The 57671-nt window shown below is 62.3% G+C and carries 50 protein-coding genes, 1 rRNA gene and 1 pseudogene; 31 read left to right on the forward strand and 21 right to left on the reverse strand.

Annotated features, from left to right (window positions below):
* The 7 genes from rrf to JNA92_RS21355 form a co-directional block, all read left to right on the forward strand.
* Positions 1-77, forward strand: a 5S ribosomal RNA gene (gene rrf, locus JNA92_RS26215); the annotation flags it as partial.
* Positions 78-210: 133 nt separating this feature from the next.
* A complete protein-coding gene (gene recC, locus JNA92_RS21330) occupies positions 211-3687 on the forward strand; it encodes an exodeoxyribonuclease V subunit gamma (RefSeq protein WP_241806515.1) in 3477 nt (1158 codons plus the stop codon).
* Complete coding sequence (gene recB, locus JNA92_RS21335; RefSeq protein WP_241806516.1) at positions 3684-7355, forward strand: exodeoxyribonuclease V subunit beta; 3672 nt, start codon at positions 3684-3686, stop codon at positions 7353-7355. The genes recC and recB overlap by 4 nt, the downstream gene beginning before the upstream one ends.
* Positions 7352-9427: an exodeoxyribonuclease V subunit alpha gene (gene recD, locus JNA92_RS21340; protein WP_241806517.1), complete on the forward strand. Its 2076-nt coding sequence runs from the start codon at positions 7352-7354 to the stop codon at positions 9425-9427. Before recB ends, recD begins: the two co-directional genes overlap by 4 nt.
* A 107-nt stretch (positions 9428-9534) precedes the next feature.
* Positions 9535-10101 (forward strand): YfiR family protein, encoded by a 567-nt coding sequence (locus JNA92_RS21345; RefSeq protein WP_241806518.1) that lies wholly within the window; start codon positions 9535-9537, stop codon positions 10099-10101.
* Positions 10098-11369, forward strand: a complete 1272-nt coding sequence (locus tag JNA92_RS21350) for a diguanylate cyclase domain-containing protein (protein ID WP_241806519.1) — start codon at positions 10098-10100, stop codon at positions 11367-11369. Before JNA92_RS21345 ends, JNA92_RS21350 begins: the two co-directional genes overlap by 4 nt.
* 3 nt (positions 11370-11372) lie before the next feature.
* Positions 11373-11864: an OmpA family protein gene (locus JNA92_RS21355; RefSeq protein WP_241806520.1), complete on the forward strand. Its 492-nt coding sequence runs from the start codon at positions 11373-11375 to the stop codon at positions 11862-11864.
* Positions 11865-12029: 165 nt separating this feature from the next.
* Here JNA92_RS21355 and JNA92_RS21360 read toward each other — a convergent pair.
* Positions 12030-12167 (reverse strand): annotated as a pseudogene (locus tag JNA92_RS21360) (LysR family transcriptional regulator); the annotation flags it as partial.
* Positions 12168-12456: 289 nt separating this feature from the next.
* Here JNA92_RS21360 and JNA92_RS21365 point away from each other — a divergent pair.
* The 6 genes from JNA92_RS21365 (at position 12457) to JNA92_RS21390 (ending at position 17833) form a co-directional block, all read left to right on the forward strand.
* Positions 12457-13572 (forward strand): tyrosine-type recombinase/integrase, encoded by a 1116-nt coding sequence (locus JNA92_RS21365; protein WP_241806521.1) that lies wholly within the window; start codon positions 12457-12459, stop codon positions 13570-13572.
* Between the two features lie 373 nt (positions 13573-13945).
* A complete protein-coding gene (locus JNA92_RS21370) occupies positions 13946-14524 on the forward strand; it encodes a recombinase family protein (RefSeq protein ID WP_241806522.1) in 579 nt (192 codons plus the stop codon).
* A gap of 464 nt (positions 14525-14988) precedes the next feature.
* Complete coding sequence (locus JNA92_RS21375) at positions 14989-15273, forward strand: hypothetical protein (protein WP_241806523.1); 285 nt, start codon at positions 14989-14991, stop codon at positions 15271-15273.
* A gap of 544 nt (positions 15274-15817) precedes the next feature.
* Positions 15818-16450 carry a KilA-N domain-containing protein gene (locus JNA92_RS21380; RefSeq protein WP_241806524.1) on the forward strand — a complete coding sequence of 211 codons (633 nt, stop codon included), beginning with the start codon at positions 15818-15820 and terminating at the stop codon, positions 16448-16450.
* Complete coding sequence (locus JNA92_RS21385; protein ID WP_241806525.1) at positions 16447-16647, forward strand: hypothetical protein; 201 nt, start codon at positions 16447-16449, stop codon at positions 16645-16647. The genes JNA92_RS21380 and JNA92_RS21385 overlap by 4 nt, the downstream gene beginning before the upstream one ends.
* Before the next feature lie 112 nt (positions 16648-16759).
* Positions 16760-17833: a hypothetical protein gene (locus JNA92_RS21390; RefSeq protein ID WP_241806526.1), complete on the forward strand. Its 1074-nt coding sequence runs from the start codon at positions 16760-16762 to the stop codon at positions 17831-17833.
* Positions 17834-18191: 358 nt separating this feature from the next.
* On the opposite strand, the gene JNA92_RS21395 is transcribed toward JNA92_RS21390, so the two are convergent.
* Positions 18192-19142, reverse strand: a complete 951-nt coding sequence (locus JNA92_RS21395; protein WP_241806527.1) for a LysR family transcriptional regulator — start codon at positions 19140-19142, stop codon at positions 18192-18194.
* Between the two features lie 132 nt (positions 19143-19274).
* On the opposite strand from JNA92_RS21395, the gene JNA92_RS21400 reads away from it, so the two are divergent.
* Both JNA92_RS21400 and mmsB read left to right on the forward strand, forming a co-directional pair.
* Entirely contained in the window at positions 19275-20801 is a 1527-nt protein-coding gene (locus JNA92_RS21400; RefSeq protein ID WP_241806528.1) for a CoA-acylating methylmalonate-semialdehyde dehydrogenase, read from the forward strand.
* A 10-nt stretch (positions 20802-20811) separates the two neighbouring features.
* On the forward strand, positions 20812-21699 hold the full coding sequence (gene mmsB / locus JNA92_RS21405) for a 3-hydroxyisobutyrate dehydrogenase (protein WP_241806529.1): 888 nt from the start codon (positions 20812-20814) through the stop codon (positions 21697-21699).
* Between the two features lie 119 nt (positions 21700-21818).
* Here mmsB and JNA92_RS21410 read toward each other — a convergent pair whose 3' ends face one another.
* Both JNA92_RS21410 and JNA92_RS21415 read right to left on the reverse strand, forming a co-directional pair.
* Positions 21819-22163 carry a cupin domain-containing protein gene (locus JNA92_RS21410; RefSeq protein WP_241806530.1) on the reverse strand — a complete coding sequence of 115 codons (345 nt, stop codon included), beginning with the start codon at positions 22161-22163 and terminating at the stop codon, positions 21819-21821.
* 124 nt (positions 22164-22287) lie between these two features.
* Entirely contained in the window at positions 22288-23172 is an 885-nt protein-coding gene (locus JNA92_RS21415; RefSeq protein ID WP_241806531.1) for a LysR family transcriptional regulator, read from the reverse strand.
* Positions 23173-23250: 78 nt separating this feature from the next.
* Here JNA92_RS21415 and JNA92_RS21420 point away from each other — a divergent pair, with 78 nt between their 5' ends.
* On the forward strand, positions 23251-24015 hold the full coding sequence (locus JNA92_RS21420; protein ID WP_241806532.1) for a sulfite exporter TauE/SafE family protein: 765 nt from the start codon (positions 23251-23253) through the stop codon (positions 24013-24015).
* Here the strand turns inward: JNA92_RS21420 and JNA92_RS21425 are convergent.
* A complete protein-coding gene (locus JNA92_RS21425) occupies positions 24005-24319 on the reverse strand; it encodes a putative quinol monooxygenase (protein ID WP_241806533.1) in 315 nt (104 codons plus the stop codon). The genes JNA92_RS21420 and JNA92_RS21425 overlap by 11 nt on opposite strands.
* 159 nt (positions 24320-24478) lie before the next feature.
* On the opposite strand from JNA92_RS21425, the gene JNA92_RS21430 reads away from it, so the two are divergent.
* From JNA92_RS21430 to ggt, 3 genes are all read left to right on the forward strand, one after another.
* On the forward strand, positions 24479-25069 hold the full coding sequence (locus JNA92_RS21430) for an NAD(P)H-dependent oxidoreductase (protein ID WP_241806534.1): 591 nt from the start codon (positions 24479-24481) through the stop codon (positions 25067-25069).
* A gap of 120 nt (positions 25070-25189) precedes the next feature.
* Positions 25190-26086, forward strand: a complete 897-nt coding sequence (locus tag JNA92_RS21435; protein WP_241806535.1) for a LysR family transcriptional regulator — start codon at positions 25190-25192, stop codon at positions 26084-26086.
* A 117-nt stretch (positions 26087-26203) separates the two neighbouring features.
* Positions 26204-27871, forward strand: coding sequence for a gamma-glutamyltransferase (ggt, locus tag JNA92_RS21440; protein ID WP_241806536.1), 1668 nt, complete (start codon positions 26204-26206; stop codon positions 27869-27871).
* A 105-nt stretch (positions 27872-27976) separates the two neighbouring features.
* Here ggt and JNA92_RS21445 read toward each other — a convergent pair whose 3' ends face one another.
* Positions 27977-29896, reverse strand: a complete 1920-nt coding sequence (locus JNA92_RS21445; protein ID WP_241806537.1) for a methyl-accepting chemotaxis protein — start codon at positions 29894-29896, stop codon at positions 27977-27979.
* Between the two features lie 186 nt (positions 29897-30082).
* On the reverse strand, positions 30083-30967 hold the full coding sequence (ypfJ, locus tag JNA92_RS21450; RefSeq protein ID WP_241806538.1) for a KPN_02809 family neutral zinc metallopeptidase: 885 nt from the start codon (positions 30965-30967) through the stop codon (positions 30083-30085).
* Positions 30968-31155: 188 nt separating this feature from the next.
* On the opposite strand from ypfJ, the gene pcaH reads away from it, so the two are divergent.
* Both pcaH and pcaG read left to right on the forward strand, forming a co-directional pair.
* Positions 31156-31875: a protocatechuate 3,4-dioxygenase subunit beta gene (gene pcaH, locus JNA92_RS21455; RefSeq protein ID WP_241806539.1), complete on the forward strand. Its 720-nt coding sequence runs from the start codon at positions 31156-31158 to the stop codon at positions 31873-31875.
* 10 nt (positions 31876-31885) lie between these two features.
* Positions 31886-32491, forward strand: coding sequence for a protocatechuate 3,4-dioxygenase subunit alpha (pcaG, locus tag JNA92_RS21460; protein WP_241806540.1), 606 nt, complete (start codon positions 31886-31888; stop codon positions 32489-32491).
* Between the two features lie 38 nt (positions 32492-32529).
* Here the strand turns inward: pcaG and trmA are convergent, their stop codons facing one another.
* The 3 genes from trmA to JNA92_RS21475 all read right to left on the reverse strand — a co-directional run bounded on the left by trmA (position 32530) and on the right by JNA92_RS21475 (position 36282).
* Positions 32530-33615 (reverse strand): tRNA (uridine(54)-C5)-methyltransferase TrmA, encoded by a 1086-nt coding sequence (gene trmA, locus JNA92_RS21465; protein WP_241806541.1) that lies wholly within the window; start codon positions 33613-33615, stop codon positions 32530-32532.
* The gene (locus JNA92_RS21470; protein WP_241806542.1) at positions 33612-34907 is read right to left on the reverse strand and encodes an NCS2 family permease; all 1296 of its coding nucleotides are present in this window, start codon (positions 34905-34907) and stop codon (positions 33612-33614) included. The genes trmA and JNA92_RS21470 overlap by 4 nt, the downstream gene beginning before the upstream one ends.
* Positions 34908-35061: 154 nt before the next feature.
* Entirely contained in the window at positions 35062-36282 is a 1221-nt protein-coding gene (locus JNA92_RS21475) for an MFS transporter (RefSeq protein ID WP_241806543.1), read from the reverse strand.
* A gap of 345 nt (positions 36283-36627) precedes the next feature.
* Here JNA92_RS21475 and JNA92_RS21480 point away from each other — a divergent pair, with 345 nt between their 5' ends.
* From JNA92_RS21480 to JNA92_RS21490, 3 genes are read left to right on the forward strand one after another with little or no spacing between them, the layout of a single operon-like run.
* Positions 36628-38064: a cytochrome ubiquinol oxidase subunit I gene (locus tag JNA92_RS21480; RefSeq protein WP_241806544.1), complete on the forward strand. Its 1437-nt coding sequence runs from the start codon at positions 36628-36630 to the stop codon at positions 38062-38064.
* Positions 38065-38067: 3 nt separating this feature from the next.
* Complete coding sequence (cydB, locus tag JNA92_RS21485; protein WP_241806545.1) at positions 38068-39075, forward strand: cytochrome d ubiquinol oxidase subunit II; 1008 nt, start codon at positions 38068-38070, stop codon at positions 39073-39075.
* A gap of 8 nt (positions 39076-39083) precedes the next feature.
* Positions 39084-39239, forward strand: a complete 156-nt coding sequence (locus JNA92_RS21490) for a DUF2474 domain-containing protein (protein ID WP_241806642.1) — start codon at positions 39084-39086, stop codon at positions 39237-39239.
* Positions 39240-39270: 31 nt separating this feature from the next.
* On the opposite strand, the gene JNA92_RS21495 is transcribed toward JNA92_RS21490, so the two are convergent.
* Positions 39271-40395: a methyltransferase gene (locus JNA92_RS21495; RefSeq protein WP_241806546.1), complete on the reverse strand. Its 1125-nt coding sequence runs from the start codon at positions 40393-40395 to the stop codon at positions 39271-39273.
* Between the two features lie 93 nt (positions 40396-40488).
* Positions 40489-41199: an autoinducer binding domain-containing protein gene (locus JNA92_RS21500; protein ID WP_241806547.1), complete on the reverse strand. Its 711-nt coding sequence runs from the start codon at positions 41197-41199 to the stop codon at positions 40489-40491.
* A gap of 212 nt (positions 41200-41411) precedes the next feature.
* Here JNA92_RS21500 and JNA92_RS21505 point away from each other — a divergent pair, with 212 nt between their 5' ends.
* Complete coding sequence (locus JNA92_RS21505; RefSeq protein WP_241806548.1) at positions 41412-42188, forward strand: ferredoxin--NADP reductase; 777 nt, start codon at positions 41412-41414, stop codon at positions 42186-42188.
* 117 nt (positions 42189-42305) lie between these two features.
* Here JNA92_RS21505 and mscL read toward each other — a convergent pair whose 3' ends face one another.
* Positions 42306-42725 (reverse strand): large-conductance mechanosensitive channel protein MscL, encoded by a 420-nt coding sequence (gene mscL / locus JNA92_RS21510; protein ID WP_241806549.1) that lies wholly within the window; start codon positions 42723-42725, stop codon positions 42306-42308.
* A gap of 178 nt (positions 42726-42903) precedes the next feature.
* On the opposite strand from mscL, the gene radA reads away from it, so the two are divergent.
* Positions 42904-44271, forward strand: a complete 1368-nt coding sequence (gene radA / locus JNA92_RS21515) for a DNA repair protein RadA (RefSeq protein ID WP_241806550.1) — start codon at positions 42904-42906, stop codon at positions 44269-44271.
* Positions 44272-44368: 97 nt separating this feature from the next.
* Here radA and JNA92_RS21520 read toward each other — a convergent pair whose 3' ends face one another.
* On the reverse strand, positions 44369-45886 hold the full coding sequence (locus tag JNA92_RS21520) for a nucleobase:cation symporter-2 family protein (protein ID WP_241806551.1): 1518 nt from the start codon (positions 45884-45886) through the stop codon (positions 44369-44371).
* Between the two features lie 263 nt (positions 45887-46149).
* A complete protein-coding gene (locus JNA92_RS21525; RefSeq protein WP_046784718.1) occupies positions 46150-46515 on the reverse strand; it encodes a PilZ domain-containing protein in 366 nt (121 codons plus the stop codon).
* Positions 46516-46928: 413 nt separating this feature from the next.
* On the opposite strand from JNA92_RS21525, the gene JNA92_RS21530 reads away from it, so the two are divergent.
* The 3 genes from JNA92_RS21530 (at position 46929) to yjiA (ending at position 50256) form a co-directional block, all read left to right on the forward strand.
* The gene (locus JNA92_RS21530) at positions 46929-48995 is read left to right on the forward strand and encodes a carbon starvation CstA family protein (protein ID WP_241806552.1); all 2067 of its coding nucleotides are present in this window, start codon (positions 46929-46931) and stop codon (positions 48993-48995) included.
* A gap of 13 nt (positions 48996-49008) precedes the next feature.
* Entirely contained in the window at positions 49009-49206 is a 198-nt protein-coding gene (locus tag JNA92_RS21535; RefSeq protein ID WP_008094130.1) for a YbdD/YjiX family protein, read from the forward strand.
* 72 nt (positions 49207-49278) lie between these two features.
* A complete protein-coding gene (gene yjiA, locus JNA92_RS21540) occupies positions 49279-50256 on the forward strand; it encodes a GTPase (protein WP_241806553.1) in 978 nt (325 codons plus the stop codon).
* Here yjiA and JNA92_RS21545 read toward each other — a convergent pair.
* Both JNA92_RS21545 and JNA92_RS21550 read right to left on the reverse strand, forming a co-directional pair.
* Positions 50192-51703, reverse strand: a complete 1512-nt coding sequence (locus tag JNA92_RS21545; protein WP_241806554.1) for a methylenetetrahydrofolate reductase C-terminal domain-containing protein — start codon at positions 51701-51703, stop codon at positions 50192-50194. The genes yjiA and JNA92_RS21545 overlap by 65 nt on opposite strands.
* 218 nt (positions 51704-51921) lie before the next feature.
* Positions 51922-53100: an acetyl-CoA C-acetyltransferase gene (locus JNA92_RS21550; RefSeq protein ID WP_241806643.1), complete on the reverse strand. Its 1179-nt coding sequence runs from the start codon at positions 53098-53100 to the stop codon at positions 51922-51924.
* A gap of 322 nt (positions 53101-53422) precedes the next feature.
* On the opposite strand from JNA92_RS21550, the gene fabV reads away from it, so the two are divergent.
* Both fabV and JNA92_RS21560 read left to right on the forward strand, forming a co-directional pair.
* Positions 53423-54622 (forward strand): enoyl-ACP reductase FabV, encoded by a 1200-nt coding sequence (fabV, locus tag JNA92_RS21555; RefSeq protein WP_241806555.1) that lies wholly within the window; start codon positions 53423-53425, stop codon positions 54620-54622.
* A gap of 89 nt (positions 54623-54711) precedes the next feature.
* On the forward strand, positions 54712-55620 hold the full coding sequence (locus JNA92_RS21560) for an alpha/beta hydrolase family protein (protein ID WP_241806556.1): 909 nt from the start codon (positions 54712-54714) through the stop codon (positions 55618-55620).
* 24 nt (positions 55621-55644) lie between these two features.
* On the opposite strand, the gene JNA92_RS21565 is transcribed toward JNA92_RS21560, so the two are convergent.
* The 4 genes from JNA92_RS21565 to JNA92_RS21580 all read right to left on the reverse strand — a co-directional run bounded on the left by JNA92_RS21565 (position 55645) and on the right by JNA92_RS21580 (position 57615).
* Entirely contained in the window at positions 55645-55986 is a 342-nt protein-coding gene (locus JNA92_RS21565; RefSeq protein ID WP_241806557.1) for a HopJ type III effector protein, read from the reverse strand.
* Positions 55979-56275 (reverse strand): DUF1244 domain-containing protein, encoded by a 297-nt coding sequence (locus tag JNA92_RS21570; RefSeq protein ID WP_241806558.1) that lies wholly within the window; start codon positions 56273-56275, stop codon positions 55979-55981. Before JNA92_RS21570 ends, JNA92_RS21565 begins: the two co-directional genes overlap by 8 nt.
* 9 nt (positions 56276-56284) lie before the next feature.
* Positions 56285-56977: a dihydromonapterin reductase gene (folM, locus tag JNA92_RS21575; RefSeq protein WP_241806559.1), complete on the reverse strand. Its 693-nt coding sequence runs from the start codon at positions 56975-56977 to the stop codon at positions 56285-56287.
* 77 nt (positions 56978-57054) lie between these two features.
* Positions 57055-57615 (reverse strand): antibiotic biosynthesis monooxygenase, encoded by a 561-nt coding sequence (locus JNA92_RS21580; RefSeq protein WP_241806560.1) that lies wholly within the window; start codon positions 57613-57615, stop codon positions 57055-57057.
* Between the last annotated feature and the right edge of the window lie 56 nt (positions 57616-57671).

Consider the following 57671-nt stretch of genomic DNA (forward strand, 5'->3'; position numbering starts at 1 on the left):
CCGAACTCAGTAGTGAAACGATGCATCGCCGATGGTAGTGTGGGGTTTCCCCATGTGAGAGTAGGTCATCGTCAAGATTCATTTCGCAAAACCCCTATCTGCGCGAGCAGGTAGGGGTTTTGTCTTTTCTGGCTGTCACAGATCCCGGACTCGGCGGTTAGCCGTGATATCGTTCCCCCTCAGCCCGAACTGCCTTCCAGAGAACCATCAATGGCCAACCCGACTTCACTCCACCCCGGCTTCATGATCGTGCACGGCAACCGCCTGGACGACTTGCGCAGCCTGGTGGTGAGCTGGATGCGGCGCTATCCGCTGGCCCCCCTGGAAAACGAAATTGCCCTGGTGCAGAGCAATGGCATCGCCCAGTGGCTCAAGCTGGCCTTGGCCGAGGACCCGCTCGAAGATGACCAAGGCGGCTGTGGGATCGCTGCTGCCATCGAAGTGCAGTTGCCAGGCAGCTTCATGTGGCAGTTGTACAGAAAAGTCCTCGGGCGTGACGAAATCCCGGAAGTTTCCCTGCTCGACAAGGCCCCGCTGACCTGGCGACTCATGCGTTTGCTACCCGCGTTGATCGAGCGCCCACATTTCGAGCCGTTGCGACGCTTCCTCACTGACGACGGCGATCTGCGCAAACGCTATCAGCTTGCAGAGCGCCTCGCTGACCTGTTCGACCAATACCAGGTCTATCGTGCCGACTGGCTGAAGGACTGGGCAGCCGGGCAGCACGTCCTCAATACGGCCCGTGGCGAACGCAAGCCTCTGGCGCCTGGCGACCGCTGGCAGGCAGAGCTGTGGCGGGCCCTGCTCGAGGATGTGGGTGAACAAGGCATGGCCCAAAGCCGGGCAGGGGTGCACCAGCGGTTCATCGAACGTATCAACAGCCTTGAGCAGCCCCCTGCGGGCCTGCCTTCACGGGTAATCGTATTCGGTATCTCATCCCTGCCTGCCCAAGCCTTGGAAGCGCTGGCAGGCCTTGCACGCTTCAGCCAGGTATTGCTGTGTGTGCACAACCCTTGTCGCCACCACTGGGCGGACATCGTCGCCGACAAGGATCTGCTGCGCCACCAGTACAAGCGCCAGCAACGCAAACAGGGCATGCCCGTGCAACTGGATGACGAGTCCTTGCACCAGCACGCCCACCCCTTGCTGGCCGCCTGGGGCAAACAGGGGCGGGACTACATCAACCTGCTCGACAGTTATGACGACCCAGGCAGCTACCAGGGCGCATTCAGCGACGGGCGCATCGACTTGTTCAGCGAAAGCGAGCCGACGACACTGCTCAAGCAGCTGCAGGACGATATCCTCGAACTGCGCCCGCTTACCGAAACCCGTGAGCTGTGGCCTGAGGTGGTTCTGGCAAAAGACCGCTCCATCCGCTTCCACATCGCCCACAGCCCACAGCGCGAAGTCGAGATCCTGCACGACCAGTTGTTGGCCCGCTTCAGTGCCGACCCCACCCTGCGCCCGCGTGACGTCATTGTCATGCTCCCGGCGATCGACACCTATGCACCGCATATCCGCGCCGTTTTCGGCCAGCTACAGCGTAACGACCCGCGTTACATCCCCTTTACCCTGACCGATCAGGGCCAGCGCGGGCGGGATCCCTTGCTGATTGCCCTGGAGCATCTGCTCAAGCTGCCAGACAGCCGTTTCGCCGTCAGCGAGGTGCTCGATCTGCTGGACGTACCGGCTGTGCGAGCCCGTTTCGGGATCCGCGAAAGCGACCTGCCCACGCTGCACCGCTGGATCGAAGGTGCCGGTATCCGCTGGGGGCTCAATGCCGAGCAGCGAGCGGCCCTGGGCCTGCCCGAAGGCCTTGAGCAGAACAGCTGGCGGTTTGGCCTGCGGCGTATGTTGTTGGGTTATGCCGTCGGTATGGGGGAAGGCTGCGACGGTATCGAACCCTACGACGAAATCGGCGGGCTGGATGCTGCGCTGATCGGCCCGTTGGTGGCGTTGCTCGACGCCCTGGATGTAGCCAACCATGCTCTCTCACAGCCAGCCACTGCTGCCCAATGGGGCGAGCGGCTGAACGCGTTGTTGCAAGTGTTCTTCCTGGCAGAAGGCGAACATGACGAGTTCCTGCTCATGCAACTGCAGGAGCTGCGCGATAGCTGGCTGGAGGTGTGCGAGACTGTCGGCTTGCAAGACGTGCTACCCCTCACCGTCATACGCGAGGCGTGGTTGTCGGGCCTGGATCAGGGCAAGCTGTCCCAGCGCTTTCTTGCCGGTTCGGTAAACTTTTGCACCCTCATGCCAATGCGTGCCATCCCGTTCCGGGTGGTCTGCCTGCTGGGCATGAATGATGGCGATTACCCGCGCGCCCAGCAGCCGCTGGACTTCGACCTGATGGCCAGTGATTACCGCCCCGGCGACCGCTCGCGCCGGGAGGATGACCGTTACCTGCTGCTCGAGGCGTTGTTGTCCGCGCGCGATCAGCTATACATCAGCTGGGTCGGCCGGAGCATCCGCGACAACAGCGAGCGTCCGGCGTCCGTGCTCATAGGCCAACTGCGCGATCACCTGGCTGCAGGTTGGCGGCTGGCCGGTGGCAGGGACAGCCAGCACGCGGGCGAGCAGTTGTTGCATGGGTTGACGCAAGAGCACCCGCTGCAGCCCTTCAGCCCGCGTTATTTCCAGAAAGGCAGCGCGTTGTTCAGTTACGCCCATGAATGGCAGCTGCTGCACCAGGTTAGCGATGAGGGCGAACAGGCAGACATTGGCCTGCCACCCTACGTGGGCGATGAAGCCCTGACGCTCACACAACTGCAGGATTTTCTGCGTAATCCGGTGCGGCACTTCTTCAGCCAGCGGCTGAAAGTGTTTTTCGAGGCGCTGGAGGCGCCGACGCCAGATGAGGAGCCGTTCGTCCTCGACGCCCTGCAGCGCTACAGCGCCAGCGAAAGCCTGCTCGGGGCGGCGCTGGCCGCCCCGGAAAACGCCGAGCATGCGCTGCAAGCCCAGGCGCGCCGGCTGCAGGCATGCGGCATGCTGCCGTTGGCCGGGTTCGGTGAGCTTTTGCAGGCAGAACTGATTCAGCCGCTGCCCGACCTGCTGCAACGCCATCGCCAATTGTTGAAGCGCTGGCCCGAGGTGGTGGAGGGCGCGCTGCCGATCAATTTCGAACAGGGCCGTCATCGCCTGGAGGGCTGGCTTGGCCGGGTCTACCAGGCCGCCGACCAAAGCCTGTTGAGCATCACCACGGTGCCCAACACCCTCAGCGCCGGGCGTAACAGTCTCAAGTGGCACCGGCTGATCGCCAGTTGGGTCATGCACCTGGCGGCGTGCGCCGAAGGCTATCCGCTGTATAGCGCCCTGTTGGCCAGCGACATCACCTTGCTGCTTGCGCCACTGTCACAACACCAAGCTGCTGAGCAGCTCGGCCATTTGCTGGTGTCACGCCAGGCCGCAATGAATGCGCCGCTGCCGGTTGCCGCCAAGACAGCGTTCGCCTGGCTGGCCCAGGACGATCCTGACAAAGCCCTCGCCGCAGCCGCGCGTGCTTACGAAGGTGATGGCCGCACCAGTTTCGGTGAGCGCAGCGAAAGCCTGGCCCTGGCCCGACAATTTCGTGACTTCGCCGCACTCAGTGCCGACGAAACCTTTGAAGGCTGGTGCGAAACCCTGTACCGCCCGTTATACAGCGCAGCCTGGCAGACGCTGGGCAACCCGGAGAGTGGCGCATGACCCAGGTCCGTCCCCTGGCACTGAGTTTCCCCCTGCATGGCAGCCAACTGATCGAAGCCAGTGCCGGTACCGGCAAGACGTTCACCATTTCAGCCCTTTACCTGCGGCTGATACTTGGCCATGGCGGCGAGCACGCTTTTGCCCGCGAACTGCTGCCACCGCAGATCCTCGTGGTGACCTTCACCGATGCAGCCACCAAGGAACTGCGCGAGCGGATTCGCGCGCGCCTGGCCGAAGCTGCACGCTTCTTTCGCGGCGAGCTGCCAGAAGCCGACCCGCTGTTGCACCAGCTACGTGACGATTATCCACAGGTGCACTGGCCTCGCTGCGCCAACCGCCTGGAGATCGCCGTACAGTGGATGGACGAAGCGGCAGTCTCGACCATTCATGGCTGGTGCCAGCGCATGCTTCGCGAACATGCCTTCGACAGCGGCAGCCTGTTCACCCAGAGCCTGGAAACCGACCACAGCGACCTGCTTGGCCAGGTCATGCGCGACTACTGGCGGCGTTTCTGCTACGGCATGCATGGCGCGGCGCTGGGCTGGGTGCGCAGCCATTGGGGCAGTCCCGATGCACTGTTGCCCCGGATCCGCCCATTGTTTGGTCGCGTGCGTGCCCAGCAGGATGAGCAAGAACCGCAAGCGCTGATCGATGCAGCGCTGCTGGAGCGCGCCGATCAGTTGTACCAACTCAAAGCCCCATGGGCGCAGTGGGCCGAGCAGTTGCAACAGATCTGCCGGGACGCCGTTGCCGCCAAGCAGGTCGACGGGCGCAAACTGCAGGCGCGCTTCTTCGAACCCTGGTTCGACAAGTTACGCGCCTGGGCTGCTGATGAGCAGATAGTGGAGCTTGACCTGGGGACTGGCTTTACGCGCCTGACCCCGGCTGGCATGGCCGAAGCCTGGAAAATCGGTGAGCCTCCAGATCACCCGGCCTTGCACGCCATGCACGATCTGCCACGACAGCTACAAGCCTTGGCCAGCCCCGATGCCCGCCTGCTCGAGCACGCCGCCGCCTGGGTTTCGGCGCGCTTCGAGGTGGAAAAGCGCCGCCGCGCCGAGATGGGCTTCGACGATATGCTGCTGCGCCTGCAACATGCGTTGGCCAGTGAAGCCGGCGAGAGGTTGGCAGGCCTGATTCGCGAACAGTTCCCGGTAGCCCTGATCGACGAATTCCAGGATACCGACCCTGTTCAGTACGGCATCTTCGAGCGCATCTACCGCATCAGCGAAAATCGTGAGGAAACCGGTTTGTTCATGATCGGCGACCCCAAGCAGGCCATCTATGCCTTCCGTGGCGCCGACATTTACACCTACCTGTCCGCGCGGCGCGCCACCGCCGGACGGCTGCACAGCCTGGACACCAATTACCGCTCCAGTGAAGCAATGGTGGCCGCTGTCAATCAGGTGTTCCTGCAGGCCGAAGCCCGTGAGCAAGGGCGGGGCGCCTTCCTGTTCCGCGAAGGCCATGACAACCCGTTGCCGTTCATCGAGGTACGCGCCAAGGGGCGCAGCGAACGCCTGTTGATCGACGGCCAGGCAATCCCGGCCCTGCAGTGCTGGCAATTGGCGAGCGAAGACCCCGTCTCCAGCACACTGTACCGGCAGCAACTGGCGGCCAGCTGCGCCAGCCACATCGTCGCCCTGCTCAACAGTGCCCAGCGCGGCCACAGCGGTTTCAGCAAGGCTGACGGCGAACTGCGCCCCTGCCTGCCCTCAGACATCGCCATTCTCGTACGTGACGGCCATGAGGCGCAGTTGGTGCGAGCCGAACTTGCCGCCCGTGACGTTCGCAGCGTGTACCTGTCCGACAAGGACTCGGTCTTCGCCGCCCAGGAAGCGCATGACCTGCTGGCCTGGCTCAAGGCTTGCGCCGAGCCGGACTCCGAGCGCCTGCTCAAGGCCGCCTTGGCCAGCCTGACCCTGGACCTGTCGCTGGCCGAGCTTGACCAGTTGAACCAGGACGAGCGGGTCTGGGAGGACTGGGTCATGCGTTTTCGCCGCTACCGCGACACCTGGCAGCGCCAGGGCGTACTACCGATGTTGCGGCACCTGCTGCACGATTTTCAGTTGCCGCGTACGCTCGTTGCCCGCAGCGACGGCGAGCGGGTGTTGACCAACCTGCTGCACCTGGCGGAGCTGCTGCAGCAAGCGGCGGGCGAACTGGATGGCGAGCAAGCGCTGATCCGTCATCTGGCCGAGCACTTGGCCAACGCCGGCCAGGCCAGTGAAGACCAGATCCTTCGCCTGGAGAGCGACGAACAGCTGGTCAAGGTGGTGACCATCCACAAATCCAAAGGCCTGGAATACCCCTTGGTCTACCTGCCGTTCATCTGCACCAGCAAACCGGTCGACGGTAGTCGCCTGCCGCTGGCCTGGCACGACAGCCAAGGGCAGGCGCAACTGACCCTGACCCCCGACCCGACGCAGATTGCCTTGGCCGATGATGAGCGCCTCGCGGAAGACCTGCGCCTGCTCTACGTGGCCCTCACCCGTGCCCAGCATGCATGCTGGCTGGGCGTTGCCGACCTCAAGCGCGGTAACCAGAAAAGCTCGCAGCTGCACCGCTCCGCTCTCGGCTATCTGCTTGGTGGCGGTGTACCGCTGCAGGGCTCGGCGCAACTGGCGGACTGGCTGCAGAGCTTGCTGGCCGGCTGCCCGCACATTGCCTGCCCCGGCCTGCCAGAGGCAGACGAACAGCGCTACCGCACGCCCCATGCCGAACGCGAGCTGCAGCCTGCACGCAAGCCTCGTCGCGCAGCAGCGGAGCATTGGTGGATCGCGTCCTACAGCGCCTTGCGGGTGGGTGAACAGACACTGGGTGCCGACAGCTCCCTGGCCCAGCAATTGCTCGACGATGAGGGGGGTGCTATTCAGCTGCCCCGCGAGGTGCCCGCCGACGGCGGCGACATCCACCGCTTCCCGCGCGGGCCGAACCCCGGCACCTTCCTCCATGGTTTGCTCGAGTGGGCCGGGCGCGAAGGCTTCGCCGAGGTCGCTGCCAACCCCACACTGGTCGAGCGCACCGTTGGCCAGCGCTGCAACCGGCGCGATTGGACCGGCTGGATCCCGACACTGAGCCAATGGTTGCAGCAACTGCTGAACGAGCCACTGCCTGCCCGTGATATGAGCCTGAGGTTGGCGCAGTTGCAGCACTATCAGATAGAAATGGAGTTCTGGTTCGCCAGCCATCAGGTCGATGCCCAGCAGCTTGACCAGTTGGTCGCCCGCCACACCCATCCAGGTGCAGCGCGCCCCGCAGCTCAGCCGACGCTGCTCAACGGCATGTTCAAAGGCTTCATCGACCTGGCGTTCGAGCTCGATGGCCGCTATTACGTGGCCGACTACAAGTCCAACTGGCTTGGCCCGGATACCCAGGCCTATGACACGCAGGCCATGGAAAAGGCGATCCTGGAGCACCGCTACGACTTGCAGTACGTGCTTTATCTGCTGGCCCTGCATCGCCAGTTGCGTGCCCGGCTGCCCGATTACGATTATGACCAGCATGTGGGCGGTGCGCTGTTCATCTTCTTGCGCGGCGCCAGCAGCAGCGGCCACGGCGTGTACTTCGCCAAGCCGCCACGTGAGTTGATCGAAGCACTCGATGCGCTGTTCCGTGGCGTGCATGCGCCTCAACAACAGGACCTGTTCGCCGGAGCTGCGCCATGAGTCGCACCCTTGATGACCTCTTGCCTACGCCACTGAACGCCGAGCACCTGCTGACGCTGGCGCCACAACGCAACAGCGCGGACCTGCTGCAACTGCTCGACCGCTGGGTTGAGCGCGGCTGGTTGCGGGCGCTGGACCGTGCATTCGTGTCCTTTCTGGAAGAGCGCGCCCCCGGCAGCGATCCGCTGTTGCTGCTGGCCGCTGCCTTGGCCAGCCATCAGCTGGGCCACGGGCATGTCTGCCTGGACCTGCAGCAAACCCTGGCCGAGCCGGATTTCGCCCTGTCGCTGCCGCCGGAAGGCGATGCCCTGGCAGGGCCGTTGCTGCTGCCGTCCCAGTTGCTCGCCAACCTCGACCTGCACACCTGGCGCAAGCGCATTGCCGCCAGCACCCTGGTGGCGGCTGGCGATACCCCGGGCCATGAGGCCCGGCCATTGGTGATCAGCGGTGAACGTCTCTACCTGCGCCGCTACTGGAGTTACGAGCGGCAGATCGACGAAACCCTGCGCCAGCGCCTGGGTCAAGACGAGGCCACCCCCGCAGACCTGCCTGCGCGCCTGGCGCAGTTGTTCGACGAGGGGGCTCTGGCCGGCCAGGTGGATTGGCAGAAACTGGCGTGTGCCCTGGCTACCCGCGCCGGCTTCAGCATCATCACCGGTGGGCCGGGCACCGGCAAAACCACCACGGTGGTGCGCCTGCTGGCCTTGCTGCAGGCGCCTGCAGTCGAGCAGGGCAGGCCACTGCGCATTCGCCTTGCCGCGCCCACCGGCAAGGCTGCAGCGCGCCTGACCGAGTCCATCGGTCAGCAGGTCGAGCGTTTGCAGGTCAGTGCCGATGTCCGCCGGCAGATTCCTACCGATGTCAGTACCGTGCACCGGCTGCTCGGCAGCCGCCCGGGCTCTCGCCACTTCCGTCACCATGCGGGCAACCCGTTGCCGCTGGATGTGCTGGTGGTGGATGAAGCCTCGATGATCGACCTCGAAATGATGGCCAACCTGCTCGATGCCTTGCCCCCCAAAGCCCGGTTGATCCTGTTGGGTGACAAGGACCAGCTGGCCTCGGTCGAGGCGGGTGCGGTGCTGGGCGACCTGTGCCGGGATGCGGAAGAGGGCTGCTATTCACCCGCGACCCAAGCATGGCTGGAGCAGATTGGCGGTCAGTCGCTGGCCGAGAGCGGGCTGAAGGCCGGCGACGCGCAACGCAACCCATTGGCCCAGCAAGTCGTGATGCTGCGTTTTTCCAGGCGCTTTGGCGAAGGCAGCGGCATCGGCCAGCTGGCGCGCCTGGTCAACCGCCAGCAAGCCCAGGCGGCCCGCGATCTGTTGACGATGCCGCCGGCCGATGTATTCGGCCTGGCCCTGCGCGGCGAGCACGACCGCGCCTTTGATCGGCTGATACTCGACGGCCTGAACCGCGGCGCCGATGGGCCACAAGGCTATCGCAGCTACCTGCGCACCATTGGCCGGCATCGTCCTGCGCCTGGCAGTGCTTTCGACGATCCGCTCTGGGAGCAGTGGGCTGGCAAGGTGCTGCGCAGCTTTGAGGACTTCCAGTTGCTGTGCGCGGTGCGCAGGGGCGCCTGGGGGGTGGAAGGGCTCAATGAGCGGGTGGCGCGAGTGCTGCACAGCGCCGGGCTGATCGACAGCCAGCAGCCTTGGTATGAAGGGCGCCCGGTACTGGTGACGCGTAACGACTACGGTCTGGGCCTGATGAACGGTGACATCGGCATCGCCCTGCGCTTGCCGGACGAGCAGGGCGAGCCGCTGCTGCGTGTGGCCTTCCCACGCAACGACGGCAGTGGCGGGGTGCGCTTCGTGCTGCCCAGCCGGCTTAACGAGGTGGAAACGGTGTTCGCCATGACCGTCCACAAGTCCCAGGGCTCTGAGTTCAGCCATACCGCGTTGGTACTGCCCGATGCGCTCAATCCGGTGCTGACCAAAGAGCTGGTATACACCGGTATTACCCGGGCCAAGCATTGCTTCAGCCTGGTCGAGCCACGGCAGGGCATCTTCGAAGAAGCGGTGGCGCGCAGGGTGCGGCGTATCTCCGGTTTGATGCTCGAGCAGGTGTGATGCATAGCTGTGGGCGCTGCCGTGCCCTGTGACAGGGCGCTTCCACAGCGATGACAGCGTTGTGCTATCGTTGCGCCACATCTGAAGGGATTTAAGAGATTTCCCACATGACAGTGGTTGGCAGACGTGTGACGGGCGGTGCGCTTTCGCGCTTGCTGACCCTCTTGGCGCTATTGGCCGGCCCTGTTCATGCGGATGATTCGGCCACTGCTGCGCAGGCCCAGCAGCGTGCCGAGGCCGTGACTCAGGTTGTATTGGGTATCTTGAGTTACGCACGCTGGCCGGTCGAACCGGTGCCGCTGCGGTTGTGCCTCGTCGGCCCCACCGAGTACACCGACGACCTGATCAAAGGCAACCTGCAGAACTCCGGTCAACCGCTGCAAGTGCGCCGTCTGCTTGCTGATGACCGGGAGATCGCCCACGCGTGTGACGCCGTGTACATCGGCAAGCTCGACCAAGGCCAGCGCGATCGGTTGTTCCAGGCCGTCAGTAACCACCCTGTATTGAGCATCAGTGAAGCCGACGACCCGTGTACGGTCGGTACCCTGTTCTGCCTGCGGGTCAGCGACCAGCAGGTTGCATTCGAGGTCAACCTCGACTCTGTGGCACGCTCGGGCGTGCGTATTCACCCCAGCGTGCTGCAGTTGTCGCGGCGCCGGGGGGTGCAACCATGAGGGCGAGCAGAAAAAGTGGCGTCCGCCCGACCCTGCGCTCGGTACTGAGCCGGGGTCACCTCAGCGTCGCCGTGTTGGCCGTCGGCCTTGCCGGTATCTCGCTGACAGTGCTGGGTGTGCTTGCCTTGCGTGTGTACGCCAACCACAACTTGCACTTGATCGCCCGCTCGATCAATTACACCGTCGAAGCCGCCGTGGTGTTCGACGACAGTGGCGCGGCCAACGAGGCCTTGGAGCTGATTGCCAGAACCGAAGAAGTGGCCGATGCCAAGGTGTTCAACAATGACGGTAAGCAGTTGGCGCATTGGCAGCGCAACGACAACGGCATGCTCGCGCCCTTGGAAGCGCAAGTGGCAAGGGCCTTGCTGAGTGAGCCCATCAACCTGCCGATCATGCATCAGCAACAAAAGGTCGGGCACATCGAGCTGGTCGGCCAAGGCCGCAGCCTGCTGCTGTTCCTGCTCAGCGGCTTGGGCGGCATCCTGTTCTGCACAGCCCTCAGCGCTTTTGTCGCCCAGTACCTGTCCCGGCGCATGCTCGGCGATATCGTCCGCCCTCTGCGTAGCCTGGCCAGCGTCGCCCACGCCGCCCGCCGCGAGCGCAGCTTCGACCGCCGTGTGCCGCAAGCGCCGATCGCGGAACTCAATGAACTGGGCAATGACTTCAACGCTTTGCTGGACGAACTGGAAATCTGGCATGGCCACCTGCAGAACGAAAACGCCACCTTGGCCCACCAGGCCAGCCACGACAGCCTCACCGGCCTGCACAACCGTGCGTTCTTCGAGGGCCGGCTCAACCGCAGCGTGCGCAATGCCGCCCGGCAGCAAGACCCTATGGCGCTGTTGTTCCTCGACAGTGACCACTTCAAACGGATCAATGACAACCTCGGCCACGCGGTCGGGGACCAGGTGCTGATCAACGTCGCCGACCGCGTGCGGGCGCAACTGCGTGAGCATGACCTGGTGGCGCGCCTTGGCGGGGATGAATTCGCCGTGCTGCTGACACCGCTGCAGTCGCGCACAGATGCTGAACGTATCGCTGACAAGATCATCAGCAGCATGGCGCTGCCGATTCAGCTCGACAGCGGGGGCAGCATCACCACCTCGCTCAGCGTCGGTATTGCCTATTACCCGGAGGATGGCGACGACCCCGCCAGCCTCCTCGATGCCGCAGATGCGGCGATGTACCAGGCCAAGCGCATGCGCCGTGGCCACTGGCACGCGGCGCAGACGGAACGGTCCGCCGCTGAAATCAAGAACAGGAGCTGAACCGTGATACAGCGTTTGCGTTTTCCCTTCATCGCCTTGCTGCTGGTTTTGCTGGCGCTCACGGGTTGCCAGAGCACACCCCGGAAAGGGCTGACGGCCGAACAGGTCGCTGTGCTCAAGCGCGAGGGGTTTGCCCCCACTGATGAGGGCTGGGCGTTCGATCTGTCGGGCAAGGTGCTGTTCGGCAGTGACGTGGATAGCCTCAATGGCCAGAGCCAGGCGATTGTCGAACGTATCGGCAAGGCGTTGCTGGGTGTTGGCATTCAGGGCGTGCGGGTCGACGGCCATACCGATGCGTCAGGCAAGGCGGCGTACAACCAGCAGCTGTCAGAGCGGCGGGCGCAGAGTGTGGCCAAGGTGTTGATCGGCATCGGCATGCCGAACCAGAACATTCAGACCCGAGGCCTGGGCAGCACTCAGCCGGTAGCGGATAACCGCACCAGCCTTGGGCGTACCGAGAACCGGCGGGTATCGATTGTGGTGGCGTCTTACTGATATCCGCGTTGCATTCATCGCCGGCAAGCCGGCTCCCACATGGATCTGCGCCAGCTTTGAGAAATTGGGCAAGACAGTTGCCTCCACAGGTAAAGCGCAGGCCGGAAGAACTGCGCGGTCGTGGTGGGAGCCGGCTTGCCGGCGATGGGCTGCAGAGCAGCCCCTTTACTGCTGAGCGAAACGCATCTCACGCGTTTGCCCCATCAACAATGGTGCATTCGCCTCCGTCACCCCACGAATGTAATCCCACAACAGGGTAATGCGCTTGAGCTTGCGCAAATCCTCCCGGCAATACATCCAGAACGACAAAGAGGGAAAGGGTTAACCCAGTGATTACAAGGGCTTAACCACCATGAATACCCTTCCACAGGAGCACCCTGTCACAAGTGCTGTCACAAATCGCACGCTACCTTTGAGGCCAGCTTGCCGGTTGGCGAGTCCGTACCATTACCGACGCCACGGCATTTACTACCTACGCCTTCGCGTGACGGGCAGCGTGAGTCGCACGGTGTCTATCTCCCTCAAGACCACTGATCGCAGATGGGCAATGCAAGCATCTGGTCACCTCACGTCATCATTTCAGGCATTCCACTTGGAACATCCCGACGCCTCATGGAACGAGCTGCGGGCGCATCTGCTGACGTTGGTGAATAGCACGCTTATGTCTTCTGATGACGGCCACCCACTACGTCACTGGGGAGACATGTACCGGAACGTGCCTGTTAACTCGATGCCGGAATTCGCACCGTATGGTGAGGTGATGAGTACGGCAACGAAGCCAGTTGCAGCCCCGATAACCTTCGAGGTGCTGGCGCAGCTTTACATGTCTTATCGTGGCGGGGACCAGAAGCCCACGACCTTGAAGGAGACGACCCTGTGTCACAAGGTGATTTCTGAGAATCTGGATGGGTTGGATTTGAGGAACCATACCAGGGCAGACCTTGTAGCGTTCAGGGAACGTCTGTCAGTAGGTCGGATGCCTTCGACTGTAAACAAACTCATCGTGAAACTTTCGGCTGTCTTTGCCTGGGCTGTTGAGAACGGACACCTAGCCAAGACCTATGACAAGAAGTTGAAGCTAACGAAGGGTGTTGAATCGACCCGTAAGGCGTTCTCCCAGCCACAGGTAGGCAAGCTGATGGCGTATGCCTCCAGTCTTCCAGAAACATCGTGGAAGCGATGGCTGCTTAGCCTGGGGATCATCACCGGTGGTCGGTTGAAGGAAATATGCCAACTCTCTACAAGTGACGTTGTGACAACGGAGTCTGGCCTTGTTGCCATCCACATCAACGAAGCCGGGGAAGGGAAGTCAATCAAGAACAAGCAGAGCGAGCGACTGGTACCACTCACTGATGGTGCTTATGGTTTCGACCTAGCAGCCTTCTCAAGGTACGTCGATGCAACACGCAGCAGTGGGAGCGAGGCGCTAGCCCAGATTGGTTACAGGCCATCAGGCGAGTGGGTCAACCAGCACGCCATTCCGGCTGCCCTAGGGGATGATTATGAACGTGGCTTGGTCTTCCATTCATTGCGGCATTCACTGGCTTCGCTGATGCAAGCCAAAGGAGTTCCGACGACTCACGCTCAGGCTGTGATGGGTCATGCTTCTGGCACGATTACTTTCGATACATACGGTTCTGGCGTTCCCGTTGAAACCATCGCAGATGTACTCAAGGGACTTCTTATCAGCAGCAATCACCTGCCCTGAATCAAAAATGGTTTGCACCCGTGAGGGGTTTCCCGCCCGTAGTCGCGCCCAGCTTCCCCCGTGCCGCCACCTGCGAATCACTGGCAATGCAAGGGGGTGCCCTTCTCCTGGCGATGGTAGGGGCCTGGGGTGCCTCTTGCTGTCCGCTGTCCGCCCTAGGTGGGGAGATGCCCAAGGGGAGGGGGGCATGCCGCCTGCTGTAACTGGCCTTGCCCTGGTGCTGTCACTGCCCGGCTATGTGGTGCCAACAATCATCCGGTTTATGTCACCTAAGAAACAGGGTGCCAAGTGGTGACATCAAAGTAGGGTTTGACACTTAATGTCACCGTGTATATTCTTGTCACCATTAGATGGCACCATGGAGTAACACAGCATGTCTCGCACCTTTGCTTACCTACGGGTATCCACCCAGGAACAAACCACGGATAACCAAGCCCAGGCTATCAAGTCCAGGGGCTACGACATCAGCCCTAAGCGCATCGTGGCAGAGACTATCAGCGGCGCAGTGCCAGCCATGGAACGCCCAGGCTTCACCAAACTGCTGGAGCGAATGGAGGAAGGCGACACCCTTGTAGTGCTCAAGCTAGACCGCCTGGGGCGTGACACCATCGACGTTACCAGTACGGTGCGCGACCTAGGCGCCCAGGGTATCCGGGTTATCTCTCTCGACCTGGGAGACATAGACCTCACCAGCACTACCGGCAAGGCGACTATGGGGATCATGGCTGTCATTGCAGAGATGGAACGTGACCGCATCAGGGAGCGCACCCAAGAAGGGCTGGCTAGGGCTAAGGCTCAAGGCGTGAAGCTGGGCCGACCAGTGGCCGACGATGTGACCGAGCAAGTACGGGAGGCAAGGGAAGCGGGGCGCAGTCAGCAGGAGGTAGCCGACCTGCTGGGGCTGTCACTACGCACGGTCAAGCGGCACTGCGCGAAGCTGGCAGGTGAATAAAGTCTGACCCGAAAGCACTGGAGGCCCTGGCATCGCGCTGGGGCCTTTTAGTTTCCGCCCTGGCCCAATGCACGCCCGCCCGCCGAATGCCGCGCCACGGGTCCGCCTGGGGCCTTCTCGCCTATATCCCGCCGATGCCTGCCCAGGCTCCCAGCCCAATACCGGCAAGTGTGACCAGAATTGCCGATCCGGTCATTAAGTCTCACACCGGGAGACTGTGAGACTGCTGTACAAATAATGACCAAAACCGCTGTAGGCCGCGTATTCCGTGGCCTGTAGCCCGATGGGTATTTAAGTTGCAGTATAGGAGAAGCCACAGGTAGCAAAGGAGTGTCCTAGTAGCCCTAGAGGTGGCTAGTAGCTCCTAGTAGCCTTAGTAGCTTCTAGAAGTGTCCAGTAGTTATTCTCCCTCTCTCCCTTCTAGGGAAGAGGGATTCCCTTATATAGAATGTAGGAGGTGCCCAATGGCCCAAGCTCCAAACATCATCGGTGACCAGAAGTCCCACAAAGACGTACAGAAGTACGGTGTCACCCTGCACAACATGCCGGTCTATCCGAGCACCGATGTAAGCAACGCAAAGCACCCTATCAACGAGGCCAGCAAGTCGGGTAAGCGCTACGGTGCTGTAATCATGGTCAGTGGCTATTCCAAGCCGGTCATGTATACCGCTGCTGGTAGCAAGCCTACCGATGCCTGGATCGCTGTAACCAACGACGGTGCTGACATCGTGCCAGCCGTCCCAGCATGAGGGCCTAGCCATGCTCCGACAAGTAGAGCTACTGCATGAAGGTATCACCGATCTGACCAGCAAGCCACGCCCTCGGGGCATCGGGGGGCCCATAGGCGTTACTGCAACGGGCCGTTTTGCCTCATCACCAGAGGCCATCCAGCCGACAGGAACCACCAGCACCAAAGGGCAGCTTGATATCTCCAAGATTCGCCGCAGTTACTGAGTAGCTACCGGCACTTGGAGCGAGATGAAAATTGCATGTCGTGAACGGTAACGAAATCTCGTTAGCGTCCTTATCTAGAACTTCCAATTTTGCATACCGCCTTTAAGTTGCAGTACAGGAGATAGCAGGCATGGCCCTGCTACAACTCCTTACTCCCCGCATGTAACTTCTAGATAGCGTACTCCCGCCCTGGTCTCTTTGGGTTTGGTCGCCTGGTTCTCCCAGGGTGCCGAGTGCGCTACCTAGAAGTTATCTGCACACATGAAATCTACAAAGAGATTGAAACCAATGACCACTACAAAGCACCTCCCTATCTCATTGCCCGATGGTAATGGGAATATGCACCTTTTCGTACCTGACACCCAAGGTATGTACAACCTGACTGATATGTGGCGAGTCCTGGGCCTCTCCAGGGCAAAGCAGCCTAGCCGATGGAATAACGAGACTAAGCGGCACCTGGAGCGAGAACGAAATTTCGTTAGCGTTAATGGTGATGCCGGTTTCACCCTTGCAACTGAGGCGGGAACTATCGCCTATGCAATGTGGGTATCTACCGAGTTCTACAGCATGGTTATCGCCACCTTCATAGCCGTCCGCAATGACGCTGTGTTGTCGTCCTTTGCCCTGGAACAACTGGCATCCCAGCACCGTAGCATGTTCGAGCACAACGCCCGCAAGCTGCGAGCTGCTGACCGCCTGGACAGGTGGCGCACCATGCCATGGCACCTTGCCTGTTACCTGTGTGGCATCGACCATCCTGATAAGGCCCGCGCTTACGTCTGGCAGCGCTTCGGGTTCTGGAGCATCCGGCACACCCCTCGTCGCACTGTGTACCAAGTAACGCACCTGGGCGAGCGTCACGGCTTCGAGTGTCGCAATCGTGGGAACTACGGCACTGAGCTGGCGCTAACCCGGACTGCACGGCACTGGCTGCTCGATAACGCTAACGAGATTAACGAGGCGACAGCATGAGTGGCTACCGGCGCACGTTCGACTACGGCGGCGAGCTGGCACTAGCTGATGAAGACGACACCGTAAATGGACGGGCGCCTTATTTGCTCGACACCGTAACAAGCGTCACCACCAACGCCGACCAGCGAGGTGTCCAGATGCTGAATCACCTGCACGACATACACACAGGCCAGCGCATCAAACAGCGCAACTCCTAACCTTACATCCCCCCCCCAACCATACACATCGGCACACGCGCTCATCTGGTGGCTCCCCGGAGCTGCTGGAGGCGTGCCCGTGTCCGCAATCCAAGCGAGGACTTAAGACCAAATGAACATTTCTGCCCAACTCATCAACGCAATCAAAGTACCACCAGCAACCGAACTGCTGAACGCCTACACCAAGGCCCAGGCACAGGCCGACATCCAACAGCAGGGCGTAGCGGCCACCGTAGACGCCGTGTGCCACCGGTTCCGAGAGAAGCGCTCTATGCTGATTCCAGGCCGCTCCCAGGATGACCAGAAGCTCAAGCAATTGGGGCTGGTACAGAATGAGGTACGCATCGCCCTGGAGCTGCTCGACCGAACTGGCCGACTCCCTGGCGAACTGCCTGCCAATCTGCCGCACCCTGACCAGTACAGCAACACCTTCGCATGGCTCGCCGCACACGCCCAGGCCATCAAGACCCAGGCAGCCGACAGTGCACTGCTCAAGAACCCGACCGGCCTGCATGGCTACGAGTACCCCGAGTGGCACAAGCACCTGACGCAGTACGCCCCGGACTTGCCCGAGCTGTTCATGCAACTGGCAGGCTCGATGACCCGTAGCGACTTCGGACGAGACACCACTATCACCCCGACTTACTACGATGCCTGGAAGCCTGTAGGCCCACTGGTGCATGAGTTGCTGTTTGCCAAGGGCCGTGGTGCTGCTCTGGGTGCCAAGCTGCTGGACTCCATGCCGCAACTGGTAAGCGCCCTGTACTGGCGCCAACCTGCCCGCGAGTGCTTCGAGGTGATGCAAGGTGCTCTGCTGTCCGCTACCGATGCCGATGCCCTGGTAGTAGCTGGCTGGACTGTCAAACACACCCAGGCGCTTGAGGCTGCATGCTCCATGTCTGGCCTTATCAGCCAAGCAAACGGGCGCCGACCTGCCACCGTGCGCATCGCTGCCTTTGAGTTGAACTGCGAACGCCTGGGCGCTGCCTTGAAGCGTCAAGCCGATGCTCTGGAGAAGGCCGAGGAAGGTAAGCGGGAACAAGCTCGACTGCTGGAGGAACGCTCCGAGCGTAAGGCTAAGGCCCAGCGCATTGCCGACCTGATGGCAAAGCTCGATGACGACACGATCACCCGCGAGGAACTGCAAGAACTGGACGGCCTACAGCGGGCACAGTACCAGCACTAACGCATGACGTTGGCCAACAAGAGGGAGGGGCAGTAACGCCCTTCCTGCTGGTGACACCAAGGCGGGATAGTTGACACCATGTACCAACACGGGGGCATCTGTCTTTTTCTGCTTGTGGCAGGTGTCACTACGGGGCCTCCTAGCTCGATGGATAGCACGCCACCGGAGAGCTACCAACGTGCAATCAATCCGGCACCTGGGCACAACCGAATCAATGCAGTAGTGCGAGCCTGCGGCTAGGCAGCACCTACCCCAGTGGGTGACCTCATGTGTCACAATTGCTGTCACAACCCCTGTCACAAGTCGTTGCCACGGCACCATCGGCCTAGGTAGGATTAGGCACCCTTACTCCTTGTCATCACCCCTCGGCAAAGCGCATCTCGCGGGTTTGCCCCATCAACAACGGCGCATTCGCCTCGGTCACCCCTCGGATGTAATCCCACAGCAGGGTAATGCGCTTCAACTTGCGCAAGTCCTCCCGGCAATACATCCAGAACTGTCGCGTCACCTCGATCTGCTCAGGTAACACCGTGACCAGGCGCGCATCCTGCGCCGCCAGAAAACACGGCAAGATCGCCAACCCTCGCCCCTGCAACGCCGCCGTGTACTGTGCGATCACACTGGTACTGCGCAGGTGCGCGCTGGCGTTGGGAATCAGATTGGCCAAGTACAGCAGCTCGGAGCTGAACGCCAGGTCATCCACATAGCTGATGAACGGATGGCCAACCAGGTCGCTGACCTGGTCGATCGGCGCATGGTTGTCCAGATAATCCTGGGTCGCATACAGCCGCAGCCGGTAGTCGCACAGCTTGCAGCACACATACGGCCCATGCTCGGGCCGCTCCAAAGCGATGACGATGTCCGCCTCGCGCTTGGACAGGCTGATGAAATGCGGCAGCGGCAGAATATCCACCGATATCGCCGGGTAGGCATCGACGAAATGGCTCAACTGCGGGGTGACGAAAAAGCTGCCGAAGCCTTCCGTACACCCCATGCGCACATGGCCCGACAACGCCACGCCTGAACCGGACACCTGTTCGCAGGCCATGTGCAGCGTGCTTTCGATCGACTCCGCATAACCGAGCAAGCGCTGCCCCTCGGCAGTCAGGACAAAGCCATTGGTCCGGGATTTCTCGAAAAGAAGTGTACCCAACGCACCTTCCAGCGAAGTGATGCGCCGCGACACCGTGGTGTAGTCGACGCTCAGGCGTTTGGCCGCGCTGCTGGCCTTGCGGGTGCGTGCCACTTCGAGGAAGAACTTCAAATCGTCCCAGTTCAGCGAACTGAGGGAGGTCAGGTCTTTTTGCATGTTGATCCGGTTTTTTTGTGCGTTCTTGTTGGATGTTTGCACATCTATACTCGAAAAAAGCCCCATGACGCCACCTCGCGTTTGCACGGCGCTGGCGATCTCGTCCTGACAATAATTCCAAGGAGAACGCAGATGAACGCACCCCAATCCCCCGACCAGACCAAGGTCGAGCAGGTCAAGCTGCTGATCGACGGCCAGTGGGTCGAGTCCAAGACCACCGAATGGCGCGACATCGTCAACCCGGCCACCCAGCAGGTGCTGGCGCGGGTGCCGTTCGCCACCGTCGAAGAAGTGGATGCCGCCGTGGCGGCTGCCGAGCGCGCCTTCAAGACCTGGCGCGACACCCCGATCGGCGCACGCATGCGCATCATGCTCAAGCTGCAGGCGTTGATCCGCGAACACAGCAAGCGCATTGCCCTGACCCTGAGCGCCGAGCAGGGCAAAACCATTGCCGATGCCGAAGGTGATATTTTCCGAGGCCTGGAAGTGGTCGAGCACGCCGCCTCCATCGGCACCTTACAAATGGGCGAGTTCGCCGAAAACGTCGCCGGCGGAGTCGACACCTACACGCTGCGCCAACCCATCGGCGTGTGCGCCGGCATCACCCCGTTCAACTTCCCGGCGATGATCCCCCTGTGGATGTTCCCCATGGCCATCGTCTGCGGTAACACCTTCGTGCTCAAACCGTCCGAGCAGGACCCGCTGTCGACCATGATGCTGGTCGAGCTGGCGCTGGAAGCCGGGGTGCCGGCCGGTGTGCTGAACGTGGTCCACGGCGGCAAGCAGGTAGTGGATGCGATCTGCACGCACAAGGATATCAAGGCGATCTCCTTCGTCGGGTCCACCGAAGTCGGCACCCATGTGTACAACCTGGGCAGCCAGCACGGCAAACGCGTGCAGTCGATGATGGGGGCCAAGAACCACGCCGTGGTCCTGCCCGATGCCAACCGTACCCAGACCATCAACGCCCTGGTCGGTGCCGCCTTCGGCGCCGCGGGCCAGCGCTGCATGGCCACCTCGGTGGCGGTGCTGGTGGGCAAGGCGCGTGAATGGCTGCCCGACATCAAGGACGCGGCCAGCAAGCTCAAGGTCAACGCCGGCAGCGAGCCGGGCACCGATGTCGGCCCGCTCGTCTCCAAGCGTGCCAAGGAGCGTGTGCTGGGCCTGATCGAAAGCGGTATCAAGGAAGGCGCCAAGCTGGAACTCGATGGCCGCGAAGTGACGGTCCCGGGTTACGAGCAAGGCAATTTCGTCGGCCCGACCCTGTTCTCCGGTGTGACAACCGATATGCAGGTCTACACCCAGGAAATCTTCGGCCCGGTTCTGGTGACCCTGGCAGTCGACACCCTCGACGAAGCCATCGCCCTGGTCAACGCCAACCCGTTCGGCAACGGCACAGGCCTGTTCACCCAGAGCGGCGCGGCGGCGCGCAAGTTCCAGAGCGAAATCGACATCGGCCAGGTCGGTATCAATATCCCGATCCCGGTACCCGTGCCGTTCTTCAGCTTCACCGGGTCGCGTGGCTCCAAGCTCGGCGACCTCGGCCCGTACGGCAAGCAGGTGGTGCAGTTCTACACGCAGACCAAGACCGTCACCGCCCGCTGGTTCGATGATGACAGCGTCAATGACGGTGTGAACACCACCATCAGCCTGCGCTAAGGAGATCGCCATGCGTATCGCATTCATCGGCCTGGGCAACATGGGCGCCCCCATGGCCCGCAACCTGATCAAGGCCGGGCACCAGTTGAACCTGTTCGACCTGAACAAGACCGTACTGGCCGAGCTCGCCGAACTGGGCGGGCAGGTCAGCGCTTCGCCCAAGGAAGCGGCAGCCAACAGCGAGCTGGTGATCACCATGCTGCCGGCTGCAACCCATGTGCGCAGTGTCTACCTGAACGAAGACGGCGTGCTGGCGGGCGTGCGCCCGGGCACACCGACCGTGGACTGCAGCACCATCGACCCGCAGACGGCGCGCGAGGTGTGCAAGGCCGCTGCGGCCAAGGGTGTGGACATGGGCGATGCGCCGGTTTCCGGCGGCACTGGCGGCGCGGCGGCAGGCACCTTGACGTTCATGGTCGGTGCCAGCGCAGCGCTTTTTGCCACGCTCAAGCCGGTGCTGGAACAGATGGGCCGCAACATCGTGCACTGCGGTGAGGTCGGCACCGGGCAGATTGCCAAGGTCTGCAACAACCTGCTGCTGGGCATCTCGATGATCGGCGTGGCCGAGGCCATGGCGCTGGGCAATGCGCTGGGGATCGACACCAAGGTACTGGCCGGCATCATCAACAGCTCGACCGGGCGTTGCTGGAGTTCCGATACCTACAACCCCTGGCCGGGCATCATCGAAACCGCCCCGGCCTCCCGCGGCTATACCGGTGGCTTTGGTGCCGAGCTGATGCTCAAGGACCTGGGGCTGGCGACCGAAGCCGCGCGCCAGGTGCACCAACCAGTCATTCTCGGAGCTGTGGCCCAGCAGCTGTATCAGGCGATGAGCCTGCGCGGCGAGGGTGGCAAAGATTTCTCGGCGATCGTCGAGGGCTACCGCAAGAAGGATTGACGAGCGAGGTGGACTTCATCGCGGGCCGGCCGGCCTTCCCTCTGTAACTGCGCACCAGAGGGGAGGTTGCCTGCCTCGCGATTTTTTTAACAGCTGGTTTGTCAAAAACTTAGGCGTAATCAGGCAAAGACGAAATATTTACGTACCGTCTCGACCACTTCCCAGGTCCCTTTCATGCCCGGTTCGATCACGAACACATCACCGGCCTTCAGGTGTTTGGGCGCTTCACCTTCCGGGGTGACGATGCAGTAACCCTCAAGAAAGTGGCAGAACTCCCACTTCTCGTAGTTGACCTCGAACTTGCCCGGCGTGCAGATCCAGGTGCCCATGATCTTGCTGCCGTCGGCCGACAGGTAAGCATTGAGGTTGACGGTGTGCGGATCGCCGCCGATGCGCTTCCACTTGGTAGCGTCCACGACCGGTGTCGGGCAAGTTTCGCGCAGGACGGTGATGAAATCGGACATGGCACAACTCCTGGTGACTGGCTGAATGACTCGACACCATAGGGCCATTGGCCGAGCCGCAGTTGCCTGGGCTCGACGTTCAGGTGCCTGACTGCGCTATGTGCATGCGCGTGGGTAAACGCGCTCAGGGCTTGGCCAGCCGCTCGACCAACCCGGCCGCATAGCCTGGCAACCCCGCAAAATCTCGTGCGCACAGCAGCAATCGGCGATTCGCCCAGTCCTCACGCAGCGCCACCCAGTGCAGCGGCAACACGCCTTCCCAGCGCTTCACTGCCGCCAATGGCACCACGCCAACCCCGGCGCCACCTGCAACCATGCGGATCACCCCGTCAAAGCCTTCGGCGCGCACCCGTACGTGCATGCGCCGCCCTTCGCGCAGGGCCTGCTCCTCCAGATACAACGCCAGGGCGCTGTTCGCACCGAGCCCGACATGCCCGTGGGCAAGGCTGCCGATGAAGCTTGGGGCAGGCTCCGAGCTGAGCGGGTGAGCAAGCGGGGTGATCAGTACCAGCGGGTCGTCGCGAAACGGCAGGGTTTGCAGGTGCGTGCTGGGCGCAGCGGTGGAGATGATGCCCACATCGGCCATGCCTTGGCTGATCGACTGCACGATCCTCAGGCTCGGCATTTCCTGCACGTCGACGCTCACACCAGGGTTTTCCGCCAGATACCCGGCCAACTGCTCCGGCAGGTATTCGGTCAGCGCCGCCGTGTTGCACAGCAGGCGCACCTGGCCCTGCTGCCCCTGAGCGTACTGGCCCAAATCGAACTGCAGGCGTTCGACCTGCTGGCCGATCAGCCGAGCATGCTGAAGCAGCGCCTGGCCCGCCGGGGTCGGCTGTACACCGCGGCGGTTGCGTTCCAGCAACGCAGTACCGAGCGAGGCTTCCATGGCACGGATTCGCGCACTGGCAGCTGGCAGCGACAGGTGACTGCAGCGGGCCCCGGCGGTGATGTTGCCGCACTCCAGGGTGTGCCGAAATAGCGTGAGATCAATCAGGTCGAAATGCATCAGCCTCTGTCCTGGCGAGAGTCAGGCTGAGTATATGGCAGATTTTCAGCCGCCCCGTTGCACGCCATGATGGTGGTCATGAATGACCTGATCGCTTTCTATCAACATATCGGGCCGGCTCTGTCCCTGCTGGTAATCATGACGTTCCTGCTGGCGGGCGCGGTGAAAGGGGTGATCGGCCTGGGCCTGCCGACCATCGCGATGGGGCTTTTGGGCCTGGCTATGCCTCCGGCGCAGGCTGCCGCGTTGCTGATCGTGCCATCGACTATCACCAACCTTTGGCAGCTGGCGGCGGGAGGCCACCTGCCGGCGTTGCTGCGGCGTCTCGGGCCGATGCTCGTCATGATCTTTATCGGTACGCTGCTTGGTAGTGCCTGGCTGGGGATCGACAGTGGCCCATGGGCGGCGCATGCGTTGGGCGCGGCGCTGCTGGTGTACGCCTTGTATGGCCTGATCGGGCCTGGCCTGCGGCTGGCGGCAGGCAGAGAAGGGTGGCTTGGGCCGTTGTGCGGGATGCTGACCGGCATCGTGAGCGCCGCCACGGGGGTGTTCGTGATACCCGCAGTGCCTTACCTGCAGAGCCTTGGCCTGAGCCGCGACGAAATGATCCAGGCATTGGGCCTGTCGTTCACCGTCTCGACCCTGGCGCTGGCCCTGGGCCTGGCTGGCCAAGACGCCTTGGGTGGCCAGGCAATGGGGGCTTCATTTTTGATGCTGGCACCGGCGCTCCTGGGCATGCTGGCTGGCCAATGGCTGCGCCAGCGCATCAGCGCCGTGCTGTTCAAACGGTGCTTCTTCATCGGCCTGGCCGCGCTGGGCGGCCACCTGCTGATCAACGGCTAGCGGAGGACGCGCTGAGCATTTCTATCAGCTGGATATCGAAGTCACGCTCAAGGTAGTCCATACGTTTTTCGAAGAACTCGACCATGTGCGGCAACGCCGAATGCACATCCAGCGCCGCTTTGTTGGCCCATACCTCGAAGAATACGAACAGGCTTGGGTCTTCCTTGTCGCGCAGCATGTGGTATTCGATGCAGCCAGGCTCATTGCGGCTCGGTTCAACGTAGGCGCGGAACAGGGTTTCGAATGCTTCGGCCATTTCCGGACGGGTCTTTGCCTTGAGAATGAAGGCGTACTGCTCGCTCATTGATCACAACTCATTTGATGATGGGATGAAGCGATTCTAAGGCAATAATGAGCTTTGGATTCGTGACTTATGGTCAATTGTATTTTGCCCCGCTCACCCTGTATCCCATGCCCCATGATCGCTAATCTGCCGGCCATTGATTCTTGACGCGAGGTCAGCATGAAAAAGATTCTCCTGCTCAATGGCGGTAAACAGTTCGCCCACTCTGAGGGTCGCCTCAACCAGACGCTGCACGAGGCCGCCCTCGCTCATCTCGACCGAGCCGGTTTTGACGTGCAGCAAACCTTCATCGACGCCGGCTACGACGTGCAGGCCGAAGTCGAGAAATTCCTCTGGGCCGATGTGGTGATCTACCAGATGCCGGGCTGGTGGATGGGCGCACCCTGGACCGTCAAGAAATACATCGACGAAGTCTTCACTGCAGGCCACGGCAGCCTCTACGCCAACGATGGCCGGACCCGCTCGGATGCTTCGCAGAAGTACGGTAGCGGTGGCCTGGTGCAGGGCAAGCAGTACATGCTGTCGCTGACCTGGAACGCACCGCAGCAGGCCTTCGACGACCCGAGCGATTTCTTCGAGGGCAAAGGGGTGGATGCGGTGTATTTCCCGTTCCACAAGGCCAATCAGTTCCTCGGCATGACCGGCCTGCCAACCTATCTGGCAGTCGATGTGATGAAGCGCCCGGATGTGCCGGCTGCGTTGGCAGCTTATGAGGCGCATCTGAATGCCGTGTTCGGCGTCGCTCAGTGAAATAGGGCCGCTTCGCGCATCAATCGCCGGCTTGCCGGCGATTGGGGCGCGAAGCGGCCCCTTGCACAGGGGCCGATCACCCGCTATCAATCACGGCATATTCATTGTGTGGTCAATCCTGTGAAAACCCGATCCGAAGAACTCCAGGTATTCGTCGCCGTCATCGACTGCGGTTCGATTTCCGCTGCCGCCGAGCAACTGGGCCAGACGCCTTCGGCGGTCAGCCGCACCTTGGCGCGCCTGGAGGCAAAGCTGGGCACTACGCTGGTCAATCGCACCACCCGGCGCATGGACCTGACCGAAGAAGGGCGCTTTTTCCTCGAGCGTTCTCGGCTGGTGCTCCAGCAAATGGACGACATGGAAGAGCGCCTGTCGATGAACCGCCAGACACCTTCCGGGCGCTTGCGCATCAATGCCGCAGCGCCGTTCATGCTGCATGCGATCCTGCCCTGGATCGGCGAATTTCGCAGCCAGTACCCCGATATCGAGCTGGAACTGAACACCGATGACCTGATCATCGACCTGTTGGAGCAGAGTACCGACGTCGCGATCCGCATCGGTGAGTTGGCCGACTCCAGCCTGCACGCCCGTTCGCTGGGCTGCAGCCCGGTGCAAATCCTTGCAAGTCCGGCTTACCTGGAGCGGCACGGTACACCGCAGCATGTCGAAGACCTGAACCATCACTGCCTGCTCGGTTTCAGCCAGCCCGAGTCACTCAACCAGTGGCCGCTGCGCCATGCCCAAGGCGACCGTTGGGCAATTCGCCCGGCGCTGCTCGCCTCCAGCGGCGAGACCCTGCGCCAGTTGGCGCTGGCCGGGGAGGGTATCGTCAGCCTCTCGCACTTCATGACCCACGAGGACATCCGCGCCGGCCGACTGCAGGTCATTCTGAGCGCTGCCAACAACGGCTACCGCCAGCCTATCCACGCTGTTTATTACCGCAACACGCAACTGGCCCTGCGCATCCAGTGCTTCCTCGACTTCATCCAGCGCAAACTGGCGATGTACGCCTGCTGAGTTGCCTGAACGCGACAAATCCTGTCCATGGGCGGCGAAACTTCCTACAGGTGATTGCACAGTGGACAGGCTTCGGCCTTACTGGGTGATCAACAAAAACAACACCAAGGAAGTGTCATGCGTATTGTCCTGTTCCAGTCCATGGCCCTCGGCGCGGCGATCTTGAGCTGTTCATCGGCCTATGCGCTAACCCTGGAGGGTGGCGCGGTGGCCGCCCCTGATCAATATGGCGCACAGGTGGCCGCCGACATCCTGAAAAAGGGCGGCAATGCGGTGGATGCGGCGGTAGCCACCGCCTTCACCCTGGCGGTGACCTACCCCGAGGCCGGCAACATCGGTGGCGGTGGTTTCATGACCCTGTTCGTCGATGGCAAGCCGTACTTCCTCGACTACCGAGAAGTGGCGCCCAAGGCCGCGACCCGCAACATGTACCTGGACGAAAAAGGCGAGGTCATCGAGAACCTCAGCTTGGTCGGCGCGCGCGCCGCCGGCGTGCCTGGCACGGTGATGGGCCTGTGGGAAGCGCACAAGAAATTCGGCAAGCTGCCCTGGAGCGAGCTGCTGACCCCCGCCATCGGCTATGCGAAAAACGGCTTCAAGATTGCCGAAAAGCAGTATCAGTACCGCAACGACGCCCAGGGCCTGTTCAAGACCGCGACCAACTTCAACGACTATTTCGGCACCATGAAGGTCGGCGAGCTGTTCAAACAGCCAGAAATGGCCCAGACCCTCGAACGTATTGCCGACAAAGGCGTGAGCGAGTTCTACCAAGGCAAGACCGCTGATCTGCTGGTGGCGCAGATGCAGGCCGACAAAGGCCTGATCACCAAAGAAGACCTCAAGGACTACAAGGCCGTCTGGCGTGAGCCCATGGCCCTGAGCTGGCGCGGCAACGTGGTTTACACCGCGCCACCGCCAAGCTCCGGCGGCGTCGCCCTGGCCCAGTTGCTGGGCATCAAGGAAGACCGTGCGGCCGACTTCAAAGGCGTGGCGCACAATTCGGCGCAATACATTCACCTGCTGGCTGAGATCGAGAAGCGTGTGTTTGCCGACCGCGCCGACTACCTGGGCGACCCGGCCTTCACCAAGGTGCCGGTCGACCAGCTGATCGCCAAGGATTATTTGGCCAAGCGCGCCGCGCAGGTCAACGCCAAGGCCATCTCCGCCACCGAGGATGTCAAACCGGGCCTAGAGCCGCACCAGACCACGCACTTCTCGATCGTCGACAAACAGGGCAACGCGGTCAGCAATACCTATACCCTCAACCTCGACTACGGCAGTGGTGTGGTGGTCAAGGGCGCGGGCTTCCTGCTCAACGACGAAATGGACGACTTCAGCGCCAAACCAGGCGCAGCCAATGCCTTCGGTGTGGTGGGCGGTGATGCCAACGCCATCGAGCCGGGCAAGCGCATGCTGTCGTCCATGAGCCCCAGCCTGATGACCCGCGATGGCAAGGTCGAACTGGTGATCGGTACACCGGGCGGCTCGCGGATCTTCACTTCGATCTTCCAGGTGATGAACAACCTGTACGACTACGGCATGCCCCTGGACAAGGCCGTCGCGGCGCAGCGGGTGCACCACCAGTTGCTGCCCAAGGACACCATCTACTTCGACAGCTATGCACCGCTTACCGGCCCGGTGGCCGATGAGCTGAAGAAGATGGGGTATGTGCTCGAGGATCAGGGCTGGGAGATGGGGGATATCCAGGCGATCCGCGTCAACGGGGCGAAGCTTGAGACGGCTTCGGATCCGCGTGGGCGCGGGGTGGGGATGGTCGTTAAATAACCGGCTGCCAGCTCTGCCAGCATCGCGGGCAAACCGGCTCCCATCGCTATCGAGGGGGCCGGTTTGGCGGCTGGGGGCCGCCAAGCCGGCCCCAACAGGCTAAGGTCAGACCCGGAACTGGCTGACCAGCGTCTGCAGGTGCCCACCCAGGCGTGCCAGTTCGACACTGGACGCCGCCGTCTCATCACTGGCCGCTGCGGTCTGCTCCGACACATCGCGCACATTCAGAATGCTGCGGCTGATCTCCTCAGCCACCGCGCTCTGCTGCTCGGCTGCCGCGGCAATCTGCTGGTTCATCGACTGGATGCTCGACACCGTGCTGGTGATGTTTTCCAGCGAAGTGCCGGCCTTGCGCGCTAGTTCGACACTGCTGTCGGTCAGGGTGCGGCTGCCTTGCATGGCGTTGGCCACTTGCTGGGTACCGTGTTGCAGGCCTGCCACTAATTCTTCGATCTCTTCGGTGGATTTCTGCGTGCGCTGGGCCAAACCACGCACTTCGTCGGCGACCACGGCGAAACCACGCCCTGCTTCACCGGCACGGGCGGCTTCGATGGCAGCGTTGAGCGCCAGCAGGTTGGTCTGTTCGGCTACCGACTTGATCACATCCATGACGCTGCCGATCTTCTGGCTTTCCTGCTGCAGCAGGTTCATGGCTTCGGTAGAGCGGTGCACTTCCTCGGCCAGGCGTTCGATCTGGCTGATCGCTTCGCCAACCACGCGATCACCTGCGCGTGCTTCGTCGTCGGCACCGGTGGCTGCGTGGGAAGCCTGTTCGGCATTGCGCGCGACTTCCTGAACGGTCGCGGCCATTTCGTGCATGGCGGTAGCGACCTGATCGGTTTCGACCTTCTGGCTGTTTGCGCCAGCGCTGGTCTGCTCGGTGACCGCCGACAGTTCCTCAGCGGCGCTGGCGATCTGCGTGACACCGTCGCGGATGCCGGTGATGAGCTCGCGCAGGGTGGTGCCCATGCGGGCGATGCCCTGTTGCAGCACGCCGATCTCGTCGCGGCGGGTAACCCGCAGGTCGTGGGTGAGGTCGCCACCGGCGATGCGCTCCACCGCTTGCAATGTGTCGTGCAGCGGGCGGGTGATCTGGCGGGTGATCAGCACCGCTGCCAGCACACCGACCAGCAAGGCCAGCAACGTGGCGATGGTCTGCAGACTGCGTGCCTGGGCGCTCTCGGCGTCGCGGCGGTCGATCTGGATCTTGTACAGCGCGTCGCTGCGCTTGACGATGTCGCCGCCTTGCACGGTCATCTCCGCACGGGCGGTGGTGATTTCGGCGACTGCAGCGCGGAACTGGCGCACGGCCTCACGGTAGGTCTGTATCGATTGCTCCAACTGCTGCACCCGCGTGGCTTCGGCGGGCAGCTGACGCTTCAGGGTGTCGATCTCGGCAAGGGCCAACTCCAGCTGGCGCAGGGCGGCTTGTTCGTTGGCCGCAGAGTTGTCGGCAATGTAACCGCGCACATCCACCCGCACTTGCAGCAGTTGCTGGCGCGCCTTGCTGATCAGTTGGTATTGAGCCAGGCGCACGCTATCGGCCTCGGGGCGGCCCATGACTTCCTCGCCCAGCAACGCCATGGCCTCGTCGGTCTTGGCAGCCGATACGTTCATCGCGTCACGTGCAGCCAGCGAGCCTTTGTAGCCTGCACGCATCTTGTTCAGCGAGACTTCGTACTCGCTGATGGTCTGGCCCAGCTCTTTGAGCAGCTTGACGTTTTCCGGGCTCTTGAAAGTACTGACCAGGTATTGCTGCTGTTTGCTGAAGGCATCCAGCTTGGCCTGGGTGTTCGCTGCTGCAGCATCGTCGCCATTGGCGATCATGTACTGCAGGCGCGCCACGCGCAGGTCGGTCAGGTCTTTGTTGAGCTTGCCGATGTCGCCCATCCAGTTGCTGCGGTCGATGAGGCTGCCCAGGCTGGTCCAGCCGGTGAGGGCCAGCAGGCCGGTGAGGACCAGCACCAGGCCGAAGCCCAGGCCGAGTTTGAGGTTGACGCTGATGTTGGCAAACCAGCTGTTCATGCACGCTCTCCAGAAATGATTTCGCTCACTTGATCAATTGTCGATCGCTAGGCGTTGTTGTTCTGGATGCCCGCTGAATCGTGCAGGGGTTATCGGCAAATGGCGAGGAAGCTGAAACGCTTTTTCGACTCAATTGCGACACCGCGCACGGCAGCTGGCGTGCCATGCGCAGGGGGCCTCGAAACGTCAAAGGTTGGGCGCACTGAACGTGTCGCAGCTGTTCACTTCGCCTTGGGCAAACCCGGCCTTGAACCACCGCACCCGCTGCGCCGAGGTCCCATGGGTAAAGGAGTCCGGGACCACGCGCCCTTGGCCTTTTTGCTGCAGCCGGTCATCACCGATGGCGTTGGCTGCATTCAGCGCTTCCTCGACGTCCCCCGGCTCAAGCCAGTTCAGCCGTTGCTGCGCCTGGTATGCCCATACCCCGGCCAGGCAGTCGGCCTGCAACTCCTGGCGCACCAGCAAGCCATTTTCACCCTCCAGGCGCTGGCCTGCGCGGCGCGCCGCATCGACCTTGGCCGACACGCCAAGCAACGTCTGCACGTGGTGGCCGATCTCGTGGGCGATCACGTAGGCCTGAGCGAAGTCGCCTGCAGCGGCGAAGCGGGTTTCCATTTCACGGAAGAACGACATGTCCAGGTACACCCTTTGGTCAGCAGGGCAGTAGAACGGCCCCACCGCCGCTGAAGCGAAGCCGCAGGCGGAATTGACCTGGCCGCTGAACAGTACCAGCTTGGGGTCGCGATACTGCTTGCCAGCCTGGGAGAACAACGCCTTCCAGGTGTCTTCGGTGTCGCCCAGGATCGACGCGACGAACTGGGCCTGCTCGTCGTTGGCCGCTGGGGCCTTGTTGCCCACGCTGCTTGGAGCCTGCTGCTGCTCCATTTGCCCGGTGAGCTGGCCGAGGATCTGCAGCGGGTCCTGGCCAGTGAGCCAGCCGATGCCGACGATCAGAAGGATGGCTCCGAGCCCGAGGCCCTTGCCACCGCCAAAGCGCATGCCACCACCGCCGCCACCTTGGCCACGGGCATCGACCACGTTGTCGCTACGACGGCCTTTTCGCCATTCCATGAAGTGCACTCCAGAGCGTGAAACATGAAGACATAGGTTAGTTCACGCCAGCCAAAGGTACTAATGCATAACCATTTGGTTAAGTAACGGTCGGCGGAATTCAATATTCATCTGCTTCGACCTATCCGAAACTGCAAGTCCGCCTGCGAACCACAGGTGTTTTGATAACTCCAAGAGAGGAAAACGGCATGCCCGCCCAGGACAACAGCCGCTTCGTGATCCGTGATCGCAACTGGCACCCCAAGGCCCTGACGCCCGACTACAAGACTTCTGTTGCCCGCTCGCCGCGCCAGGCATTGGTCAGCATTCCGCAGTCGATCAGCGAAACCACCGGCCCGGATTTCACCCACCTGGGCTTCGGCGCCCACGACCATGACCTGCTGCTCAACTTCAACAACGGTGGCCTGCCGATTGGTGAGCGCATCATCGTTGCCGGCCGCGTCGTCGACCAATACGGCAAGCCAGTGCCCAATACCTTGGTAGAAATGTGGCAAGCTAACGCCGGTGGCCGTTATCGCCACAAGAACGATCGCTACCTGGCCCCGCTGGACCCGAATTTCGGTGGCGTCGGCCGCTGCCTGACCGACAGTGATGGCTACTACAGCTTCCGCACCATCAAGCCCGGCCCCTACCCATGGCGCAACGGCCCGAACGACTGGCGCCCGGCGCACATCCACTTCGGTATCAGCGGCCCGTCGATCGCCACCAAGCTGATCACCCAGCTGTACTTCGAGGGCGACCCGCTGATCCCGATGTGCCCGATCGTCAAGTCGATCGCCAACCCTGAAGCGGTGCAGCAACTGATCGCCAAGCTCGACATGAGTAACGCCAACCCCATGGATTGCCTGGCGTACCGCTTCGACATCGTGCTGCGCGGCCAGCGCAAGACCCACTTCGAAAACTGCTGAGGACCCCGCCATGCCAATCGAACTGCTGCCGGAAACCCCCTCGCAGACCGCCGGCCCCTACGTACACATCGGCCTGGCCCTGGAAGCGGCCGGTAACCCCACCCGTGACCAGGAAATCTGGAACCGAATGGCCAAGCCAGAGGCGCCGGGTGAACACATCCTGTTGATCGGCCATGTGTACGACGGCAACGGCCACTTGATCCGCGATTCATTCCTTGAACTCTGGCAAGCCGATGCCAATGGCCAGTACCAGGATGACTGCAACCTGGAAAACGCCTTCAACAGCTTCGGTCGCACTGCCACCACTTTCGATGCCGGTGAGTGGACCGTCCAGACCGTCAAACCGGGGGTGGTGAACAACGCTGCCGGTGTGCCGATGGCCCCGCACATCAACATCAGCCTGTTTGCCCGCGGCATCAACATCCACTTGCACACGCGGCTGTACTTCGAGGATGAGGCCGAGGCGAACGCCAAGTGCCCGGTGCTCAACCTGATCGAGCAGCCGCAGCGCCGTGAAACCTTGATTGCCAAGCGTTGCGAGGTGGACGGCAAGACGGCGTATCGGTTCGATATCCGTGTTCAGGGGGAAGGGGAGACGGTCTTCTTCGACTTCTGATACAACTGGGGCCGCAAAGCGGCCCCAATTTCCGCCGATCAGCGTCGAACCAGCAATACCCCACTTTCCATGTGGTGGGTATACGGGAACTGGTCAAACAGCGCACAGCGTTCAATGCGATGCGTGTCCTGCAACTGCTCGATGTTGGCCGCCAGCGTTTCCGGGTTGCACGAGATGTACAGAATCCGTTCGAAGCGCCGCGTCAGCTCGCACGTATCCGGGTCCATCCCCGCACGTGGTGGGTCGACGAACACCGTACCGAAGGCATAACGCTTCAGGTCGATCCCTTCCAGCCGGCGGAACGGGCGAACCTCATTCAGCGCTTGAGTCAGCTCTTCTGCCGACAGGCGCACCAGGCGCACGTTATCCACAGCGTTCTCTTCGAGGTTGCTCAGGGCGGCATTGACCGAGGTCTTGCTGATCTCGGTGGCCAGCACCTGGCGTACCCGGGTAGCCAGCGGCAGGGTGAAGTTGCCGTTGCCGCAGTACAGCTCCAGCAGGTCGTCATCGCGCTCGCCGAGTGCGTCGTAAGCCCAGCTCAGCATCTTCTGGTTCACCGCGCCGTTGGGCTGGGTGAAGGCGCCTTCGGGCTGGCGATAGCTGAACACGCGGCCAGCCACGTCGAGTTGTTCCACGGCGTAATCACGGCCGATGACCAGCCGCTTGCCTTTGGAGCGGCCGATCAGGCTCACGCCCAGTTCTTCGGCTAGCTGCCGCGCTGCCACTTCCCAGGCCTCGTCCAGCGGGCGGTGGTAGCACAGGGTGATCATCGCATCGCCGGCAAGGGTGGTGAGGAACTCCACCTGGAACAGGCGATTGCTCAGTTCTTCACTGGCCTGCCAGGCCGCCTTGAGGCGTGGCATCAGTGCATTGATGCGCTCGCTGGCAATGGGGAAATCGTCGATCAGGATGGCCTTGTGCTTCTCGCCCGGGGCGAACATCGCATAGTGGCGCTGGCCGTCCTCGCGCCACAGGCGGAACTCGGCACGCAAGCGATAATGCTCGCGCGGCGAGTCGAACACAGCGGGCTGCGGCGCACCGAAGGGGGCCAGCAGCTCGCGCAGGCGGGTAACCTTGGCCTGCAGTTGCGCGTCGTAGGCGCTAGGGTCGAAGACAGCACTCATGCGTTGAACCAGCCCAGCTTGATGACGAACAGGATGGAAAGGATCACCAGTGCCGGGTTCAGCTCGTGGCGGCGGCCGGAGATCAGTTTGACCGCAGTCCAGCAGATGAAACCGAAGGCGATGCCGTTGGCGATCGAATAGGTCAGCGGCATGGCCAGGGCGGTGACCACTACCGGTGCGGCCTCGGTCACGTCGTCCCAGTTTATTTCCGCCAGGCCCGAAGCCATCAGCACGGCGACGAACAGCAATGCCGGTGCGGTGGCGAAGGCCGGTACGCTACCGGCCAGCGGGGCGAAGAACAGCGCCAGCAGGAACAGCACGGCCACCACGATGGCGGTCAGGCCGGTGCGGCCACCGGCGCTCACGCCTGCCGCCGACTCGATGTAGCTGGTGGTCGTCGAGGTGCCCAGCAGCGAACCGGCCATGGCCGCGGTGCTGTCGGCGATCAGGGCACGGCCCATCTTCGGCATGTGGCCGTCCTTGCCCATCAGGCCGGCGCGTTTGGCCACGGCGATCAGGGTGCCCGAGTTGTCGAACAGGTCGACGAACAGGAACGCAAAGATCACGCTGACCAGGCCCACGTCCAGGGCCCCGGCGATATCCAACTGCAGGAAGGTCGGTGCCAGCGACGGTGGCATCGACACGATACCGCCGAATGGTGTGACGCCCATCGCGATCGCCGCGACCGTCACTGCGAGAATGCCGATCAGCACTGCGCCGCGCACCTTGAGCGATTCAAGGCCCACAATCAGGAAGAAACCGAGCGTGGCAAGAATGACCGACGGCTGCTTGAGGTCACCCATGCCCACCAGGGTGGCCGGGTTATCGACGACGATGCCGGCGTTATGCAGGGCAATCAGCGCCAGAAACAGGCCAATGCCGGCAGCGATGGCCGAGCGCAGCGGCAGCGGGATGCTGTTCACGATCCACTCGCGTATGCGGAAGATCGACAGCAGGAAGAACATGACTGCCGAGAGGAACACCGCGCCCAGCGCCACCTGCCAGGTGTGGCCCATGTGCAGGACCACGGTGTAGGTGAAGAACGCGTTCAAGCCCATGCCTGGCGCCAAGGCGATCGGGTAGTTGGCAATCAGGCCCATGGTCGCCGAGCCGATGGCCGCAGCCAGGCAGGTGGCGACGAAGATCGCGCCCTTGTCCATGCCGGTTTCGCCGAGAATGCTCGGGTTGACGAACAGGATGTAGGCCATCGCCAGGAAGGTGGTGACGCCCGCAAGAATCTCGGTGCGCACGTTGGTGTTGTGTGCTTTTAGTTGAAACAGCCTTTCCAGCATGCCCGCTCCCCGAGGCGCCCCCGGCGCCGTGAATGTATCGACCCCATCAGCAAAGCACAGGCCGTAGCGGCTGCCGTGGTTTTGCGTGGGGAGGAAAAAAGCCGCGCATCATACCAGCATGGCTGGCAGGGGCCTATGGCCGTTCAGGCCGCCGTCAACCATTGTGCAATCGATCCCGCGTAGCCAGTGTCGGGAACAACTTTATCCACACGCCGGTCACCACCAAGGTGCCCACGCCCCCCAGCACCACCGCCGGCACCGTGCCGAACCAGTGCGCCGTGACCCCCGATTCGAACTCGCCGAGCTGGTTGGAGGCGCCGATGAACAGGCCGTTGACCGCGCTTACCCGGCCACGCATCTCGTCCGGTGTTTCCAGTTGCACGAACGCACCGCGTATCACCATGCTGATCATGTCTGCCGCACCCAGCACCACCAGTACCGCCAGCGAGAACCAGAATGAGGTCGACAGGCCAAAAGCGATGGTGGCCACGCCGAACACCCCGACGGCGGTGAACATGGTGCGGCCGACCTTGCGCTCTACCGGGAAGCGCGCCAGCCAGAACGACATCAGCAGCGCGCCCACCGCGGGCGCCGACCGCAACAACCCCAGGCCCCACGGCCCTGTGAGCAGGATGTCCTTGGCGAACACTGGCAGCAGCGCGGTGGCGCCTCCCAGCAGCACGGCGAACAGGTCAAGGGAAATCGCCCCGAGAATGTCTGGACGGCTACGGATGAAACGGATCCCGGCCAGCAACGACTCCAGGCTGGCGCGCCCTCGCTGCGGCACCTGCTGGCGCGAGTTCAGGCTCAGCATCAGCAGGCATGCAATGGCATACAGGACCACGGTAGGGCCGTACACCCAAATGCTGCCGAAGGCATAAAGAAACCCGCCCACGGCCGGGGCGACGATGGTCGCCGCCTGGGTGGCCGAGGCTGAGGCCGCGACCGCCCGAGGAAACAGCCCGGGCGGCACCACATTGGGCAGCAGCGCCTGGGTGGCGGGCATTTCGAACGAGCGGGTAGCGCCGAGCAGGAAGGCGAGGGCGAAGATCAGTTCGCGGCTGACGTTGTCGGTGGCGCTTCCCAACGCCAGCATCAGGGCGATCAGGCCCTGCAGGGTCTGGCACAGAGCCGCGACCTTGCGCCGGTCAAAGCGGTCAGCGACATGCCCGGTGTGCAGCATGAACAGCACCCGCGGGGCGAATTCGACGAGCCCGACCAGGCCCAGGTCGAGCACATTGCCAGTCAGCTGGTAGAGGTGCCAGCCAATGGCCACGGTGAGCATCTGGAAACCGCTGGCGGTGAACACACGGGCCAGCCAGAAGGCAATGAAAGGGCGGTGATGGCGCAACAACTGCGGTGCGGAATCGGACATCGGAAACCTGTGGCCTCGGCGCAGTAGACGGGGGCGGCAGATTATCATCTGTTTGTAACAAACGGTTACTGTTTGCCTGTGTCGGCACGCTTCCACCGGCTTTGGAAGCCCATGAGGCAACTGGTCACGCGGCAAACAACCGCACCGCCTGGCGGGCCATTCAGGACTATGCTTGGTACCAATCGTTGATCTGGATCAATCGTTCCAGAAGCAACGAATTGGCCTATGGGTCGAAATCCCTGCGATCGAACAGAACAATTCCAACGTGCCGCACTCGACACTAACGCGGGGGCTGTGGGCAACGGGCCACGAGCCCGAAGCCGGATTACCTGAAGAGGAAGCATCATGTTCGGAATAGAAGCCCTTGAGCTCGCCCGAATTCAGTTTGCCTTTACCGTGTCGTTCCACATCCTGTTTCCGGCCATCACCATTGGCCTGGCCAGTTACCTGGCGGTTCTCGAAGGCCTTTGGCTGAGGACCAACGAGCAGGTCTACCGTGACCTTTACCATTTCTGGTCGAAGATCTTCGCCGTGAACTTCGGCATGGGCGTGGTTTCGGGCCTGGTCATGGCCTATCAGTTCGGTACCAACTGGAGCCGTTTTTCAGATTTCGCCGGCGCTGTCACGGGCCCACTGCTCACCTATGAGGTGCTGACGGCCTTCTTCCTGGAGGCAGGCTTCCTCGGCGTCATGCTGTTTGGCTGGAACCGTGTGGGCCGGGGCCTGCACTTTTTCTCAACGGTGATGGTGGCCTTGGGGACGCTGGTATCGACTTTCTGGATCCTGGCGTCCAACAGCTGGATGCAGACCCCGCAAGGCCACGAGATCATCGATGGTCGGGTCGTGCCGGTGGACTGGCTGGCGATCATTTTCAACCCCTCGTTCCCCTACCGCCTGATGCACATGGCCACCGCCGCGTTCGTTGCCACTGCCTTCTTCGTTGGCGCCTCGGCGGCCTGGCACCTGCTGCGCGGGCGGGATAACCCGGCGGTGCGCAAGATGCTGTCGATGGCCATGTGGATGGCGCTGATCGTTGCCCCCATTCAAGCTGTGATCGGTGATTTCCACGGGCTCAACACCCTCAAGCATCAGCCGGTGAAAATTGCCGCAATCGAAGGCCACTGGGAAAACGTCCCTGGCGAGCCAACCCCGCTGATCCTGTTCGGCATCCCGGACATGGAAGCCGAAACCACCCGCTTCAAGGTCGAAATCCCGGCGCTCGGTAGCCTGATCCTTACCCACAGCCTGGATAAACAAGTGCCTGCGATGAAGGAGTTCCCGCGCGAGGACCGTCCCAACTCGACCATTGTCTTCTGGTCGTTCCGGGTCATGGTGGGGCTTGGTTTCCTGATGATCTTCGTTGGCCTGTGGAGCCTCTGGCTGCGCAAGCGCGGCACGCTCTACACGTCGCGCCCATTCCTGTACCTGACGCTGTGGATGGGGCCATCGGGGCTGATCGCCATTCTTGCCGGCTGGTTCACGACCGAGATCGGCCGCCAGCCGTGGGTGGTGTATGGGCTGATGCGCACGTCGGAGGGCGTGTCCAACCATAGCTACGCCCAGCTGGGCTTTACCCTGATCGCATTCGTGGTGGTGTACTTCGCGCTGTTCGGCACGGGCCTGGGCTACATGATGCGCCTGGTGCGCAAAGGGCCGAAAACCGGCGAGGGCGATGAGCACACCCCAGGTGGCCCAGGCCAGAAACGCACGCCGGCACGGCCGCTGTCCGCTGCCGATGAAGGCCACAAGGCCACTGCCCCCAGCCTGAGCAAGGAGAACTGAGCCATGGGTATCGATCTTCCGCTGATCTGGGCCGTGATCATCATTTTCGGCGTCATGATGTACGTGGTGATGGACGGTTTCGACTTAGGGATCGGCATGCTCTTCCCCTTCGTCGAGGCTGAGCGGGACCGTGACGTGATGATGAACACCGTCGCCCCCGTATGGGACGGTAACGAAACCTGGTTGATCCTGGGCGGCGCCGGGCTGTTCGGGGCCTTTCCGATGGCTTATTCGGTGGTGCTCGAAGCGCTTTATCTGCCGCTGATCCTCATGCTGATCGGCCTGATTTTCCGCGGAGTGGCGTTTGAGTTCCGCTTCAAGGCCAAGGACCACAAGCGTCACATCTGGGACAAAGCGTTCATCGGCGGTTCACTGGTGGCGACCTTCTTCCAGGGGGTGGCGCTTGGGGCGTTCATCGAGGGCTTCAAGGTCGTGGACCGGCACTACGCCGGTGGCACGCTCGACTGGCTGACCCCGTTCAGCCTGTTCAGTGGCCTGGGGCTGATCGTTGCCTACACCTTGCTTGGCTGCACCTGGCTGATCATGAAGACCGAGGGGCCGCTGCAAGCGCAGATGCACAAGCTCGGCCGGCCGCTGGCCCTGGTGTTGCTGGTGGTGATCGGCATCGTCAGCCTGTGGACGCCGATCGCTTACCCACAGATCGCCGATCGCTGGTTCAGCATGCCTAACCTGATCTGGTTCATGCCGGTACCGCTGCTGGTGCTGGTAACCTTCTACGGGTTGTTCAAGGCGGTGGCACGCAGTGCCAACTACACCCCGTTCCTGCTGACCCTGGTGCTGATCTTCCTGGGCTACAGCGGCCTGGGTATCAGCCTATGGCCGAACATCATTCCACCGTCGATCTCGATCTGGGAGGCAGCCGCGCCGCCGCAGAGCCAGGGCTTCATGCTGGTCGGCACGTTGTTCATCCTGCCATTCATCCTGGGGTACACCTTCTGGAGCTACTACGTGTTCCGAGGCAAGGTCACCCACGAAGACGGCTATCATTAGGAGGGCCCATCATGGCTGGCAAGCATGGCCTTGAAGAGAAGAAACCCCTGTGGCAACGCCTGGGCTGGCTGGTGCTGATCTGGGCCGCGAGCGTGGCCGCCCTGGGTGTGGCGGCCTATGTGATGCGGCTGTTCATGAGCGCGGCGGGGTTGACCACCCATTGATGATCCGGGGCCGCACTGCGCGGCCCCGCCTTCATTTGCGGGCTTTGAGGATCACGAACTTCGGTGTCGCGGCCACCTGTTCAACCCCCCGGAACAGGCGCGCCAATTTGCTGTGATAGCCCAAGTGGCGATTGCCGACGATGTACAACGCACCGCCAACCACCAAGGCCTCACGCGCCTGTTGGAACATGCGCCAGGCAAGGAAGTCGCCCACCACCTGCTGTTGGTGGAACGGCGGGTTGCACAGCACCACATCCAGCGATTGCTTTTCCAGCCCGGCCAGGCCATCGCCTGCCTGCACCGTCACCGCGCGATCGCCCAGCGCCGCCTGCCAGTTTTCCTGCGCCGACTGCACCGCCATGTACGATTCATCCACCAGTGTGTAGTGCGCCTGGGGGTTGGCCAGCGCGCTGGCGATGGCCAGCACACCGTTGCCGCAACCCAGGTCGGCGACACGGGCATTGCCCAGGCCCTGTGGCAGGTGGGGGAGGAAGGCCCGTGTGCCGATGTCCAGGCCGTCGCGGCAGAATACGTTGGCATGGTTGAGCAGTTCGAGCGCCGGTGACTCGAGGCGGTAGCGGGTCGGGTAGGGGGAGCGTGCGGCTGGGCGCTCGCTGAAGGTGGCCGTCAGCAATCGCGCTTTTTTTTGCGCCAGCGAAGCCTGGACCGGGCCGATGTACTTCTCCAGCAGTTCACCCGCAGCCCTAGGCAAGTGTTTGATCATGGCCGCAGCGATGACCTGGGCGCCGGGCGCCAGATGGCCTTGCAAGCGGATCAGTTGCTCTTCGAGCAGTGCAAGGGTTTTAGGCACACGGACCAGCACGCAATCGAAGTTCCCCTGCCAATGCTCGCTGGCGGGCACGAAAGGTACGCTGTCGAAAGCCTTGCCGTTGCGCGCGAGGTTTTTTTCCAGGGCCATGCGGGCCAGGTGCGAATCACCGCTGCTGACCACTGGCACGTGGTCGACCAGGCTGACGGCCAGCGCGCCGAAACTGTCATTGAGTACCAGCACGCTGCTCCCGGCAGCCAGTGGCTGAGCGTGCAGTTGCTCAAGCAGGTATTCATCGGCGGCGTCAAAGGCCTGCAACGGGTCGTTGGCCTGGTCCGGGTGGCGGATCAGGTCGAGTTCGGCATAGGGTGTGATCAACAGGGGCATGGCATCTGGCTCGGGCACGGATCTGCCCGAGACGGATCGTCACGAGCTTTGGTACGCGATTCTACAGGGCTTTGCGGCGGGTCGCAGGCTGGGCTACTGGTCGATCAGGCCCCGCATCATCGCAATGGCGACGGCGCCGGCCTTGTTGGAGGCGTTGGTCTTGGTGATCACGCTGCGGATATGGAAGTTCACCGTGCTGAGCGACAGGGACAGAATGCAGGCAACGTCGGCTGCAGTCTTGCCGGCGGCCGACCACTTCAGCACCTCGAGTTCGCGATCGCTCATCTTCAGTGGCGAACTCAATTTGCCCAGGTGGTGCTCGCAAATGGTGTCATGCAGCGTGTGGCAAAGCCATTGCACCTGGCCGGCCTTGTCGTACAGTTCGTGGATATCGATCTCGCCACAGGGCCTTGCCACACTGAGCTGTGTCTCGTTGTGCCGGAGGTCGTGCAGCGACTGAGTCCAGCCGTGGCGCAGGCCATGTTTGCACGCCTGCTCACGGAAGTCAGGGGCTTCACGATACAACTCATCGGTCCACAGTACCGGCCCGGTCGACGTGTGGCTCAGTGCTGCTGCCGGGTCCTGCTTGTAGAACTCATCGCGCTGATAGCGCTCGATCCAGGCCAGCGGGTAGTTGCTGTACAGGTACAGCCTGGGGGCCTGGGCCGCAAGTTGAATGCGCAGCTTGAGCCCCATGAACTCCATGCCCAGGTCCTGTGCCAGGTGTACTGCAAGGTCGAATACCTTCTGGGGCGTGCTTTCAGTGACCAGGCGATGTAAATGCTCGTGATTCCAGTGAGGCATTGGCCCCCTCCGTCGCGTCCTGAGGACTCAATCCGTTTGCATACCGGAACAATTGTAGGAAAAGACCGAGCGGCATGTTGGGTTTTTTTTGTTAAGGAGGTCTCATCTGCCCATGGAAACGGCTGAGTGGTCGTCTGTGCCCTTACAATCGAACGGTTTTTATCCTGGCCGCTTTGCGCGACACTGTGCGTACGCTATTCACGGAGCCCGTCATGACCGCCAGTGCCGAAAAGTTTACCCGCCAGACCCTGCTGGACGTCCAGCCACTGACGCCTGGCCTGTTCAGCCTGCGGGTGACTCGCGACCCGGGCTTTCGCTTCCGGGCCGGGCAATTCGCGCGGCTTGGCGTGACCAAGGCCGATGGCAGCGTGGTCTGGCGTGCCTATTCGATGGTCAGTGCGCCGCATGACGAGTATCTCGACTTCTTCTCCATCGTGGTGCCGGGCGGGGAGTTCACCAGCGAGCTCAGCCGCCTCGGCGAGGGTGATACCCTGCTGATCGACCGCCAGGCGTTTGGCTACCTGACCCTTGACCGTTTCGTCGGTGGCCGTGACCTGTGGCTGTTGGCGACCGGTACTGGCATTGCGCCGTTTATGTCGATCCTGCAGGACTTCGAGGCCTGGGAGCGTTTCGACAGCATCAAACTGGTGTATTCGGTACGCGAGGCCAAGGAGTTGGCCTATGTGGATGACATTGCCGGGCTTGAACAGCGTGATTACCTGGCGGAGTTTGCAGGCAAGCTGCAATTCATCCCGGTGGTTACCCGTGAGCAGCATCCGGGTGCGTTGAATGCGCGTATCACCACGTTGATCGAGAACGGCGAGCTGGAAAAAGCGGCGGGGCTCGAACTGTCGCCCGAGCACTCACGGGTCATGCTTTGCGGCAATCCGCAAATGATCGATGAGACCCGCAAGGTGCTCAAGGCGCGTGACTTGCAGTTGAGCTTGAGCAAGCGGCCTGGCCAGGTGGCCGTGGAGAATTACTGGTAGCTGCAAGCTACAAGCTACAAGCTACAAGCTACAAGCTACAAGCTACGAGCTACAAGCTGCGAGCGTTGCGCTGAGCGGCTTTTCTCTTGCCGCTTGCAGCTTGCCGCTTGCAGCTCCTCAGGGCAGGCGATTCTGGTTCTGGGATTTGAGCAAATCCCGGATCTCGGTCAGCAGCGTTTCCTGAGGGGTGGGTGTTGGTGGAGCGCTTGGCGTCACGGCCTCTTCGCGCTTCAAACGGTTGATCGCCTTCACACCCATGAAGATGGCGAATGCCACGATCACGAAGTCGATCACCGTCTGGATGAACTTGCCGTAGGCCAGCACCACGGCCGGTACGTCACCTTCAGCTGCCTTCAAGGTAATCGCCAGGTCACTGAAGTCCACGCCCCCGATCAGCAGCCCCAGCGGGGGCATGATGACGTCGCCGACGAAGGAGGAGACGATCTTGCCGAACGCCGCGCCGATAATGATACCGACCGCCATGTCGACGACATTTCCCTTGACCGCGAAGGCCTTGAACTCACTGATCATTCCCATGTTCGATATCCCTTATAACAAATGGTGGCGTCAACCCAGTGTAAACCAGCAAAACGCTTGATGCTTGCCGCTCAGGGGTAATGACTGCTCCGGGCAAGAATAGTTTTGTCGCATCCAGGCGCGATCAATACCGCTCTGCGTCGGCTATCATGGCCACTTTTTCCAGGAGACCCTGCCCATGGCCAAGGCCAAGCGCTTGTATGGCTGCACCGAGTGCGGCGCTACCTTTCCCAAATGGGCCGGCCAGTGTGGCGAATGCGGGGCCTGGAACACCCTGGTCGAAACCATGATCGAGAGCGGTGGCGCAGCGCCACCCAGCGGTCGCGCCGGCTGGACCGGGCAGCAGGCGCAGATCAAGACCCTGGCCGAAGTCAGCGTCGAGGAGATTCCACGCTTCACCACCAGCAGCACCGAACTCGATCGCGTGCTCGGTGGCGGCCTGGTCGATGGCTCGGTGGTGTTGATCGGTGGTGATCCGGGCATCGGCAAATCGACCATTCTGCTGCAGACCTTGTGCAACATTGCCGTTGGCATGCCGGCACTGTATGTCACCGGCGAAGAATCGCAGCAGCAGGTGGCCATGCGCTCACGCCGGCTGGGGCTGCCCCAGGACCAACTCAAGGTGATGACCGAGACGTGTATCGAAACGATCATCGCCACGGCTCGTCAGGAAAAGCCCCGGGTCATGGTCATCGATTCGATCCAGACCATCTTCACCGAGCAATTGCAATCCGCGCCCGGCGGTGTCGCCCAGGTGCGCGAAAGTGCGGCTTTATTGGTGCGCTACGCCAAACAGAGCGGTACGGCAATCTTCCTGGTCGGCCACGTCACCAAGGAAGGCTCCCTGGCGGGGCCGCGGGTGCTGGAGCACATGGTCGACACCGTGTTGTATTTCGAGGGTGAGTCCGATGGCCGCTTGCGCTTGCTGCGTGCGGTGAAGAATCGCTTCGGCGCGGTCAATGAACTGGGCGTCTTCGGCATGACCGACCGTGGGCTCAAAGAGGTGTCCAACCCATCGGCGATCTTCCTCAACCGGGCTCAGGAAGAAGTACCGGGTAGCGTGGTCATGGCCACCTGGGAAGGTACCCGGCCGATGCTGGTAGAGGTACAGGCGCTGGTCGATGACAGCCACCTGGCCAACCCGCGGCGTGTCACCCTGGGCCTGGACCAGAACCGCTTGGCCATGTTGCTGGCGGTGCTGCACCGCCATGGTGGTATCCCCACCCATGACCAGGACGTGTTTCTCAATGTCGTCGGCGGCGTGAAGGTCCTTGAAACCGCGTCGGATCTGGCCTTGTTGGCTGCGGTCATGTCCAGCCTGCGCAACCGGCCGTTGGCCCATGGGCTGCTGGTATTTGGCGAGATCGGTTTGTCGGGCGAGGTGCGGCCGGTTCCCAGTGGGCAGGAGCGCCTCAAAGAAGCGGCGAAACACGGCTTCAAGCGGGCCATCGTGCCCAAGGGCAACGCGCCGAAGGAATCACCGGCCGGCTTGCAAGTGATCGCCGTGACCCGGCTCGAGCAGGCCCTGGACGCCTTGTTCGAGTAACCCGCTTGCGGGGTTGGCCGTGGGCCGACGCAGGCAAACAAAAAGGGGGAGCCGACGATGCGCATCGGCTCCCCCTGCTTTACCGCTCAGTCAGCGATCAGTGCTCGGCTACCGGCGTTCGCCTGGGCGCCGTATTGCCATGCTCGTCCTGCTCCAGCACCGGCACCTCATTCCCCTCGGCGTCGAACAGCTTGCCTTCCTTGAAGTAGTCGCCATCGCGCAGCGCAGAGATGTCCGAGTACTGGATGGTGCGCTCGTAGCCTGCGGCGAATACTGACTGCTGGTCCGAATTGCCTGCCGTGAAATGGTTGAAGATCAGGTTCAGCACGATGGCCATGATCGCTGCCGAGCTGATGCCGGAGTGGAAGATGGTCTCGAACCAGTTCGGGAAGTGGTGGTAGAAGTTCGGCGCGGCAATCGGGATCATGCCAAAGCCCAGCGAAGCGGCGACGATGATCAGGTTGACGTTGTTCTTGTAGTTGACCTTGGACAGGGTGCGGATGCCGCTGGCAGCCACGGTGCCGAACAGCACGATGCCTGCGCCGCCCAGTACCGGCGTCGGCACTGCTGCAATCACCCGGCCCATCACCGGCAGCAGGCCCAGCACCACCAGGATCACGCCACCGGTGGCCACCACGTAGCGGCTCTTGACCCCGGTCACGGCCACCAGGCCTACGTTCTGGGCAAAGGCGCTCTGAGTGAACGAGCCGAACACCGGTGCCAGGATGCTCGAGGCCATGTCGGCGCGCAGGCCATTACCCAGGCGCTTGGAGTCGACCTTGGTATCGATGATTTCACCTACGGCCAGGATGTCGGCCGAGGTTTCCACCAGGGTCACCATGATCACGATGCACATCGACAGGATTGCCGCGATGTGGAAAGTCGGCATGCCGAAGTGGAAAGGGGTGGGGAAGGCGAACATCGGGCCTTCGGCGACTTTGCTGAAGTCGGTCATGCCCAGCGCCCAGGCAATCAGGGTGCCGCACACCATGGCCAACAGAATCGAAAGGCGCGAAATGGTCGCGTTGCCCAGTTTGCTCAGCAGCAGCACGATGGCGAAGGTCAGCGCTGCCAGGCCGATGTTGGCCATGCTGCCGAATTCCGGCGAAGCACTGTTGCCGCCCATCACCCAGCGTGCGGCCACCGGCATCAGCGTCAGGCCGATGGTGGTGATGACGATGCCGGTGACCAGCGGCGGGAAGAACTTGGTGATGCGCGAGAACACCGGGGTGATCAGAAAGCCGATCAGCGAAGCCGCCATGACTGCACCCAGCACGCCTGGCAAGCCGCCACCGTCCTGGCTGCTGAGAATCGCCCCCATGGTTGCCACGCCAGCGAACGATACGCCCTGTACCAACGGCAGCTGGCATCCAAAGAATGGCAGACCGAGCGTTTGCAGCAGCGTTGCCAGGCCCCCGGCAAACAGCGAGGCCGCGATAAGCATGCCTATCTCGGCACCGTTCAGGCCCGCAGCCTGCCCAAGGATCAGCGGTACTGCGACGATCCCTCCATACATGGTCAGCACATGCTGAAGGCCATAAGCCAAGTTGGCTCCAAGGCCGAGGTTTTCGTCCTCGGGGCGCTTGGCGGGAGACGTGCTAGGGGACGTAGTCATTGAGCAGGCTCACTGTTTATTGTTGTGCCGCTACTGTAGACACTTCCTACAAATGATTGCTACAAGAATTGTATACAATATTTTGATTGGAGCGCGAACAAGCAGGCTTGCAGGGTGTGCAAGAACGCAATGCAGATCGCGTACCAACTCGTTGAATACGATGTTAGAGGGGTGTGTACAACGTGGTGATACCCAGCTTGAAAGCTGTCTGGGTAGACAAGAAACACAAGGTGGGAAAGCTATTAGCTAGCTAAGAGATCCCATTATTCGATGAGTTGACGCAGCTCGCGCATCATTTCGGTGCTGTCAGCCACGTTCAATTCCACAAGACGGTGCAAATGGCTCATCGAATCGATGTCGATGTACAGGCAAATGAACCCCAACCGCTTCGCCTCTTCATGGCGCAGTTCCACTTGCATTTGCACATGGGTGTGGGGGTCCAGCTGGATGATCGCATCGAAATCCTGCGTGAGGTCGGCGTTCCACGGCTCAGGGCGCTCGATCAACAGGCCCTTGAGCGAAAGATCGAGCAGTTTGACCGGCCAGCGGCGATCGCCCTGGCGCAGCTCGGTGGGGGCGTCGAAATCAATGCGCTGGAAGCGCCGGCGATCGTCGGAAGGAGTGGTCATGGCGGGCCCTCGTCATTAGCACTGACTATAGACCAGCCACGGGCACTCCTGCCGGATGACGGGTGGCCCGGATGACATATGGCCGAGTCACCTGGCTACACCTTTATTCGGCAACGAAATCGAGGTCGAGCACCTGCACGATTTCAGCGTGTACAGATGCACCAATCGCGTGTCGTCCAAGGGCAATCGAGTTGCCTGATCATTGAAAGCCGATGCCCCTTTCCTGAACAACTGGCAAAAATGACAGGCCTGCCAGGGCGCGGCTTGCCTCCCAGGCATGAGGTTGTGCGGGTAGCTGCGTTCTAGAGCCTGTGCTCGCCGGTGGCTACATGCCAATTCGGGATGGTAAACCCTTCAAGCAAGCCCTAGACTCAAGGGGCTGTCTATTCCAACCACTTAGCTGGAAGCATGCCATGAACAACAATAACAGCCTGCTACGCCACATCCCGTGGCTGGCGCTGGCGGTCATCGGGGCTTGTGCGCTGGGTGTGGTCGCCCTGCGTCGAGGCGAGGCGATCAATGCCTTGTGGATCGTGGTCGCGGCAGTGGCCATCTACCTGGTCGCCTACCGTTACTACAGCCTGTTCATCGCCACCAAGGTGATGCAACTCGACCCACGCCGAGCGACCCCTGCGGTGCTCAACAACGACGGTCTGGACTACGTCCCGACCAACAAACACATTCTTTTCGGTCACCACTTCGCCGCCATCGCTGGCGCCGGCCCCCTGGTCGGTCCCGTGCTCGCTGCGCAAATGGGCTACCTGCCCGGCACGCTCTGGCTGATCGCCGGTGTGGTGCTGGCCGGTGCGGTGCAGGACTTCATGGTCCTGTTCCTGTCCACTCGCCGCAACGGCCGCTCGCTGGGCGACATGGTGCGCGAGGAGATGGGCCGCATCCCTGGCACCATCGCCCTTTTCGGCTGCTTCCTGATCATGATCATCATCCTCGCGGTGCTGGCGCTGATCGTGGTCAAGGCCCTGGCTGAAAGCCCATGGGGCATGTTCACGGTGATGGCGACCATCCCGATCGCGATGTTCATGGGCATCTACATGCGCTACATCCGCCCGGGGCGTATCGGCGAGATTTCGGTCGTCGGCGTGGTCCTGCTGCTGGCGTCGATCTGGCTGGGGGGCCAGATTGCCGCGGATCCGGTCTGGGGCCCGGCGTTCACCTTCACCGGCGTGCAGATCACCTGGATGCTGGTGGGTTACGGCTTCGTCGCCGCCGTGCTGCCTGTGTGGCTGGTGCTGGCGCCGCGTGACTACCTGTCGACCTTCCTCAAGATCGGCACCATCCTCGGCCTTGCCATCGGTATCCTGATCATCGCGCCAGAGCTGAAAATGCCTGCGCTGACCCAGTTCACCGACGGCACTGGCCCGGTGTGGAAGGGCACACTGTTCCCGTTCCTGTTCATCACCATCGCCTGTGGTGCGGTGTCCGGCTTCCACGCGCTGATTTCCTCGGGGACCACGCCGAAGCTGCTGGACAACGAAACCAACGCCCGCTACATCGGCTACGGCGGCATGCTGATGGAGTCGTTCGTCGCCATCATGGCCATGGTCGCTGCCTCGGTCATCGAGCCAGGCGTTTATTTCGCCATGAACAGCCCGGCCGCAGTGGTCGGTACCGACGTCGTGTCGGTGGCCCAGACGGTCAGCAGTTGGGGGTTCCTCATCACCCCCGAGCAGCTTGAGGCCGTAGCCCGCGACATCGGCGAGCACACCGTCCTGGCCCGTGCCGGTGGTGCGCCGACACTGGCGGTGGGTATTGCGCAGATCCTGCACCAGGTGCTGCCGGGTGAAAACACCATGGCCTTCTGGTACCACTTCGCGATCCTGTTCGAAGCACTGTTCATCCTGACCGCAGTTGACGCCGGTACCCGTGCCGGCCGCTTCATGCTGCAGGACCTTCTGGGCAGCTTCGTACCGGCGCTCAAACGTACCGAGTCGTGGACCGCCAACCTGATCGGCACGGCCGGCTGTGTGGCGCTTTGGGGTTACCTGCTGTATCAGGGCGTGATCGACCCGCTGGGTGGCATCAACACCCTGTGGCCACTGTTCGGCATCTCCAACCAGATGTTGGCCGGTATCGCCCTGATGCTCGGCACCGTGGTGTTGATCAAGATGAAGCGCCAGCACTACATGTGGGTCACCTTGCTGCCAGCGGTGTGGCTGCTGATCTGCACAACCACTGCAGGGCTGATCAAACTGTTCGACCCGAACCCTGCGGTTGGCTTCCTGGCCCTGGCCGAGAAGTACAGCACCGCCCTGGATGCCGGTCAGGTGCTGGCCCCAGCCAAGGACATCGGGCAGATGCAGCATGTGATCTACAACGCCTACACCAACGCCGGGCTCACCGTGTTGTTCCTGGTTGTGGTGTTCAGTGTGCTGTTCTTTGCGGTCAAGGTCGGTTACGCCGCCCTCGGTCGCAAGGAACGCACCGACAAGGAAACCCCGTTCCAGGCACTGCCTGACGCTTGAGAGGAATGCTGCGATGTTCAACGACCTGGGTCGACTGGGTAAATACCTGGGGCAGGCTGCCCGCCTGATGGTCGGCATGCCCGACTACGACAACTATGTCGAGCACATGCAGACCAAGCACCCGGACAAGCCGGTGATGAGCTACGAGGCGTTCTTCCGGGAACGCCAGGAAGCCCGCTACGGTGGCAAGTCTGGCCCGAAGTGCTGCTGATCCGGCACACTGCGTGAACCTGTGGGAGCCTGTGGGCTCCCACAGTCATTTTCAGCTTCAGGAGATTTCTGCGTGCAGACGCCCATTCCCGTAACCGTGCTCACCGGTTTTCTCGGTGCCGGCAAGACCACGTTGCTCAAGCACATGCTAAAAGCCGAGCACGGCCTGAAAATCGCTGTGATCGAGAACGAGTTCAGCGAGGCAGGCATCGACAGCCAGCTGCTGGGTGACGAGCCGGTGCAGGTCATGACCCTGGCCAACGGCTGTGTTTGTTGCAGCATTCACGGCGACCTGACCCGTGCCCTGTTCCTGCTGCTCGAGCGCCTGGACGCCGGGGAGATCGCTTTCGATCGCCTGGTGATCGAATGCACCGGCCTGGCCGATCCCGCGCCGGTGGCGCAGACCTTCTTCGTCGAAGAGGAGCTGCGCGACCGCTATCTCCTCGATGGCATCATTACCCTGGTCGATGCGGCTCATGCCGACTTGCACCTGACCCAGACCATCGCGCAGGCCCAGGTGGGCTTCGCCGACCGCCTGTTGCTGAGCAAGACCGACCTGGTCGAGCCTGCGGTGGTGGAGGCGCTGCGCGAACGCCTGGCACGTATCAATGGCCGTGCAGCGATGCGCGTGGTCGAGCATGGCCGTATCGACCTGGCCGAACTGCTCGATGTGCGCGGGTTCAACCTCAACCCTGACCTGGGCGCCAACCTCAGGCCAACCCTGCGCCCAGTGTTCAGACCCGCCACACCTGACCGCATCTCGACCCTGGTGCTGCGTACCGAGGTCCCTCTGGACATCGACCGCCTCAGCGACTTCATGAACGAGTTGCTCGAGACGCACGGCAAGCAACTGCTGCGCTATAAGGGTGTGCTCAACATTGCCGGAGAAGACCGTCGCCTGGTATTCCAGGGCGTGCTCAAACTCTACGGTTTCGATTGGGACGCCGAGTGGGCCGAAGGCGAAACGCGCGAAAGCGTGATGGTATTCATTGCCGATGAGCTGCCTGAGGCGAAGATTCGGGCGGGTTTCGAAGCTTTGGCCGCGGGCTGAGCCGGCCAGGCGCCTGGGGGGCGAACCACTGCGGCCATGAACTGCGGTGACGCGTGTGTACCTCGATGCAGGGGATCAGCCGCTCGGCGAGCACCTCGGTCTGCTGCACGGCTTTGGCAATGCGATATTTGACGCTGTGGATGCACTCGCGGTCGCCGAACTCGCAGCGGTTCAGCGCAGTACCGCCACAGGGGCCATTGGCCAGGCCCTTGGGGCAGGTTTCAGGGCAGACGTACAACGTGTCTTCCAGGCGGCACCGGCCACAGGTGTCGCAGCCCAGCAACGGGCGCTTCACGCTGCGTTCCAGGCTGTGCAGCCAACGGGCGCCGTTGTCGCTGGCCCACAGCGGCCGGCGCACGGCCCAGCCAAAGGCCTTGCTCAGCCAGTTGTTACGGCTGAACAACAGGGCATGAAACCCATGCAACAGGTGATAACGCAGTTTCTCCCTGGCCGTTGCGCTGACCTGCGACTGGCCTTGGCGCCAGGCTGCTTGTGGTGGGTGGAAGGTCACCGCCGGCAGGCCTGGCATCTGCCAGCTCTCGGCCCAGGCCGTTGCCCACTGTGCCTGTGAATGGATACGCGCTTGCCAGTCCTGGATACGCGCCTCAAGGGCGAGCAGTTGCTCGAGCTCATGCACCCCGGAAAGGTGCACCCCGGCATACCCCATCGACTTTACGCCAATGATCTGCAGGGCCAGGCGATCGACGCTGCGTGCCTGGGCATAGGCTTTGGAGACGGCCGCTTCGGCCTCGAGCATGTCGCGCATCGACGGCGAGACGGTAACGCCGGCGACATGCTCGAGCATCGCGGCACGGCCATGGCTCAGGCTCATCAGGCAGGCCAGCAGAGGCTTGGGGTCGGCCTGACGGCCCATCCACTGCATGGCCTCCAGATGCTTGCTGGCATCGAAACCCAATTGCAGGGTGAGGAAGTCGGCGCCCGCAGCGAGCTTCTTCTGCGCCTTGAGGTACTGCGCACCGCCTTCTTCCTCACGGTATTTGAAGGGGTTGAGTGCAGCCCCCAGCAGCCAGTGGGGGCAGGCCTCGCGTGCAATTTGTAGTGCCGCGACCGACTCCAGATAGCGCACTGGGCGCTCGCCTGGCTGGTGGCCGGGCAGGCGATCGCCGGTCAGTAGCAGCAGTTGGTCGAGACCGGCGGCGTCCATGTTTTTCAGTTGCGCCAGCAGGTCATGGCGTTCACGGTCCTTGCCAGAAAAGTGCGGCAGGGCAGGGACCGGTTTACTGAAGCTGGACAGGGCGTCCAATGGCGAGAGGTCCAGCGGGCTACCGACACGGTCGCCGATGGCCACGGTCATTGGCCAGCCGCACAAGTGCCCACGGGCCATGATCGCCTCCATCGCAGCGAAGCGTTCGGCCGACGGCTTGGGCACGAATTCCATGACGCAGACGAAGGTTTTATCGCGCAGCGCCGATCTAAGCAGGCTCATGGCAGTGGGGCACCTGGATTTGTCAGGGAAGCATTGTGCGACGCGTCTCAGGTGCGGGCATGTCTGGAAGCGTACGAGGTTGCTCTGAACGAGACGTGCTCGTGGCCTTCCATCATCAGCCAATAGGCCAATAAATGGCATTGAACCCTATGAGCGGGTCAGAAGTGGGTGGCCACCGATTTCGGCGGCCTGGAACAACCTCGGGCCTTGACCCAGGCTCAACGCTCGATCGCTAAAGCGACCCCCTGGCCGCCACCGATGCACAGCGTGGCCAAACCCTTCCTGGCGTCGCGCTTGATCATTTCATGCAGCAAGGTCACCAGCACCCGGCACCCCGAAGCACCGATCGGATGGCCAAGGGCAATCGCCCCGCCGTTGACGTTGACCCGCTCGGCATCCCACTCCAGCGCCTTGCCCACCGCCAGCGCCTGGGCAGCGAAGGCTTCGTTGGCCTCGATCAGGTCAAGCTCGCCCAATTGCCACCCAGCCTTGTCCAGGCAGCGCTGGGTCGCTGACACAGGGCCAATACCCATGATCGCCGGGTCGACCCCGGCACTGGCGTAGCCGGCAATCCTGGCCAATACCGGCAGGCCAAGGGCGTTGGCCTTGCCTGCACTCATCAGCAGCACCGCAGCAGCGCCGTCGTTGAGGCTGGAAGCGTTGCCAGCGGTGACGCTGCCGTCTTTCTTGAAGGCCGGGCGCAGCTTGGCCAAGGAATCGGCGGTGGTGTCAGGGCGTGGCTGCTCGTCACGGTCGAAGACCTTGGGGTCACCTTTTTTCTGCGGCATCACAATGGGTGTGATCTCGTCCTTGAAGCGGCCGGCATCGATGGCAGCCACCGCCTTGCGCTGCGACTGGGCAGCGAACGCATCCTGCTGTTCACGGCTGATACCGTACTTTTCCACCAGGTTCTCGGCCGTAATGCCCATGTGGTAATCGTTGAAGGCATCCCACAGCCCGTCACTGATCATGCTGTCGACCAACTGGCCGTGGCCCATGCGCTGGCCGGTACGCGCCGACGGCATCACGTAGGGGGCCAGGCTCATGTTTTCCTGGCCTCCGGCGATCACTACCTCGGCGTCACCGCACCGGATGGCCTGGGCTGCCAGGTGCAAGGCCTTCAGGCCCGAGCCGCAGACTTTGTTCAGGGTCAGCGCCGGCACGCTGAAGGGCAGGCCGGCCTTGATCGCGGCTTGGCGGGCGGGGTTCTGCCCGGCGCCGGCGGTGAGTACCTGGCCGAGGATCACCTCATCGACCTGAGCCGGGTCCAGGCCGGTCTGCTCCAGCAGGCGCTTGATCACGGCAGCGCCCAGGTCTACTGCAGGCACGTTGGCCAGAGCCCCCTGGAAGCTGCCGATGGCGGTACGGGTTGCGGCGACGATGACCACATCGTTCATCTTGTTGTTCTCCGTGTGCAGGTGGTCGCCCAGCGGGCGCAGAGCCACCAGCTTCGGCGGGTTTGGCTCATTTGTTAAGTTTGTTTTTCTTTGCCATTGATGTGAAAACCCAATGAATGGCACCGGGACGGGTGTCCGGTTCTGGGTAGTTGCCACCGGTTCTTGCCAGCGCATGAGGGCTTGCCGGGGGCGCATCGTTTTGCATCCCTCCGATCACCCCGTAATATGTGTCGGATAACCTGTGGGGGTAGTCTCACCCTCTGATCAATCGGAATCGCCCGAGGCGGCGCTTCCCCGGCATAAACCTGACGAGGTACAGACATTGGCCATCATTCATCCTAAGGTTCGCGGTTTCATCTGCACCACGACCCACCCCAAGGGCTGCGAGCTGAACGTCCGTGACCAGATCGAAGCCACCCGCAAGCTGGGCGTGCGCGAGGATGGCCCGAAGAAGGTCCTGGTCATTGGTGCATCCAGCGGCTACGGCCTGGCGGCACGCATTACCGCAGCCTTCGGCTTCAAGGCCGATACGCTGGGCGTATTCTTCGAGAAGCCAGGCACCGAGACCAAGGCTGGCACTGCCGGCTGGTACAACGCTGCTGCCTTCGACAAGTTCGCCAAGGCCGAGGGCCTGTACAGCAAGTCGATCAACGGTGACGCTTTTTCCGATGAAGCACGCGCCAAGGTCATCGAGCTGATCAAGAACGAAATGGGCGGTCAGGTCGACCTGGTCATCTACTCCCTGGCCTCGCCCGTGCGCAAGCTGCCGCAGACCGGCGAAGTGATCCGCTCCGCCCTCAAGCCGATCGGCCAGCCGTACAAGTCGACCGCCATCGACACCAACAAAGACACCATCATCGAGGCCAGCATCGAGCCGGCCACCGAGCAGGAAATCGCAGACACCGTCACCGTCATGGGCGGCCAGGACTGGGAGCTGTGGATCGATGCCCTGAACGCCGCTGGCGTGCTGGCGCCACAGGCTCGCACCGTAGCCTTCAGCTACATCGGTAGCGACATCACCTGGCCGATCTACTGGCATGGCGCCCTGGGCAAGGCCAAGCAGGACCTGGACGAAACCGCCCAGCGCCTGGCCGGCAAGGTCGGTGGCAGCGCCAACGTGGCGGTGCTCAAGTCGGTGGTCACCCAGGCCAGTTCGGCCATTCCGGTGATGCCGCTGTACCTGTCGATGGTCTTCAAGATCATGCAGGAGAAGGGCGTTCACGAGGGCACCCAGGACCAGCTGGACCGCATGTTCCGTGACCGTATGTACCGTGCTGACGGCGCCGCGGCGGAGCTGGACGAGAAGGGCCGCCTGCGCCTGGACGACTGGGAACTGCGCGAAGACGTGCAGGGCGCCTGCAAGGCCCTGTGGCCGCAAGTGACCACCGAGAACCTGTTCGAACTGACCGACTACGCCGGTTACAAGAAGCAGTTCCTGAACCTGTTCGGTTTCGAGCGCGCTGACGTCAACTACGACGAAGATGTGGCCACTGAGGTGAAGTTCGACTGCGTCGAGCTGTAAGCCCCTTGGCTTGTACCGGCCCCGCGAAAGGGCCGGTACAGCCCCCGAATTTTTTGCTAGCGTTGGCGCACGACAACAGGAAGCGCGCCATGAGCAGCCTCACCCAGCCGGCCACGCCTTTTCGCCAGACCACAGCCGACGGCTACAGCCTTGGTGGTTTCTGCTGGCGCCACGCCCAAGCCAATCCCCAGCGCCCGCTGGTGATCATCAACGCCGCCACGTCCGTGCGCTGCCGCTACTACACCCGCTTTGCCGATTACCTGTTCGCCCAAGGCTGCGATGTGTTGACCTACGACTACCGCGGCATCGGCGAATCCCGGCCGCCTTCCTTGCGTGGTTTCCAGGCCTCCTGGAGCGACTGGGGCAGGCTGGATTTCGAAGCGATGCTGGTACACGCCAGCCAGGCATTTCCCTGCCAGCCGGTGGATGTCGTGGGGCACAGCTTCGGTGGTTGCGCCGTGGGGCTGGCGCCGTCTGCCGGGCGGATCAGGCGGGTGCTGATGGTTGGGGCGCAGTTCGCCTACTGGCGCGACTACGCAGCCGATCAGCGATGGCGGCTGTATGGCAAGTGGCACGTGGCGATGCCCTTGCTGACCCGCGTGTTCGGTTACTTCCCCGGCAAGCGCCTGGGCTGGATGGAAGACACGCCCGCAGGTGTGGTGCAGGACTGGACTACCGCTACTGCACGTTACGAGCAAAGGCCCAGCGGGCGCCAGTTGCAGCATGTGCCGTTTGCTCAGGTGCGGGCTGCAACCTTGGCGATCAGCCTGACCGATGACCCGTTCGGCACGGTGGCCGCTACGCAGCGATTGCTAGGTTATCTGCAGGGCGCAGAGCGTCGGCATCTGCGGATCGCCCCTGCGGATATCGCGGTCGAGGAGATTGGTCACTTCGCGTTCTTCCATGACCGGTTCCGCGAGAGCCTGTGGCCGATTGCGCTGGCGTGGGTGCAGCGCGGCGGGTTGCCGGCCGGTGGGCCGGGGCAGGTGATCAGCTGATGCGGCCTGCCCGGCCCGGCAGTATCAGGCGTTGCGCGAAAGCGGCTGCGCGGTGAATTTCACCCCCGCCAGGCCATGCGAGATCAGCGCACGGATGTTGCCATGGTCGGTGCCTTGGGGCGTGGCCACCACGTCGCGGTAGTGTTCGCCGAAGGCCAGCAACGCCTCCTGGTCGCTCAGCCCCTCCAGCAGGGCCAGGCCCAGCGTCTTGCACGAGCCTTCGTTCTGCCCGGCGGCGTTTTCCACGCCACCGTTGGTGAAGGCCTGTGGTTGGTAGCTGTAGTTGGCGGCGATGAACGCCAGGGTGTCGGCAAAGGCGTGTTCGCCGCTGGCCAGGCTGGCGCGCAGGGTGTTCAGATCAGTCACGAGGTTTTCCTTTTTCAAACGCCGCTTGCTGGTCGGCGCTGGCTTCTTTCTGGTACTGGCTTTTCCATTCGGCGTAGGGCATGCCATACACCGCTTCACGGGCGTCATCCAGGCTGATGTCGACCTGGCGTTCGTCGGCCGCGGCCTTGTACCACTTGGACAGGCAGTTGCGGCAGAAACCGGAAAGGTTCATCAGGTCGATGTTCTGCACGTCGGTGCGGTTCTGCAGGTGTGCGACCAGGCGCCGGAAGGCGGCGGCCTCGAGTTCGAGTTGTTCTTGCGCTGTCATGGGGTTCTCTCAAATCATGCGATTCTTCAGGTGGCGGCCACCGTTGATGACCACCTGGCTGCCGGTGCTGTATTGGCTGTCGAGCAGGTATTTGACCGTCTCGATCAGCGGGCCTGGGCCGGGTTCGAATTCCAGCAGGGCCTTTTTCAGGGTCTGCTGGCGATAGGCTTCGTCGCCCCCTTCCTTGAGGATCAGCAGCCCGGGCAGGATACCGTTGACGTGCACCGTGGGCGCATATTTTTCGGCAAACGACAGCACCATGTTCTGCAGCGCTGCCTTGGTGGCGGCATAGCCGATATGGCTCTTGCTGCCACGCGAGGACGTTTCGTCGCAGATGTGGATGATATCGGCCTTGTCGACCTTGTTCAGCAAATCACCCAGCGCCAGGTTCAGGTGGTAGGGCGCCTCGACGTGGAGGCGGAACATGGTCTGCAGGTTGTCCAGGCCATCGTCGAGCCACAAGGAGGCATTGTGGATGATCGCGCGCAGGCCATCGTAGTGCTGCTGCAGGTAGTCGATCAGCGCCTGGCGTTCGGCCGCCAGGCAAAGGTCGGCCTGGAACTGCACGATGTTCGGGTGCGCAGGCTGGGGCTGCACGCTGCGGCTGGCACTGACCACGGTATGGCCGGCCTCTGCCAGCTCGAGGGCCAAGGCCAGCCCGACGCGCTGGCTGGCTCCGGTAACGAGAATTGGGCTGTTCATGTGCGGGCGGTCAACTTGTCTTTCCTGTCGTTGCCGCCCAGCATACCCGAACTGTTTCCCTCGTGTGCGGCCTCGCCTCAGCGGCTGCGCAGAGCGGCGCCTGAGGCAGGCGAAGCATGCAGCCAGCTGGCCAGCAGGCGGGTGGAGAGCGGGATGAACAGGTACACCATCAGTGGCGTCAGTGCCACGGTGCTGAGCATCACACGCGGCAGCAGTTCCAGTGCGTTCAGCCAGTGGCCGAACAGCACGTTGAACAACAGCGACACGGGAAAGAATGCCAACCAGATCGCTACCGCCTGTTTCCAACGGGGTGGTTTTTGCACTGTATTGCTGCCAAACCAGTCATCGATGCCGCTGACGCGCCTCTCTTTGGGGCGCTCGAACAGGCCGTTGCCGCGCTGCAGCCAGGCGCGGCGTGACGCCGAATGCTCCCAGGCGTGCAGGGTGGGCTCGTCGCTGAAGCGGAAAATGATCTGGAATTCATCGCTGTCGTGGGGCGGCGCGAGGATGCCCGAGCCGAGGTAGCCGGGGAAGTCGGTGGCCAGCTGCTCGCCTTCGTGCAGCCAGGCCAGCAGGTCCTGGTAGCGGCCGTGGGCGGCGCGGCGCGACACCATCAGGGTGACGGGTGGGGTAGACATCGTGTATCTCCTGGCGACGGGGCTGGCGGGTAGCCGGCCCCTTGGCTGTGTGGCCC

Source organism: Pseudomonas putida (assembly GCF_022627325.1).
Classification (GTDB): Bacteria; Pseudomonadota; Gammaproteobacteria; order Pseudomonadales; family Pseudomonadaceae; genus Aquipseudomonas; species Aquipseudomonas putida_X.

Coding starts and splice junctions, on each gene's coding strand:
- JNA92_RS21570 (WP_241806558.1), bottom strand. CDS start 56,275: ATGACAGCGCAAGAACAACTCGAACTCGAGGCCGCCGCCTTCCGGCGC.
- JNA92_RS21505 (WP_241806548.1), top strand. CDS start 41,412: ATGACCGCCAGTGCCGAAAAGTTTACCCGCCAGACCCTGCTGGACGTC.
- JNA92_RS21525 (WP_046784718.1), bottom strand. CDS start 46,515: ATGACCACTCCTTCCGACGATCGCCGGCGCTTCCAGCGCATTGATTTC.
- JNA92_RS21430 (WP_241806534.1), top strand. CDS start 24,479: ATGAAAAAGATTCTCCTGCTCAATGGCGGTAAACAGTTCGCCCACTCT.
- pcaG (WP_241806540.1), top strand. CDS start 31,886: ATGCCAATCGAACTGCTGCCGGAAACCCCCTCGCAGACCGCCGGCCCC.
- JNA92_RS21500 (WP_241806547.1), bottom strand. CDS start 41,199: ATGCCTCACTGGAATCACGAGCATTTACATCGCCTGGTCACTGAAAGC.
- recC (WP_241806515.1), top strand. CDS start 211: ATGGCCAACCCGACTTCACTCCACCCCGGCTTCATGATCGTGCACGGC.
- recB (WP_241806516.1), top strand. CDS start 3,684: ATGACCCAGGTCCGTCCCCTGGCACTGAGTTTCCCCCTGCATGGCAGC.
- radA (WP_241806550.1), top strand. CDS start 42,904: ATGGCCAAGGCCAAGCGCTTGTATGGCTGCACCGAGTGCGGCGCTACC.
- JNA92_RS21420 (WP_241806532.1), top strand. CDS start 23,251: ATGAATGACCTGATCGCTTTCTATCAACATATCGGGCCGGCTCTGTCC.
- JNA92_RS21410 (WP_241806530.1), bottom strand. CDS start 22,163: ATGTCCGATTTCATCACCGTCCTGCGCGAAACTTGCCCGACACCGGTC.
- cydB (WP_241806545.1), top strand. CDS start 38,068: ATGGGTATCGATCTTCCGCTGATCTGGGCCGTGATCATCATTTTCGGC.
- recD (WP_241806517.1), top strand. CDS start 7,352: ATGAGTCGCACCCTTGATGACCTCTTGCCTACGCCACTGAACGCCGAG.
- JNA92_RS21345 (WP_241806518.1), top strand. CDS start 9,535: ATGACAGTGGTTGGCAGACGTGTGACGGGCGGTGCGCTTTCGCGCTTG.
- JNA92_RS21395 (WP_241806527.1), bottom strand. CDS start 19,142: ATGCAAAAAGACCTGACCTCCCTCAGTTCGCTGAACTGGGACGATTTG.
- JNA92_RS21545 (WP_241806554.1), bottom strand. CDS start 51,703: ATGAGCCTGCTTAGATCGGCGCTGCGCGATAAAACCTTCGTCTGCGTC.
- JNA92_RS21520 (WP_241806551.1), bottom strand. CDS start 45,886: ATGACTACGTCCCCTAGCACGTCTCCCGCCAAGCGCCCCGAGGACGAA.
- JNA92_RS21385 (WP_241806525.1), top strand. CDS start 16,447: ATGAGTGGCTACCGGCGCACGTTCGACTACGGCGGCGAGCTGGCACTA.
- JNA92_RS21535 (WP_008094130.1), top strand. CDS start 49,009: ATGTTCAACGACCTGGGTCGACTGGGTAAATACCTGGGGCAGGCTGCC.
- JNA92_RS21445 (WP_241806537.1), bottom strand. CDS start 29,896: ATGAACAGCTGGTTTGCCAACATCAGCGTCAACCTCAAACTCGGCCTG.
- JNA92_RS21530 (WP_241806552.1), top strand. CDS start 46,929: ATGAACAACAATAACAGCCTGCTACGCCACATCCCGTGGCTGGCGCTG.
- JNA92_RS21550 (WP_241806643.1), bottom strand. CDS start 53,100: ATGAACGATGTGGTCATCGTCGCCGCAACCCGTACCGCCATCGGCAGC.
- JNA92_RS21495 (WP_241806546.1), bottom strand. CDS start 40,395: ATGCCCCTGTTGATCACACCCTATGCCGAACTCGACCTGATCCGCCAC.
- ggt (WP_241806536.1), top strand. CDS start 26,204: ATGCGTATTGTCCTGTTCCAGTCCATGGCCCTCGGCGCGGCGATCTTG.
- JNA92_RS21400 (WP_241806528.1), top strand. CDS start 19,275: ATGAACGCACCCCAATCCCCCGACCAGACCAAGGTCGAGCAGGTCAAG.
- JNA92_RS21415 (WP_241806531.1), bottom strand. CDS start 23,172: ATGCATTTCGACCTGATTGATCTCACGCTATTTCGGCACACCCTGGAG.
- ypfJ (WP_241806538.1), bottom strand. CDS start 30,967: ATGGAATGGCGAAAAGGCCGTCGTAGCGACAACGTGGTCGATGCCCGT.
- JNA92_RS21480 (WP_241806544.1), top strand. CDS start 36,628: ATGTTCGGAATAGAAGCCCTTGAGCTCGCCCGAATTCAGTTTGCCTTT.
- JNA92_RS21380 (WP_241806524.1), top strand. CDS start 15,818: ATGCACCTTTTCGTACCTGACACCCAAGGTATGTACAACCTGACTGAT.
- mmsB (WP_241806529.1), top strand. CDS start 20,812: ATGCGTATCGCATTCATCGGCCTGGGCAACATGGGCGCCCCCATGGCC.
- JNA92_RS21390 (WP_241806526.1), top strand. CDS start 16,760: ATGAACATTTCTGCCCAACTCATCAACGCAATCAAAGTACCACCAGCA.
- JNA92_RS21475 (WP_241806543.1), bottom strand. CDS start 36,282: ATGTCCGATTCCGCACCGCAGTTGTTGCGCCATCACCGCCCTTTCATT.
- pcaH (WP_241806539.1), top strand. CDS start 31,156: ATGCCCGCCCAGGACAACAGCCGCTTCGTGATCCGTGATCGCAACTGG.
- JNA92_RS21470 (WP_241806542.1), bottom strand. CDS start 34,907: ATGCTGGAAAGGCTGTTTCAACTAAAAGCACACAACACCAACGTGCGC.
- JNA92_RS21350 (WP_241806519.1), top strand. CDS start 10,098: ATGAGGGCGAGCAGAAAAAGTGGCGTCCGCCCGACCCTGCGCTCGGTA.
- JNA92_RS21370 (WP_241806522.1), top strand. CDS start 13,946: ATGTCTCGCACCTTTGCTTACCTACGGGTATCCACCCAGGAACAAACC.
- folM (WP_241806559.1), bottom strand. CDS start 56,977: ATGAACAGCCCAATTCTCGTTACCGGAGCCAGCCAGCGCGTCGGGCTG.
- JNA92_RS21375 (WP_241806523.1), top strand. CDS start 14,989: ATGGCCCAAGCTCCAAACATCATCGGTGACCAGAAGTCCCACAAAGAC.
- trmA (WP_241806541.1), bottom strand. CDS start 33,615: ATGAGTGCTGTCTTCGACCCTAGCGCCTACGACGCGCAACTGCAGGCC.
- JNA92_RS21580 (WP_241806560.1), bottom strand. CDS start 57,615: ATGTCTACCCCACCCGTCACCCTGATGGTGTCGCGCCGCGCCGCCCAC.
- JNA92_RS21560 (WP_241806556.1), top strand. CDS start 54,712: ATGAGCAGCCTCACCCAGCCGGCCACGCCTTTTCGCCAGACCACAGCC.
- JNA92_RS21425 (WP_241806533.1), bottom strand. CDS start 24,319: ATGAGCGAGCAGTACGCCTTCATTCTCAAGGCAAAGACCCGTCCGGAA.
- mscL (WP_241806549.1), bottom strand. CDS start 42,725: ATGGGAATGATCAGTGAGTTCAAGGCCTTCGCGGTCAAGGGAAATGTC.